At 61.1% G+C, this 44445-nt stretch carries 43 protein-coding genes and 1 pseudogene (1 of these 44 cut by a window edge); 14 read left to right on the top strand and 30 right to left on the bottom strand.

Annotation, left to right across the window (positions count from 1 at the left end; translation table 11 throughout):
- Window positions 1-495, top strand: a 495-nt coding sequence (locus tag BLO97_RS16425; RefSeq protein WP_139197692.1) for an OprD family outer membrane porin, incomplete at its 5' end; no start/stop codon positions are given.
- Window positions 496-699: 204 nt separating this feature from the next.
- Here the strand turns inward: BLO97_RS16425 and pcaC are convergent.
- The 11 genes from pcaC to pcaR form a co-directional block, all read right to left on the bottom strand.
- On the bottom strand, window positions 700-1092 hold the full coding sequence (gene pcaC, locus BLO97_RS16420; protein ID WP_014336968.1) for a 4-carboxymuconolactone decarboxylase: 393 nt from the start codon (window positions 1090-1092) through the stop codon (window positions 700-702).
- 10 nt (window positions 1093-1102) lie between these two features.
- Window positions 1103-1903, bottom strand: coding sequence for a 3-oxoadipate enol-lactonase (gene pcaD, locus BLO97_RS16415; protein ID WP_092144296.1), 801 nt, complete (start codon window positions 1901-1903; stop codon window positions 1103-1105).
- A gap of 12 nt (window positions 1904-1915) precedes the next feature.
- Complete coding sequence (locus BLO97_RS16410) at window positions 1916-3280, bottom strand: 3-carboxy-cis,cis-muconate cycloisomerase (protein WP_092346784.1); 1365 nt, start codon at window positions 3278-3280, stop codon at window positions 1916-1918.
- A 152-nt stretch (window positions 3281-3432) separates the two neighbouring features.
- Complete coding sequence (locus BLO97_RS16405; RefSeq protein ID WP_063322593.1) at window positions 3433-4731, bottom strand: MFS family transporter; 1299 nt, start codon at window positions 4729-4731, stop codon at window positions 3433-3435.
- A gap of 330 nt (window positions 4732-5061) precedes the next feature.
- Complete coding sequence (gene pcaG, locus BLO97_RS16400) at window positions 5062-5628, bottom strand: protocatechuate 3,4-dioxygenase subunit alpha (protein WP_092223113.1); 567 nt, start codon at window positions 5626-5628, stop codon at window positions 5062-5064.
- Window position 5629: 1 nt separating this feature from the next.
- On the bottom strand, window positions 5630-6334 hold the full coding sequence (gene pcaH / locus BLO97_RS16395; protein WP_092223115.1) for a protocatechuate 3,4-dioxygenase subunit beta: 705 nt from the start codon (window positions 6332-6334) through the stop codon (window positions 5630-5632).
- Window positions 6335-6371: 37 nt separating this feature from the next.
- Window positions 6372-7577: a 3-oxoadipyl-CoA thiolase gene (pcaF, locus tag BLO97_RS16390; protein WP_170867303.1), complete on the bottom strand. Its 1206-nt coding sequence runs from the start codon at window positions 7575-7577 to the stop codon at window positions 6372-6374.
- Window positions 7574-8353 (bottom strand): CoA-transferase subunit beta, encoded by a 780-nt coding sequence (locus tag BLO97_RS16385; protein ID WP_092223119.1) that lies wholly within the window; start codon window positions 8351-8353, stop codon window positions 7574-7576. The genes pcaF and BLO97_RS16385 overlap by 4 nt, the downstream gene beginning before the upstream one ends.
- Window positions 8350-9210, bottom strand: a complete 861-nt coding sequence (locus BLO97_RS16380; RefSeq protein WP_003198638.1) for a CoA transferase subunit A — start codon at window positions 9208-9210, stop codon at window positions 8350-8352. Before BLO97_RS16380 ends, BLO97_RS16385 begins: the two co-directional genes overlap by 4 nt.
- Before the next feature lie 307 nt (window positions 9211-9517).
- On the bottom strand, window positions 9518-10864 hold the full coding sequence (locus BLO97_RS16375; protein ID WP_072342041.1) for a 4-hydroxybenzoate transporter PcaK: 1347 nt from the start codon (window positions 10862-10864) through the stop codon (window positions 9518-9520).
- A gap of 140 nt (window positions 10865-11004) precedes the next feature.
- Window positions 11005-11847 (bottom strand): pca regulon transcriptional regulator PcaR, encoded by an 843-nt coding sequence (gene pcaR / locus BLO97_RS16370; protein WP_014336961.1) that lies wholly within the window; start codon window positions 11845-11847, stop codon window positions 11005-11007.
- A 577-nt stretch (window positions 11848-12424) separates the two neighbouring features.
- On the opposite strand from pcaR, the gene BLO97_RS16365 reads away from it, so the two are divergent.
- The gene (locus BLO97_RS16365) at window positions 12425-12625 is read left to right on the top strand and encodes a hypothetical protein (protein WP_003198635.1); all 201 of its coding nucleotides are present in this window, start codon (window positions 12425-12427) and stop codon (window positions 12623-12625) included.
- Between the two features lie 365 nt (window positions 12626-12990).
- Window positions 12991-14466: an inorganic phosphate transporter gene (locus tag BLO97_RS16360; RefSeq protein WP_092223121.1), complete on the top strand. Its 1476-nt coding sequence runs from the start codon at window positions 12991-12993 to the stop codon at window positions 14464-14466.
- A gap of 246 nt (window positions 14467-14712) precedes the next feature.
- On the opposite strand, the gene ccoM is transcribed toward BLO97_RS16360, so the two are convergent.
- The 3 genes from ccoM to BLO97_RS16350 all read right to left on the bottom strand — a co-directional run bounded on the left by ccoM (window position 14713) and on the right by BLO97_RS16350 (window position 15571).
- A complete protein-coding gene (ccoM, locus tag BLO97_RS32105; protein WP_025212288.1) occupies window positions 14713-14829 on the bottom strand; it encodes a cytochrome c oxidase subunit CcoM in 117 nt (38 codons plus the stop codon).
- 144 nt (window positions 14830-14973) lie between these two features.
- Window positions 14974-15135, bottom strand: a complete 162-nt coding sequence (locus BLO97_RS31650; protein ID WP_003198631.1) for a hypothetical protein — start codon at window positions 15133-15135, stop codon at window positions 14974-14976.
- A 94-nt stretch (window positions 15136-15229) separates the two neighbouring features.
- A complete protein-coding gene (locus tag BLO97_RS16350; protein ID WP_092144282.1) occupies window positions 15230-15571 on the bottom strand; it encodes an aspartate-semialdehyde dehydrogenase in 342 nt (113 codons plus the stop codon).
- Window positions 15572-15800: 229 nt separating this feature from the next.
- Here BLO97_RS16350 and rapA point away from each other — a divergent pair, with 229 nt between their 5' ends.
- A complete protein-coding gene (gene rapA / locus BLO97_RS16345) occupies window positions 15801-18647 on the top strand; it encodes an RNA polymerase-associated protein RapA (RefSeq protein WP_072342053.1) in 2847 nt (948 codons plus the stop codon).
- 270 nt (window positions 18648-18917) lie between these two features.
- On the opposite strand, the gene BLO97_RS16340 is transcribed toward rapA, so the two are convergent.
- The 4 genes from BLO97_RS16340 to BLO97_RS16325 form a co-directional block, all read right to left on the bottom strand.
- Window positions 18918-19760: a cache domain-containing protein gene (locus BLO97_RS16340; protein WP_092223123.1), complete on the bottom strand. Its 843-nt coding sequence runs from the start codon at window positions 19758-19760 to the stop codon at window positions 18918-18920.
- Between the two features lie 236 nt (window positions 19761-19996).
- A complete protein-coding gene (locus BLO97_RS16335) occupies window positions 19997-20872 on the bottom strand; it encodes an ATPase (RefSeq protein WP_072342058.1) in 876 nt (291 codons plus the stop codon).
- Window positions 20873-21010: 138 nt separating this feature from the next.
- Window positions 21011-22003 carry an NAD-dependent epimerase/dehydratase family protein gene (locus BLO97_RS16330; RefSeq protein WP_063322604.1) on the bottom strand — a complete coding sequence of 331 codons (993 nt, stop codon included), beginning with the start codon at window positions 22001-22003 and terminating at the stop codon, window positions 21011-21013.
- An 85-nt stretch (window positions 22004-22088) separates the two neighbouring features.
- Window positions 22089-22988 carry a LysR family transcriptional regulator ArgP gene (locus BLO97_RS16325; RefSeq protein ID WP_072342064.1) on the bottom strand — a complete coding sequence of 300 codons (900 nt, stop codon included), beginning with the start codon at window positions 22986-22988 and terminating at the stop codon, window positions 22089-22091.
- A gap of 97 nt (window positions 22989-23085) precedes the next feature.
- Between BLO97_RS16325 and BLO97_RS16320 the strand changes: the two genes are divergently transcribed.
- The 4 genes from BLO97_RS16320 (at window position 23086) to BLO97_RS16305 (ending at window position 28347) form a co-directional block, all read left to right on the top strand.
- Window positions 23086-23688, top strand: coding sequence for a LysE/ArgO family amino acid transporter (locus BLO97_RS16320; protein WP_063322606.1), 603 nt, complete (start codon window positions 23086-23088; stop codon window positions 23686-23688).
- Between the two features lie 175 nt (window positions 23689-23863).
- Window positions 23864-24460, top strand: a complete 597-nt coding sequence (locus tag BLO97_RS16315; RefSeq protein WP_092223125.1) for a superoxide dismutase — start codon at window positions 23864-23866, stop codon at window positions 24458-24460.
- A gap of 295 nt (window positions 24461-24755) precedes the next feature.
- On the top strand, window positions 24756-26807 hold the full coding sequence (locus BLO97_RS16310) for a putative bifunctional diguanylate cyclase/phosphodiesterase (protein ID WP_092144274.1): 2052 nt from the start codon (window positions 24756-24758) through the stop codon (window positions 26805-26807).
- 196 nt (window positions 26808-27003) lie between these two features.
- The gene (locus BLO97_RS16305) at window positions 27004-28347 is read left to right on the top strand and encodes an imelysin family protein (protein WP_063322609.1); all 1344 of its coding nucleotides are present in this window, start codon (window positions 27004-27006) and stop codon (window positions 28345-28347) included.
- Window positions 28348-28556: 209 nt separating this feature from the next.
- Here the strand turns inward: BLO97_RS16305 and BLO97_RS16300 are convergent, their stop codons facing one another.
- The 4 genes and pseudogenes from BLO97_RS16300 to BLO97_RS16285 form a co-directional block, all read right to left on the bottom strand.
- Complete coding sequence (locus tag BLO97_RS16300; protein ID WP_092223127.1) at window positions 28557-29792, bottom strand: RNA polymerase sigma factor; 1236 nt, start codon at window positions 29790-29792, stop codon at window positions 28557-28559.
- An 8-nt stretch (window positions 29793-29800) separates the two neighbouring features.
- A pseudogene (locus BLO97_RS31965) lies at window positions 29801-29923 on the bottom strand (polyketide cyclase); the annotation flags it as partial.
- 27 nt (window positions 29924-29950) lie between these two features.
- Window positions 29951-30295: a YciI family protein gene (locus BLO97_RS16290; protein WP_063322612.1), complete on the bottom strand. Its 345-nt coding sequence runs from the start codon at window positions 30293-30295 to the stop codon at window positions 29951-29953.
- Between the two features lie 67 nt (window positions 30296-30362).
- Window positions 30363-30797 (bottom strand): YybH family protein, encoded by a 435-nt coding sequence (locus BLO97_RS16285; RefSeq protein WP_072342082.1) that lies wholly within the window; start codon window positions 30795-30797, stop codon window positions 30363-30365.
- Window positions 30798-30937: 140 nt separating this feature from the next.
- Here BLO97_RS16285 and BLO97_RS16280 point away from each other — a divergent pair, with 140 nt between their 5' ends.
- Window positions 30938-31423: a GNAT family N-acetyltransferase gene (locus tag BLO97_RS16280; RefSeq protein WP_092223131.1), complete on the top strand. Its 486-nt coding sequence runs from the start codon at window positions 30938-30940 to the stop codon at window positions 31421-31423.
- A 79-nt stretch (window positions 31424-31502) separates the two neighbouring features.
- Here BLO97_RS16280 and BLO97_RS16275 read toward each other — a convergent pair whose 3' ends face one another.
- Together BLO97_RS16275 and BLO97_RS16270 are read right to left on the bottom strand one after the other, a co-directional pair.
- Window positions 31503-31991: a GyrI-like domain-containing protein gene (locus BLO97_RS16275; protein ID WP_063322615.1), complete on the bottom strand. Its 489-nt coding sequence runs from the start codon at window positions 31989-31991 to the stop codon at window positions 31503-31505.
- 80 nt (window positions 31992-32071) lie between these two features.
- Window positions 32072-32734 (bottom strand): LysE family translocator, encoded by a 663-nt coding sequence (locus BLO97_RS16270; RefSeq protein ID WP_063322616.1) that lies wholly within the window; start codon window positions 32732-32734, stop codon window positions 32072-32074.
- 208 nt (window positions 32735-32942) lie between these two features.
- Here BLO97_RS16270 and alaC point away from each other — a divergent pair, with 208 nt between their 5' ends.
- Window positions 32943-34160 carry an alanine transaminase gene (gene alaC / locus BLO97_RS16265; RefSeq protein WP_063322617.1) on the top strand — a complete coding sequence of 406 codons (1218 nt, stop codon included), beginning with the start codon at window positions 32943-32945 and terminating at the stop codon, window positions 34158-34160.
- Between the two features lie 158 nt (window positions 34161-34318).
- Here the strand turns inward: alaC and BLO97_RS16260 are convergent, their stop codons facing one another.
- Complete coding sequence (locus tag BLO97_RS16260; RefSeq protein WP_092144266.1) at window positions 34319-35671, bottom strand: GntP family permease; 1353 nt, start codon at window positions 35669-35671, stop codon at window positions 34319-34321.
- 92 nt (window positions 35672-35763) lie between these two features.
- On the bottom strand, window positions 35764-36297 hold the full coding sequence (locus BLO97_RS16255; RefSeq protein ID WP_063322619.1) for a gluconokinase: 534 nt from the start codon (window positions 36295-36297) through the stop codon (window positions 35764-35766).
- Between the two features lie 216 nt (window positions 36298-36513).
- Here BLO97_RS16255 and BLO97_RS16250 point away from each other — a divergent pair, with 216 nt between their 5' ends.
- From BLO97_RS16250 to BLO97_RS16240, 3 genes are all read left to right on the top strand, one after another.
- Entirely contained in the window at window positions 36514-37545 is a 1032-nt protein-coding gene (locus tag BLO97_RS16250) for an HTH-type transcriptional regulator GntR (protein ID WP_063322620.1), read from the top strand.
- A 159-nt stretch (window positions 37546-37704) separates the two neighbouring features.
- On the top strand, window positions 37705-38259 hold the full coding sequence (locus tag BLO97_RS16245) for a hypothetical protein (protein WP_092346781.1): 555 nt from the start codon (window positions 37705-37707) through the stop codon (window positions 38257-38259).
- A gap of 291 nt (window positions 38260-38550) precedes the next feature.
- Window positions 38551-38973: a GNAT family N-acetyltransferase gene (locus BLO97_RS16240; RefSeq protein ID WP_092144262.1), complete on the top strand. Its 423-nt coding sequence runs from the start codon at window positions 38551-38553 to the stop codon at window positions 38971-38973.
- Window positions 38974-39084: 111 nt separating this feature from the next.
- On the opposite strand, the gene def is transcribed toward BLO97_RS16240, so the two are convergent.
- Both def and BLO97_RS16230 read right to left on the bottom strand, forming a co-directional pair.
- On the bottom strand, window positions 39085-39624 hold the full coding sequence (gene def / locus BLO97_RS16235) for a peptide deformylase (RefSeq protein ID WP_092223135.1): 540 nt from the start codon (window positions 39622-39624) through the stop codon (window positions 39085-39087).
- Window positions 39621-40571, bottom strand: a complete 951-nt coding sequence (locus BLO97_RS16230; RefSeq protein WP_057448927.1) for a YihY/virulence factor BrkB family protein — start codon at window positions 40569-40571, stop codon at window positions 39621-39623. Before BLO97_RS16230 ends, def begins: the two co-directional genes overlap by 4 nt.
- Before the next feature lie 247 nt (window positions 40572-40818).
- On the opposite strand from BLO97_RS16230, the gene BLO97_RS16225 reads away from it, so the two are divergent.
- On the top strand, window positions 40819-41196 hold the full coding sequence (locus BLO97_RS16225) for a hypothetical protein (protein WP_030139341.1): 378 nt from the start codon (window positions 40819-40821) through the stop codon (window positions 41194-41196).
- Between the two features lie 206 nt (window positions 41197-41402).
- Here BLO97_RS16225 and fadD1 read toward each other — a convergent pair whose 3' ends face one another.
- Window positions 41403-43094 (bottom strand): long-chain-fatty-acid--CoA ligase FadD1, encoded by a 1692-nt coding sequence (fadD1, locus tag BLO97_RS16220; RefSeq protein WP_092346778.1) that lies wholly within the window; start codon window positions 43092-43094, stop codon window positions 41403-41405.
- 309 nt (window positions 43095-43403) lie between these two features.
- On the bottom strand, window positions 43404-44445 hold the 3' portion of the coding sequence (gene fadD2 / locus BLO97_RS16215; protein WP_063322625.1) for a long-chain-fatty-acid--CoA ligase FadD2. 647 nt of this gene lie beyond the right edge of the window; the window shows 1042 of its 1689 coding nt (coding positions 648-1689); its start codon lies off the right edge, out of view; the stop codon is at window positions 43404-43406.

The raw sequence follows: 44445 nt of genomic DNA, 5'->3' as shown, positions 1-44445 counted from the left end.
GGCTACTTCACCGGCAAGGAAAACGGCAGTGCCCTGGCCGGCGACCTGGACAACAAAACCGCGTTCGCCATGCTCTCGGCCAAGTACGGCGGCAACACCTTTTATGTCGGCCTGCAGAAAGTCGGCGGCGATGATGCCTGGATGCGCGTCAACGGCACCAGCGGCGGCACCCTGGCCAACGACAGCTACAACTCCAGCTACGACAACGCCAAGGAAAAATCCTGGCAACTGCGCCACGACTTCAACTTCGCTGCCGTTGGCGTGCCGGGCCTGACGTTGATGAACCGCTACATCAGCGGTGACAACGTGCACACCGCCACCGTTGACGACGGCAAGGAATGGGGTCGGGAAAGTGAGCTGGCCTACACCGTGCAGAGCGGCGCGTTGAAGAGTCTCAACGTGAAGTGGCGTAACTCGACGATACGCCGGGATTACAGTACCAATGAGTTCGATGAGAACCGGTTGATCATCAGTTATCCGCTCAGCCTGCTGTAAAAGCCAAACATGGGTGGAGGCTGTACCACCGTCATCGCGAGCAGGCTAGCTTCCACAGGGAATCGGTGCCGAGCACAAAATCAGCGCTCACTGAAGATCCAGTGTAGGAGCTTGCTCGCGATGGCGTCATCACATTCAACATCCCCCATCAATTGAACCACCGCTATCGCGAGCAAGCTGATCCCACAGGAATGAGGTAACCCCTTAAGCCCGCGATTCGACGCCCAGTTCGTCCCACACCGACTCGGCCAGATGGAACGTGGCGTTGGCCGCCGGGATGCCGCAGTAGATGGCGCTCTGCATGATCACTTCCTTGATCTCGCTGCGGCTCACGCCATTGTTGGCGGCGGCGCGCAGGTGCAGCTTGAGTTCTTCGTTGCGGTTCATACCGATCAGCATGGCGATGGTAATCAGGCTACGGGTATGGCGCGGCAGGCCCGGGCGAGTCCAGATGTCGCCCCAGGCGTGGCGGGTGATCATCTCCTGGAATTCGCTGTTGAACTCGGTCAGGGCATTGAGGCTGCGATCGACGTGGGCATCGCCCAGCACCGCGCGGCGTACTTGCATGCCTTCGTCGTAACGTTGTTTCTCGTCCACAAAAAACTCCTCAGGCACGGCCAGAATCAAGCAGGAAATCCAGCACCCGCGCGCTGAAGGCGGCGCCGGCCTGGACGTTGGACAGGTGCGCGGCGTAGAACTCGGCGTACTCCGCGCCACTGACCCGCTCCTGGATAAAGTGCCCACCCGACGGCGGTGTCACGGCATCTTCGGTGCCGGCGATCACCAGCAGCGGCACGCGAATCGACGACAACTGCTCGCGGAAATCGGCATCACGCACAGCCGCGCAGTTGGCCGCGTAGCCTTGGGGCGATGTGGCAGCGAGCATGTCGGTGATCTTCTTCACCTTCGCAGGATGAGCCTCGGAAAAATCCGCAGTAAACCAGCGGGCGATCGAAGCATCGCGCAACGCCACCATCGCATCCTTGCCGTCGCGCAGCACGGTTTCGATGCGCGGGTTCCACACCGACGGATCGCCGATCTTGGCCGCGGTGTTGCACACCACCAGTTTGTACAGGCGCTCGCCGGCGTTGATGCCCAGCCATTGGCCGATCAACCCGCCCATGGACAAGCCGCAGAAATGCACCTTGTCGAGGTTCAACTGATCAAGCATCGCCAGCACATCGCGACCCAGTTGTTCGATGCTGTACGGCCCTTCGGTGACCAGCGATTGACCATGGCCGCGCGTGTCGAAACGCAGCACGCGAAAGTGTTCGCTGAAGGCCGCGACCTGTTCGTCCCACATGTGCAGATCAGTGCCCAGGGAATTGGAGAGCACCAACACCGGGGCGTCTTGCGGCCCATCAAAACGATAGTTCAGATCGCCCTCGGCGAGTTTGACGAATCCCACAACAATCTCCTTTCAGGCGTTCAAGGCAAGGTGTTCGGCCACGGCCCGGGCGACCCAGGTCTGGGCTTGTCCGAGGTAGTGCGCCGGGTCGAGCAGATGATCAAGCTCGGTCGCGGATAGCTGCGCAGTGACCTGAGGTTCATCCCCCAGCACATCACGCAAATGCCGTTGTTCGGCCACGGCGCGCTTGCAGCATTGCTCCAGCAGATGGTGCGCCGCGTCGCGTCCCACACGCTGGGCCAGGACGATGCTCACCGCTTCGGCCAGCACCAGCCCCTGGGTCAGTTCCAGGTTGCGGGCCATGCGCGCCGCGTCCACTTCCAACCCTTCGGCCAGCAGCCGCGCCTGCTGCAAGGCACCGGACACCAGGCAGCAGATCTCCGGCAGGGTTTCCCATTCAGCGTGCCACAGGCCCAGGCTGCGCTCGTGTTCCTGGGGCATGGCGCTGAACAGCGTCGACAACAAGCCAGGCACTCGCGTCGCCGCGCCGATCAGCACTGCCGCGCCCACCGGGTTGCGCTTGTGCGGCATGGTGGACGAACCACCCTTGCCCGGCGCCGAGGGCTCGAACGCTTCGCCGGCCTCGGTCTGCATCAACAGGCTGATGTCGCGGCCCAGCTTGCCCAGGCTACCGGCGATCAGGCCCAGCACTGAACCGAATTCCACCAGGCGATCGCGCTGGGTGTGCCACGGCTGCTCGGGCAGGTTCAGTTGCAATTCGGCGGCTAAGGCTTCGGCGATGGGCAAAGCGTGTTCACCCAAGGCGGCGAGGGTTCCGGAGGCGCCGCCGAATTGGAGCACCAGCAAGCGCGGCTTGAGTTCTTTCAAACGTTGGCGACTGCGGGTGATCGCTCCCAGCCAACCAGCGATCTTCATGCCCAGGGTCACCGGCGTGGCGTGCTGCAGCCAGGTGCGTCCGGCCAGCGGCGTGGCGGCGTAGTGTTTGGCTTGTCGGGCCAGGGTGGCGGCCAACTGCGCCAGCTCGCCTTCGATCAGCCCCAAGGCCAGGCGCAGTTGCAGCACCAGCCCACTGTCCATCACGTCCTGGCTGGTGGCGCCCAGATGCACGTAGCGCTCGGCTTCGGCATCCTCGGCGGCGATGCGCTTGCCCAACGCCTTGACCAACGGGATTGCCGAATTGCCAGCGCTGGCGATCGCTTCGCTCAGTGCCGAAAAATCGTACAGCTGCGCACGACAAGCCTGCTCGATCGGCGCCACGGCACTTTGCGGAATCACCCCGACCCGCGCCTCGGCCCGGGCCAAGGCGGCTTCGACGTCCAGCATGGCCTGGACCCGACCCGCATCGCAGAACACCTCGCGCATGTCGCGGGCGGTGAAGTAGACATCGAATAGTTGATTGCCCAGTCGTTCGCTCATAAACAGTCCTTGGGAAGGTAGATGTCCCGTGGCGAGGGAGCTTGCTCCCGCTTGAGTGCGAAGCGCTCACAAGAGAGGGCTGCTACGCAGCCCAGCGGGAGCAAGCTCCCTCGCCACAATGACTCAAACAAGCCTCAAATGATCAGGTGGATTCAAAGGTCATGGTGCAAATACGCCGGCTGCTTGGGCAGGCGCAGGCTGAACAGGAACGCCACCACCATCATCACCGTGACATACCAATAAAAAGCGTTTTCCATGCCCTGGGCCTTCAGGCTCAGGGCAACGTACTCAGCCGATCCGCCAAAAATCGCATTGGCCACCGCGTACGCCAACCCTACCCCCAGCGCCCGCACTTCAGGTGGAAACATTTCCGCTTTCACCAGGCCGCTGATGGAGGTGTAGAAGCTGACGATCGCCAGCGCCAACGTGATCAGGACAAACGCCAGGAACGGGCTGCTGATGCTTTTCAGGGTCAGCAGGATCGGCACGGTGCACAACGCCCCCAGGCCACCGAACCAGAGCATGGAGTTACGCCGGCCGATCTTGTCCGCCAGCATGCCGAACAGCGGCTGCATGCACATGTACAGGAACAGCGCGCCGGTCATGATGTAGCTGGCGGTCTTGGCGTGCAGGCCGGCGGTGTTCACCAGGTATTTCTGCATGTAGGTGGTGAAGGTGTAGAAAATCAGCGAGCCGCCGGCGGTGTAGCCCAGCACGGTGATGAACGCGGCCTTGTGGTCGCGAAACAGCGCCATGATGCTGCCAGCGTCCTTGTTCTCGCGCATTTCCTTGCTACTGGTTTCCTTCAGGGAGCGCCGCAGGAACAGGGAAATCAATGCAGCCACGGCCCCCACCACAAATGGAATCCGCCAGCCATAGGCGCGCAGTTCGTCTTCGTTGAGAAACTGCTGCAGGATCACCACCAACGACACCGCCAGCAGTTGCCCGCCGATCAGCGTCACGTATTGGAACGAAGCAAAAAAACCGCGCTGCCCCTTGAGGGCGACTTCGCTCATATAGGTGGCGGTGGTGCCGTATTCGCCGCCCACTGACAGGCCTTGCAACAAGCGCGCGAACAACAGCAGCAGCGGCGCCCAGACGCCGATGTCCTTGTAGGTGGGCAGGCAGGCGATGAGCAATGAGCCGAAGCACATCATCAGCACCGAAATCATCATCGAATTCTTACGTCCGTGACGGTCCGCCACCCGGCCGAAAATCCAGCCGCCGATGGGCCGCATCAGGAACCCGGCGGCGAACACACCGGCCGTGTTGACCAGTTGCACCGTGGGGTTGTCGGACGGGAAGAACGCCGGGGCGAAATAAATTGCGCAGAACGCATAGACATAGAAGTCGAACCATTCGACCAGGTTGCCGGATGAAGCACCGACGATGGCGAAGATGCGCTTGCTGCGTTCTTCGCCGGTGTAGTGGCTGATGATTGGGGTGGCCATGGATTATTCACTCGTTGGGGACTGACGAAGTCTAGACACACTTAGTAACAGTCCCGTTCCACAAACAGACGTTGAAGCGATAGCACCTGTATTGACGCCATCGCGAGCAAGCTCGCCCTCACTGGGTTCATACCATTGCTGTGGCCCTATGGGTTCATACACTTCTGGGCTGGGTTCATATCCCCTGTGGCGAGGGAGCTTGCTCCCGCTGGCTTGCGCAGCAAGCCCAAAGCCGGCGACCCGGTGTATCAGGATGACCTCAGTGCCTGGTTTTGCGACTGCTTCGCAGCCGAGCGGGAGCAAGCTCCCTCGCCACGGGAAAATCATGAATCAGTAATCGAAGAACACCGTCTCGGCATCCGTGCCCTGAAGGATCACGTTCCACTGGTACACGCCCGACGCATCAGGCTTGGCCACGATTGTGCCGCGACGTTCTTCGGGCACGCAGGCCAGCAGCGGGTCGGTTTCGTTGGTCTGTTCGCCGTCGAAATAGATGCGCGTCAGCAAATGCTTGACCAACCCGCGCGCGAACACCAGCACCACCAGGTGCGGGGCCTGGGTCGTGCCACCCAATCCCGGCACAGTGCCCGGCTTGATGGTGGTGAAGCGAAAACGCCCTTCGGCGTCCACCGGCACCCGGCCGAAGCCTTCGAAATTCGGGTCCAGGGGTTTGTCCTGGTCGTCTTCCGGGTGGGCGTATTTGCCGGCGGCGTTGGCCTGCCAGACTTCCAGCATCGCGTCGTTGACGAACTGGCCGTTGCCGTCGACCACCTGCCCGGTGATCGCCACGCGTTGGCCGAGGGTTTCGGCGACGGTCAGGTCTTCGCGATTCAGCCAGGTCAGGCCGATGTGGTAGTACGGGCCAACGGTGTGGGATGTGGTGGCGGTGAGCGTCATCTTATTTCTCCATCGGCGTGGCATCGCGGCCGCGCAAGACGATGTCCCAGCGGTAACCGAGGGCGTAGTGAGGGACAGTTTTTTCCAGGTCGAAACGGGCGATCAGGCGTTCCTTGGCACTCGTGTCCGGCACGCAGTTGTAGATCGGGTCGTATTCCAGCAACGGATCGCCAGGAAAGTACATCTGCGTCACCAGGCGCGTCAGAATGCTCGGCCCGAACAGTGAGAAATGGATATGCGCCGGGCGCCAGGCGTTGTGGTGGTTGCCCCACGGATAGGCGCCGGGCTTGATGGTCTGGAACTGATACCAGCCATCGGCGTCGGTGACGGTGCGACCGGTGCCAGTGAAATTCGGGTCCAGGGGCGCGTCATGGTTGTCACGGTCGTGGTTGTAGCGACCGGCGGCGTTGGCCTGCCAGATCTCCACCAGGATGCCCGGCACCGGCTGGCCGTGCTCATCCAGCACGCGCCCGTGAATGATGATCCGCTCCCCCAGCGGCTCGCCGGAATGCTGGGCGGTCAGGTCGTGGTCCTTCTCTTGCACGCGGTCGGCACCGACAGTCGGGCCAGTAATTTCCGACAGCGAATGCGGCAGGAACACCAACGGCTTGGACGGCGAGCGCAGGTTGGTGGACTGGTACGGCGGGTGCAGATACTCCGGCTGGGTGCCCGCTTGGGGGCGACGATAACCAGGCTTGTCAGTCATGGAGCGTTCCTCGGTTTCTTATTAGTAGAACGACGCGTCAGACGCGTTCGATTGCCAGTGCCAGGCCTTGGCCGACGCCAACGCACATGGTCGCCAGGCCTTTCTTGCCGCCGGTCTTTTCCAGGTGGTGCAACGCCGTCAACACCAGACGCGCCCCGCTCATGCCCAGTGGATGGCCGAGGGCGATGGCACCGCCGTTCGGGTTGACCTGGGGCGCATCGTCCGCCAACCCCAACTCACGCAGCACGGCCAGGCCCTGGCTGGCAAAGGCTTCATTGAGTTCGATCACATCGAAATCGGCGACCGCCAGGCCCAGGCGCTCAGTGAGCTTGCGCACCGCCGGCACCGGACCGATGCCCATCACTCGGGGCGCCACGCCGGCACTGGCCATGCCCAACACTTTGCCGCGCGGCGTCAGGCCATGTTTCTTCACCGCTTCGGCCGACGCCAGGATCAGTGCCGCCGCGCCATCGTTGACACCCGAGGCGTTGCCGGCAGTGACGGTCTTGTCCGGGCCGTTGACCGGCTTGAGTTTGCCCAGGGTTTCCAAGGTGGTGTCGGCGCGAGGATGCTCGTCCTGCTCGACCACGGTTTCACCTTTCTTGTGGGCAATGCGCACCGCCACGATTTCTTCGGCGAAAAAACCTGCCGCCTGGGCCGCTGCCGTGCGCTGTTGGCTGCGCAAGGCGAAAGCGTCCTGGTCGGCGCGGGACACGGCGTAGTCATCAGCCACGTTATCAGCGGTCTGCGGCATCGCATCCACCCCGTACTGGGCCTTCATCAATGGGTTGATGAAACGCCAGCCGATGGTGGTGTCTTCCAGCTTCATGTTGCGGGAAAACGCCGCGTCGGCCTTGCCCATCACGAACGGCGCACGGGACATCGACTCCACCCCACCAGCGATGGCCAGTTCCATCTCACCGCTGGCGATGGCGCGGAACGCCGTGCCGATGGCATCCATGCCCGAGGCGCAAAGACGGTTGAGGGTTACACCGGGAATGCTGTCCGGCAGGCCCGCCAACAGCAGCGCCATGCGCGCCACGTTGCGGTTGTCTTCGCCGGCCTGGTTGGCGCAGCCGAGAAACACTTCGTCCACCGCGCTCCAGTCCACCGATGGGTTGCGCTCCATCAGCGCCTTGATCGGCACCGCCGCCAAGTCATCGGCACGCACGGCGGACAAACCGCCGCCAAACCGACCGATGGGGGTTCGAATCGCATCACAGATATAAACGTCGCGCATCAGGCTTCTCCCGGTGCCTGGCCATGGGCCGCCGCGGTGCGAGCTTCCAGATCGCGCAGTGCGCGCAGCTCTACCTCGGTCGGTTCGGCGGTGGTTTGCACCTGATCGGCGAAACGGATCGCCCATCCGGTGGCGGCAATGACTTGCTCGCGGGTCACGCCGGGGTGCAGCGCGGTGACCACGAACTCATGGGTGCCGGCTTCCGGTTCCATGATGCACAAGTCGGTGATAATCCCCACAGGACCGGCACCCGGCAGGCCCAGGCGCTTGCGCGAATCGCCGCCTTCACCGTGGCCGACCGAAGTGATGAAATCCAGCTTGTCGACAAACGAACGCGCCGACTGCTTGAGGATGATCAACACGCTCTTGGCCGAGCCGGCGATTTCCGGCGCGCCACCAGCACCCGGCAGGCGGACTTTTGGCTGATGGTAATCGCCCACCACCGTAGTGTTGATGTTGCCGAAACGGTCGACCTGGGCCGCCCCCAGGAAACCGACGTCGATACGCCCGCCCTGCAGCCAATAGCGAAAAATCTCACCGGTCGGCACGACGGTATCGGCGGTTTCCGCCAGCTCACCGTCGCCGATGGACAGCGGCAGTACGCTGGGTTTGGCACCGATCGGGCCGGATTCGTAGATCAGCACGACGTCCGGCGATGAGGTCAGCCGTGCCAGGTTGGCCGCTTTCGACGGCAGGCCGATGCCCACGAAGCATACGGCATTGTTCTTCAAGCGACGCGCCGCGGCGACGGTCATCATTTCGTGGGTGGAGTAAGTCATGGTTTCACCTGCGAAGCGGCTGCCAGTCTGGCCTGGAATTCACTGAAGTCTTTAGTGCCATGGATGTATTCGTTGATCCATGCGGTGAAGGTCTCACGGTCCCGGGCGATCGGATCCCACGCCTGGTAGAAACGGTTATCACGCTCGGTATAGCCGTGGGCGTAGGACGGATGAGCGCCACCCGGCACGAGGCACACGGCGCTCAATGCCCAGGTCGGCAGTACGCAAGCGTTCATCGGTGCATTCAGGTCGTCGACGATTTCTTCCACGGTGACGATGCAACGCTTGGCGGCCAAGGCGGCTTCTTTCTGCACACCGAGAATGCCCCACAGCAGCACGTTGCCCTTGCGGTCGGCTTTCTGGGCGTGGATCACCGTGATATCAGGGCGCACCGAAGGCACGGCGGCCAATACTTCACCGGTGAAGGGACAGGTTACGCTCTTGATCAGCGGGTTGACCTTCGGCAGGTCGGAGCCGGCGTAGGCCCGCAACACCGCGAATGGCAGGCCGGAGGCGCCGGCAACGTAGGCGTTGGCCAGGTCGGCGTGGCTGTGTTCCTCGATCTCCAGGGGGTGCGGCCATTGTTTCTCCACGGCATCGCGCAAGCGGTGCAACGACCCCACGCCAGGGTTGCCGCCCCAGGAGAAAATCAACTTGCGAGCACAACCGGCGCCGATCAACTGGTCATAGATCAGGTCAGGTGTCATGCGCACCAAGGTCAGATCTTTCTTTCCCTGACGAATGATTTCATGACCCGCCGCCGTAGGAATCAGGTGAGTGAAGCCTTCGAGCGCGACGGTATCGCCGTCGTTGACGAATTGCTTCACCGCGTCGTGCAGCGAAAGGATTTCAGCCATGGGGCAGGCTCCCGTTTTCCAGTAGACCGACATGAAGGAAAAGGCGCGAGGTTAAGCGCCGAAGTGACTGAAGATTAAGCCTGGGGGAAAAGCCAAACAATCCGATAATCGACTGAGTGTTCGTTTATCGAACGGATTGTTGTTTGGCTATCGATTTATCCACACAGCGAAAACGAGAACCGTGGCGAGGGCGCTTGCTCCCGCTGGGCCGGGCTGGCGCTCCAGTACGAAGCGGCCCTGTTTTTGGGGCTGCTACGCAGCCCAGCGGGAGCAAGCTCCCTCGCCACAGGGGTGTAGGTTCGGGGTTTCAGGTGGCATCCGCATGGCTGACCATGCCTTTGATCACCACCGCCGTGGTCGCCAGGGCCGCCGGGATCACCAGGGCGGTCAGGACCTGTTCGAAGTTCCAGCCCAGGCCCAACAGGGTCGCGCCCATCCAGGCGCCGAGAATCGCGCCGAAACGACCGATGCCCAGCATCCACGAGACACCGGTGGCCCTACCCTGGGTCGGGTAGAAACGCGCCGCCAGCGAAGGCATCGCCGATTGCGCGCCGTTGACACACATGCCCGCCACCAGCACCAGGGTGGCGAGCAAGGTAATGTTGCCCAGGCTCTGCCCTACCGCGTAGGCAAACACCCCCGCCATCAGGTAGAAAAGGCCGATGACCTTGTGCGGATTGAACCGGTCCATCGCCCACCCCACCCCGACAGCGCTCAACACGCCGCCGAATTGGAACAGCGCACCGATAAACGCTGCCTGCTCCATGCTCGCGCCGCTGTCGCGCATCAGGGTCGGCAGCCAACTGGTCAACAGGTAGACGATCACCAGGCCCATGAAATAGGTCAGCCACAGAAGCAAGGTGCCAGCGCTGTAGGTGCCGGAGAAAATCACCGCCAGCACATTGCGGGCTTTCACGGTTTTCTGTTCCGGCACACTGAAGCTCGCCGCTTGGGCCACCGTGTTCGGTTCGATCGGTGCCAGGGTCTTGCGCACCTTGTCGGTGCCGCGATTGCGCACCACCAGGTAACGCGCCGACTCCGGCAGCCAGAACAGCAACACGACCGCCAGGATCAACGGCAGGATCCCACCAATCAGCAGCAGGCTATGCCAACCGAACGCCGGTATCAGCTTGGCGGAGATGAACCCACCGCCGGCCATGCCCAGGTTGAAGCCACAGAACATGCTGGTCACCAACAGGGACTTCTTGCGCTCCGGGGTGTATTCCGACAGCAACGTGGTGGCGTTTGGCATCCCGGCGCCCAGTCCCAGGCCCGTCAGGAAACGCAGCACCAGCAATTGATCGACGTTGGTGCTGTAGGCCGAGGCCAGGCTGAACGCGCCGAACAGCAAAACCGCGCCCACCAGTACGACTTTTCGCCCGAAGCGGTCAGCCAGCGGCCCTGAACCCAGTGCGCCGAACACCATGCCGATCAGCGCGGCGCTCATCACCGGGCCAAGGCTGGCGCGATCGATGCCCCAATCCTGGGACAGTGCCGGGGCGATGAAGCCCATGGCCGCTGTATCAAGGCCGTCGAGGAAAACAATCAGGAAACAGAGAATCACCACCCGCCACTGGTAGCGCGAAATAGGTTGGGCATTGATAAAGGACTGCACATCGAGGCAGTTGCCTACGGAGGTCTGGGGCTGGTTCATTTTATTTTTATTCCACGTGATAAACGCAGGCGAACGATCAGGGACCGGCGAAACACGCCGGATGACGCTGCGCGACATTAATGAGGGCAGGCAAATACCGTCAATTCATCGCCGCCGACTCTGTGCGTTTATCGAACAGCTTAAGTGAACAGCTGCGCGCTCAAGTCGCGGCTGGCCCCCAGCAGGCCTGGCAGGAAGCGCTGTTCCAGCTCATTGCGGCTGACCCGCCCGGCATGGGTGCTGACGTTGAGCGCGGCCACTACTTGACCGGAAGCGTCGTACACCGGCACGGCAATCGAACGCAGGCCCTGTTCCAGCTCCTGGTCGACGATGCACCAGCCTTGCTGCCGCACCTGTTCCAGGCATTCAAGCAATGCCTCGGGGGTGTGCAAGGTGCGGCTGGTCTTGGCTTGCAGGTCGGCATGGTCCAGGTAGTCGCGCAGCGAAGCGTCATCCAGGGCCGCCAGGAGAATCCTGCCCATCGAAGTGCAATAGGCTGGAAGACGCCCGCCGACCGACAGATCGACCGAAATCAGGCGCTGGGTGGTGGCTGACCGGGCGATATAGAGGATATCGTCGCCTTCGAGCGTCGCCATGTTGCAGGCTTCGTGCAATTGCTCGCTCATGCGGTCCAGGTACGGCTGGGCAGAAACGGCCAGCGGCGTCGAGGACAGATAGGCGTGCCCCAGGGTCAGCACTTTGGGCAGCAGCGAATAGGTCCGTCCATCCGTGGTGGCGTAGCCCAGCTTGATCAAGGTATGCAGGCAACGTCTGACGGCGGCGCGAGGGATTTCCGTACGATGGCTGATCTGGGCAATGGTCAGGTGTCGCTTGCGCTCCTGGAAGGCCTGGACCACGGCCAACCCGCGGGCCAGGGACGTCATGAAATCGGGATCGCCGGTCAGGGCCTGGATCCGCTTGGCCGGCGAGGCGACGATCGGTGGCGCGACTGAAGTGAAAGCATTGCGCAATTGGTCGTTCATGTCTGGTCCTTCCCGGGGAATGACGGCTATTACAAGCGGCTGTCTGACGGACAGACAAGGGCCGGACCGCCAACAGTGTTCGATTATCGAACCAGCAACCGATAATCGCAATCCTGCCCGGTATCATGAATTCGACAGCCGTCGAACGCCCGATAACAAGTTGAGCGAGAGTGACAAGCGATTTGACGTGAAGGCGCGGGCGATATTGAACTTGTCGCCTTGAACGGCATCAGGATATCGGCACTAGCAGACATCTTCTGAAACCTGATTGACACAAGTTTGCACATACAAACATCGATTCACACAACAACAGGCCCCTTTAAATATTTCCCGATAGTGTTATTCAGCTGGACCGCTATAATGCAACTCAGCGACGGTACGGCCAATCGACCGCTCCCGTACGCAGGCACCTTGGTAATACCCTGGCGCCCGAAGCACCTTTAGGTCGCTTCCCCTGTATTGGCAACAACACGAAGCCCTGATGCTACGTCAGCTGTCAGCTCTGGTGCCGTGGCCGTCTGCATGTCTACATGCAGTGCGTATCACCAGATTCAATTTCAATTAATTAGGTACAACTGTGACGAAAGACGAACTGCGCGCGGAACTTGAGCGCCAGGAACAACGTTACAAGGAAGTTTACGGCGGGGAAATCACCACCTACGCCGCACAACCTGAACCGGAACGCAAACCCTGGCGTAAGCGCGCCACCGTTCAGGACCAGGCCTTCACCCAGGAACTCCAGAAAATGGAAAAAGAACTCAAAGCCGAAGAGCAGTGACGCGCTGGGCATGATGTTCTTGTGAAGAGGTCTCCGGCCGCCATCCAGGCCGGAAACCGCAGTGCACGCCCGCCATGAGCGGGCCGCCATCCGCTCCCGCCCGACGGCCGGGAAGGCTCATGGCCGACCTTCTTTTCAGATATTTCATGCAACCGCTCGAAGTGCTCTACACGGGGCGGCGGTCAGGTTCCAGGACGCTTTGCGCCCCTGAATCAAAGGGTTACGCGCCCCACGGAAAACCTCGCGCCAGAGCCATTCCTACAAATTATTTCGTTGAAGAATGTTGCCGATGAGCAGGCAATGCATCGATTGCCATGGTTTTCTGGCATAATCGCGCCCCCTTATGACCGGGTCAGAAAACCTTCATGATCGATTTATTCAGCGGACTGGATGCTTGGGTGCTTGTGAGCCTCTTGCTCGCCCTGGCTTTTGTCCTCGCCTTCGAGTTCATCAACGGCTTTCATGACACCGCTAACGCGGTTGCCACTGTTATCTACACCAAAGCCATGCCGCCTCATCTGGCGGTGTTCTTTTCCGGTGTGTTCAATTTCCTCGGCGTGCTGCTGGGTGGTGTGGGGGTGGCGTACGCCATCGTTCACTTGCTGCCCGTAGAGCTGCTGATCAATGTGAACACCGGACACGGGCTCGCCATGGTGTTTTCGCTGCTCGCAGCGGCCATTACCTGGAACCTGGGCACCTGGTACTTCGGTATCCCGGCGTCCAGCTCCCACACGTTGATCGGCTCGATCCTCGGCGTGGGCCTGGCCAATGCGTTGATCAACGATATCCCGTTGGCCGATGGGGTGAACTGGCAGAAGGCGATCGATATCGGCGCCTCCCTGGTGTTCTCGCCCATGGCCGGCTTCCTGATCGCTGCCCTGGTGCTGATCGGCCTGAAATGGTGGCGTCCGCTGTCGAAGATGCACAAGACACCGGAACAGCGCCGCAAGATCGATGACAAGAAGCACCCGCCGTTCTGGAATCGCCTGGTACTGGTGATCTCGGCCATGGCCGTCAGTTTTGTCCATGGCTCCAACGATGGCCAGAAAGGCATCGGCCTGATCATGCTGGTGCTGATCGGTATCGTGCCTTCGCAGTTCGTGCTCGACCTGAGCAGCACCACGTATCAGATCGAGCGGACCCGCGACGCGACCCTGCACCTGAGCCAGTTCTACCAGCGCAACAGCGAATCCCTGGGTGAATACCTGGCGCTGGGCAAGAGCGTGGAAGGCGATCTGCCGGAAAAATTCCGTTGCAACCCGCAGCAGACCGAACCCACCATCGATGCCCTGCTCAACACCCTCAAGGGCGTGGCTGACTACCATTCGCTGCCGTCGGAAGGCCGTATCGAAGTGCGTCGCTACTTGCTCTGCCTGGACGACACGGCGAAGAAGGTTGGCAAACTGCCAGGCCTGGCAGCCCGTGAGAAAGACGACCTGAACAAACTGCGCAAGGACCTGACCGGCACCACCGAGTACGCCCCATTCTGGGTGATCCTGGCTGTCGCCCTGGCACTGGGCCTGGGCACCATGGTCGGCTGGAAGCGTGTGGTACTGACCATCGGCGAGAAGATCGGCAAGCAAGGCATGACCTATGCCCAGGGCATGTCGGCGCAGATCACCACCGCGTGCATGATCGGCGCGGCGAACATTTTCAGCCTGCCGGTTTCCACCACCCACGTACTGTCTTCGGGCGTGGCCGGTACCATGGTCGCGAACAAGAGCGGCCTGCAAGGTGGCACCGTGCGCAACATCCTGCTGGCCTGGGTGCTGACCCTGCCGGCAACGGTGGCGCTGTCGGCCGGGCTGTTCTGGTTGGCGTCCAAGGCCTTGGGCAGCTGATTCCCGCAGCCACAAAAAAGGTGCGATCCTGACAGGTCGCACCTTTTTTTATACCACCAGAACCATTGTGGGAGCGGGCTTGCTCGCGAAGGCGTCGTGTCAGTTACTCATACATTGACTGACACACCGCCTTCGCGAGCAAGCCCGCTCCCGCATTTTGATTTGTATATACCGGAAAATCGGTAAAAAAAAAGGGCGACCGAAGTCGCCCAAAATGCCTTGCGTGCTCGTTTTAGCCGGAAAGACCTACGGTTTTTTCCGCTTGTGTGCGTCTTTCCAGATGAATAATCCAAAGCCTGCAAAAAATACGAACATGAGGCCGACCGTCAACACACCGGCAAACACCACATTATCGAAAAACATGACTGGCCTCCTGGTCTTGCCCCTGTTGCGATGGGTTCAAGTTAACCAATCAGGCCTGGATGAAAATTGACCGGGGTCAATAACGCCCGCAACGGGGCGAAAAGGTGGGGAAATAACTGATCTGCATCAATGGATCGAGGGGGTTCAGCGCTTTTTCGGTTTGTTTTTCGACTTTTTCTTGGGCTTGCCCAACGGCATGGCCTGCTCGAAAGCCTGGCGGACTTCATTGAGGCGCTTTTCGTTGAGGTCGTGAACGCGCTTGGCGCGCTCGGCACTGAGGTCGATCAGCTTGTCGTCTTGGCTCATGGCGTGTGGGCATCATGCAGTGAATTGCGGATGCGCCCATGATGCGGGGTGTTGACGGCGTTGACCAGCCTGCGTACGTCGGCAAACGCCTGAATCAGATCTGGATATCGACCCACAAGCCCTGGCGCGACTCTTCGTCTATCAGCGGCACCACCGGCACGGTGTTGTCGGCGTTGAGTTCGGTACCCGGTACGGCCAGGTGTTCTTCAGGATCTTCATTGGCCTCGCGGTGGCGCTTGTCGCGCTCCTGCCGGCGACGCTGTTCCTCGCGCAACAGCAGCGCGGCCTCTTCCGGGTCGCGGCTCTGCAGGTCGATGGTGCTTTCGTTGGAGCTTTGCTGCACCGGGACCACGGGCGGTATGTCCGGTCGCTGGCGAACCGGATCCTGTTGAGCGGTGATAGGTACGGCGCTCAAAGGGAGCATGGGTGGCAACATAAAGGTCTCCTGTCTTCAGGTTGTCGGCTGGGAAAGTGGCAGCTTGAACCGCCGGTCTGAAACTTGTGACCCAGTTGGCATTGCAGCGATTCCCAGGGCCGAGCTTGTTTGATCGCTGGGCAAGCGTAAGTTCCGTGCCGTCGCTCACTAATCAACGTACGTAAATCCTTTGGTCTGAGGGATCCTTCCGTTAAGATAACCGGCTTTTTCAAGGCGGGAGTCAGGCAGCATGGCGCAGCAGTATCAACCGGGGCAACGCTGGATCAGTGACAGCGAAGCCGAGCTGGGTTTAGGCACCGTTCTGGCACAGGACGGCCGCTTGTTGACCGTGCTCTATCCGGCCACTGGCGACACTCGCCAGTACGCGCTACGGAACGCGCCGCTCACCCGGGTACGGTTTTCGCCGGGCGATGTGATCACTCACTTCGAAGGCTGGAAAATGACCGTGCGCGAAGTCGATGACATCGACGGGCTGCTGGTCTACCACGGCCTCAACGGACAGAACGAAGTCGTCACCCTGCCGGAAACCCAACTGTCGAACTTTATCCAGTTCCGCCTGGCGAGCGACCGTCTGTTCGCCGGCCAGATCGACCCATTGGCCTGGTTCTCCCTGCGCTACCACACCCTGGAACACACCAGCCGCCAGTTGCAGTCTTCGCTTTGGGGCCTGGGCGGCGTCCGTGCCCAGCCTATCGCCCACCAATTGCACATTGCCCGTGAAGTAGCCGACCGCATTGCGCCGCGGGTGTTGCTGGCGGACGAAGTGGGCCTGGGCAAGACCATCGAGGCCGGCCTGGTCATCCATCGTCAACTGCTGTCCGGCCGCGCCAACCGCGTCCTGATCCTGGTACCGGAAAACCTCCAGCACCAATGGCTGGTGGAAATGCGTCGACGTTTCAACCTGCAAGTCGCGCTGTTCGACGAAGAACGCTTCATCGAAAGCGATGCCAGCAACCCGTTCGAAGACACTCAACTGGCCCTGGTGGCGCTGGAGTGGCTGGTGGACGACGAGAAGGCCCAAGACGCGCTGTTCGCCGCCGGCTGGGACCTGATGGTGGTCGACGAGGCCCATCACCTGGTGTGGCACGAAGATCAGGTCAGCCCGCAGTACGCGCTGGTCGAACAACTCGCCGAGACGATCCCGGGCGTGCTGCTGCTGACCGCGACCCCGGAACAACTGGGCCAGGACAGCCACTTTGCTCGCCTGCGCCTGCTGGACCCGAATCGCTTCCACGACCTCAAGGCGTTCCGTGCCGAGAGCGAAAACTATCGCCCGGTGGCCGAAGCCGTGCAGGAGCTGCTGGACAAAGGCCGCCTCTCGCCCGAAGCCCACAAGACCATCCACGGCTTCCTGGGTAACGAAGGCGAAGCGTTGCTGACCGCCGTCAATGATGGCGATGTCGAAGCCAGTGCCCGCCTGGTGCGTGAACTGCTGGACCGCCACGGCACTGGCCGCGTGCTGTTTCGCAACACCCGCGCCGCCGTGCAGGGTTTCCCGGAGCGCAAGCTGCACGCCTATCCGCTGCCGTGCCCGGCCGAATACCTCGAATTGCCGCTGGGCGATCATCCCGAGCTGTACCCGGAAGTCAGCTTCCAAGCCCAGCCGGACGCCAGCGAAGAAGAACGCTGGTGGCGTTTCGACCCGCGGGTCGAGTGGCTGATCGACACCCTGAAGATGCTCAAGCGCACCAAAGTACTGGTGATCTGTGCCCACGCCGAAACCGCCATGGACCTGGAAGACGCCCTGCGCGTACGTTCCGGCATTCCGGCCACGGTGTTCCATGAAGGCATGAACATCCTGGAGCGCGACCGCGCGGCGGCCTATTTCGCCGACGAAGAGTTTGGTGCCCAGGTGCTGATCTGTTCGGAAATCGGCAGTGAGGGGCGCAACTTCCAGTTCGCCCATCACCTGGTGCTGTTCGATCTGCCAGCGCACCCGGACCTGCTCGAGCAACGTATCGGCCGTCTGGACCGGATCGGCCAGAAGCACACCATCGAGCTGCACGCGCCGTACCTGGAAACCAGCCCACAGGCGCGGCTGTTCCAGTGGTATCACGAAGCCCTGAATGCCTTCCTCAACACTTGCCCGACTGGCAACGCCTTGCAGCATCAGTTCGGCCCGCGCCTGCTGCCATTGCTGGAAGAAGCCGACGATGGCCAGTGGCAAGCACTGATCGACGAAGCCCGCACCGAACGCGAACGCCTGGAGGCCGAGCTGCACACCGGTCGAGACCGTTTGCTGGAGCTCAACTCCGGCGGCGCCGGTGAAGGCGATGCGCTGGTGGAAGCCATTCTCGAGCAGGACGACCAGTTCGCCCTGCCGATCTACATGGAAACCCTGTTCGACGCCTTTGGCATCGACAGTGAGGATCATTCGGAAAACGCGCTGATCCTCAAGCCAAGCGAAAAAATGCTCGACGCCAGCTTCCCGCTCGGCGACGACGAAGGCGTGACCATCACCTACGACCGCAACCAGGCGCTGTCGCGCGAAGACATGCAGTTCATCACCTGGGAGCACCCGATGGTGCAAGGCGGCATGGATCTGGTGCTGTCCGGTTCCATGGGCAACACCGCCGTGGCGCTGATCAAGAACAAGGCCCTCAAGCCCGGCACCGTGTTGCTGGAACTGCTCTACGTCAGTGAAGTAGTGGCCCCGCGTTCGCTGCAACTGGGCCGCTACCTGCCGCCGGCCGCCCTGCGCTGCCTGCTTGACGCCAACGGCAACGACCTGGCCGCCCGGGTTTCGTTCGAAACCTTGAACGACCAGCTCGAAAGCGTGCCACGTGCCAGCGCCAACAAATTCATCCAGGCCCAGCGCGACCAGCTCACGCCTCGGATCAATGCAGGCGAAGAAAAGATCGCCCCGCGTCACGCCGAACGCGTGGCCGAGGCCCAGCGTCGCCTGGCCGCCGATACCGACGAAGAACTGGCGCGCCTGACCGCCCTGCAAGCGGTCAACCCGACCGTGCGCGACAGCGAACTGGTAGCCCTGCGCCAACAGCGCGAGCAAGGGCTGGCGATGCTTGAGAAAGCGGCGTTGCGCCTGGAGGCGATTCGGGTGTTGGTGGCGGGCTGATTGCCACAGTAGTCCGAAAAAAGGCCCGCAGCGATGCGGGCCTTTTTGTGAGCAACCTGCCAAACACAGAAATGCCTGGCCAGGACATGGTCAACTGTGGCGAGGGGATTTATCCCCGCTGGGTTGCGCAGCAGCCCCAGAATCCATCATGCGCCGCGATTGTCAGTTGAAATGCAGAGGGTTGCTGCGCAACCCAACGGGGATAAATCCCCTCGCCACAATGCCCTGTCGGCTTCAGCTCCAGCCTTGGCCTTGGCCTTGGCCTTGGCATCAAGGACTGTAATACCCCACCGCCACCAGAAAATGCCCGACCTTCTTCAGGTACGCGTGCTTGTCCTCGACCTTGCCGGTCACCGGGTTCTTCCACCGATATTCATACTCCCCCACGTCCTGCTTGCCGATCATGGCCAGGATCGGCTCGCCCACCGGTTTGCCATCGGGGTCCTTGACCTTGGCGAAGTCGGTATTGATCAACCGCAGGTTGGTGCCGTGACCGACATAGCGCCGGGTATCGAGGTCGACGACAAAGACGTACAAGTCATCCTGCAGATAACCTCCCTTGAGGGAGTTAACCGCCGTCAGCGTGGCCTTCTCATTTTTCAACAGGTCGCTTGAAGCCTTGTCCAGCAGCGCCTTGGCCTGTTCGGCGGAAGCCCGGGGCAGGTAGTAGCCGACAGCCAGAATCCGTTCGCCGACACGCTGGAAATACACATGCTTGCGCTCGACCTTGCCGTCCGACCAGTTCTGCCAACGGTACTCGGCTTGCTGGATGCCACTGGCCTCGGGAGTCTTCAAGGCGTCCTTGAAGGCTTTGCGCAGGTCCGGGCCCAGCACTTCAGACACATCCCGCCCGATCAGCGCCGAGGAAGGCCCGCCGCTGGCGAGCATCACACCCTGGGTATCCACCACGAATACATAGCGATCCTTGTCGACGAATTCCCCCTGGCGACTGAAGGCGGCAAAGGCTTTGTCGCCGTTGTCGTGGTAGTAAGCCAAGGCCTTTTCCAGCAGCGAACGGGCCGCCTGGCCGTCATCCGGTGTCGCTGCATGAACCGGTGCCAGCCCCAGCACAAGCATTGCACCCAGCCAGGCCATCCTGTGAAAAAAACCCATATGCGCGCCCCTTGTTCTTGTTGGTGTTTCAAGAGCGTAGACGGCGTGGGGTGATGTTGGAGTATTCAGGGAATTGCTGGGGAGCCGGGGGCGTCAGCGGGTATGGTTACTGACAGAGGCGGTGCCATCGCGAGCAAGCTCGCTTGTACGCTGGACAGCGTTTCCTGTGAGAGCGAGCTTGCTCGCGATAGCGGCGGCACATTCACAATCGCTATCGCGAACAAACGCCCACAGGTTTATTGAGCCCCAGCGCGGAGTTGCTGCTGCAAGTTCTGGATCTGCGCTTGCAAGGTGTTGATGTTACGGGTGACCTGGCCACGGAAGGCGTCGAACTCGGCAGTGTTGCCACCCTTGTCCTGCTGGCTCTTGAGCACGATCATGTCCTGCTCCAGGCGATCGATGGCCGAGTTGGAGGTGGCTCTTTTCAGGGCGGTGATGTCGGCTCCGATGCTCTTGAGCTGAGCATCCAGGGCACCACCCTCGCCTTGGCTTTTCAGGGCGTTAACTTCAGCCACCAGCGTCTTGACCTGGGCTTGGAGTTCCTTGTTGGACGCTTGCAACTGGGCGTTGGTGTTCTGCTGTTCAGTGGCCTGGGCAATGAGCTGGGCCAGTTCCTTGTCCAAGTCGGCGGACGGACCGAAGGTAGCTTGCTGTTGCTTATACTGCTCCAACAGTTTGTTGTCGAATTGCTTGCCCTGATCCTGCAGCTTGCTTTCCAACTGCTTGATCTGCAGTTTCAAGGCCTCACTGTCGCTCATCACATTGGACTGGCCGGCGACGACCTTGCCGGAAAACTCCTGCAGTCGCCCCGCAGCATCTTCACTGATCCGCGCGAAGCTCTCCTGGGTGGCCACCAGTTGCTGCTCCATCAGGGAAATCTGCTGGAAGCTCCACCAGGCCAGGAAACCGAACGCACACAGCAGCGCGCCGACCAATGCCCACAGCGGCCCGGTGCTGGGCCCCTTGACCTTGGCCGCGGCAACGGGCGCCGGGCGTGCTTGCACATGAGGCTGGCGGTTGGGCAGGAAATCATCGTCATCGGGAATGTCGGCCCGCATCCGCAGGCTCGGTACATCATCGAAGTCGTCGTTGGCATCGTTACGCATGGGCATGGTTCAACCTTTGGGAAACCGGTGATGGCTTGATGCGGCGAGTATAACCCCCTCGCCCGCCGCACCGATTGACCCCGAACCTGGCAGTCGGTTCATGACGGGCCGATCAGCGGGTACTCGGGTGGGCTGTATGGCTAGTCATACAGGCTGCTGTACCTTCCACCAGGCACAAAACTCATCGAGGGCGGTCCACAGGCTGACCTGCGGATCATAATCGAGATAATGCCGGGCCCGGCTGATGTCCAGGGTGAAATTTTTGTTCATGACCTGCATGCCCAGGCGCGACAGCGTCGGTTCGGGGCGGCCCGGCCACAATTTGCAGAAACCTTCATTCAGGGCCGCGACACTATAAGCCAAGCCGTAGGAACGATAACGCCGGACCTGCGGGACTTCCATCTGGCGCATCACATAATTGACCACATCCCACAGTGGAACCGGTGCCCCATTGCTGATGTTATAGGCCTTGCCCAATGCTGAATCGGTAGCCAGCAGGCTGCTGAGCAGCGCTTCGTTGAGGTTTTGCACGCTGGTGAAATCCACTTTGTTCAGCCCGTTGCCGACAATCGCCAGGCGCCCCTTGCGCTGCATTTTCAACAGCCGCGGAAAAATGCTCATGTCACCGGCACCGGTCACGAAACGCGGGCGCAGGGCCAACACTTCGAGGCCGAACTCCTGGGCGCCGAAGACTTTCTGCTCGGCCAGGTACTTGGTGGCCGCGTAAGGGTGCTTGAAGCGCTTGGGCACCTGTTCTTCGGTCAACCCGAGGTGGTCACGACCGTCGAAGTAGATGGACGGCGAGGACAGATGAACCAGCCGGCGAACCTTTTGCTTGAGGCAGGCCTCGACGACATTTTCCGTGACCTGGACATTGCCCTGGTGGAAATCCTGGTAGCGGCCCCAAAGTCCCACGGAACCGGCGCAATGCACGACGGCTTCGACATCCAGGCACAAATCCCGGGCCAGCAGTGGGTCGCTCAGATCCCCTTGGACAAACTGTGCACCGCGACGCACCAGGTGTTCCACGCTCTCGGCCCGGCGACCATTGACCCGTACATCCAGGCCTTGCTCCAGGGCGAAACGCGCGAAGCGTCCGCCAATGAAGCCGCTCGCGCCGGTGACCAGAATTTTCATGAATGCTCCTAAGAAATGCGGTTACGAGCCTTGCGCTACAACCTGCAAATTTATCTGTGCGCCGCTTTTACCAGCAGCTTGACGTCTACTGCGCCTCCCAAGGCACCAGCCACTGCCGGGAGGAGCGGATCAACTGTTCGGTCAACAAGCCGAGCAACTGCCCGCCATTGCGCCAATGATGCCAGTACAGCGGCACATCGATCGGTTTATCTGCCAGCAATTCCACCAGCACGCCTCGCTCCAGCTGTTCGCGCACTTGCAGCTCCGGCACGAGCCCCCAGCCCAGCCCGACTTCAGCAAGACGGATAAAACCTTCGGACGAGGGGCACAGATGGTGCTCGAAACCGCCCTCCACGCCTACGGACGCGAGGTAGCGGTGCTGCAGGAAATCATCCGGGCCAAACACCAACGCCGGCGTACGGGCCAGTTGATCGGCCCGCACCCCGTCGGGGAAATGCCGGGCGATGAACGCTGGGCTGGCCAGCGCCCGGTAGCGCATCGCCCCCAGCAAAACACTGCGGGCGCCCGCCACCGGGCGTTCGCTGGCGCAGACACACGCCGCCACTTCACCGGCGCGCATGCGCTTGAGACCAACGGTCTGGTCCTCCACCACCAGGTCGAGCAACAGGTGCTGCTCGGCGCAGAAATCGCCCACGGCCGCCGCCCACCAGGTTGCCAGGCTGTCGGCGTTCAAGGCGATGCGCAAACGCTCCGGCAAACCCTCTTCATCCAGGGCCGGCACCAGGCTTTGCAGGTCGCGCTCAAGCAGACGCACCTGTTGCACGTGATTGAGCAGCCGTCGGCCGATCTCCGTGGGCGCTGGCGGCGTGGCACGTACCAACACGGGCTGGCCGACGCGTGCTTCCAACAGTTTGATTCGTTGGGAAATGGCCGATTGCGACAAACCCAACACTTGGGCCGCGCGCTCGAAACCGGCCTGCTCGACCACGGCAGCCAGGGCAGAAAGCAATTTGTAATCGAACATCAGTTTTCCTAATGAGCAATCAGCAGGATTGGTTTTTCTTATACAGCCCTTCCCCGGAGAATGGCCAGCATTGATACACAAACCGGGGATCAAACCTATGTGGCAAAGTTATATGAACGGCCTGCTGGTGGCCTTTGGGCTGATCATGGCCATCGGCGCCCAGAACGCATTTGTGCTGGCCCAGAGCCTGCGCCGCGAACATCATCTGCCCGTGGCGGCGCTGTGCGTCACGTTCGATGCGCTGCTGGTCGCCGCCGGGGTTTTCGGCTTGGCGACCTTGCTGGCCCAGAGTCCGTTGCTGCTGTCGATTGCCCGCTGGGGCGGTGCGGCGTTCCTGCTCTGGTACGCCAGCCTGGCCCTGCGCCGGGCCTGCTCGAAGCAAAGCCTGCGACAGGGGGAAAACCAGGCTGTACGCTCGCTGCGGGCGGTGCTGCTCAGCGCCCTGGCGGTGACGCTGCTCAACCCCCACGTCTACCTCGACACCGTGCTGCTGATCGGCTCCCTTGGTGCCCAGCAGAGCGTGCCTGGCGCCTATGTCGTGGGCGCGGCCAGTGCCTCGCTGCTGTGGTTCTTCACCCTGGCCTTCGGCGCTGCGTGGCTGGCACCCTGGCTGGCCCGTCCAAGCACCTGGCGGATCCTCGACCTGCTCGTGGCGGTGATGATGTTTACCGTGGCGGTGCAATTGATCGTCAACGGCTGATTATTCCAAACCGCTCTGGAACCTCTATTCCACACAGTTGTTGCGTGGTTATGCCGCACCCCCGGTGCTATGATCCGACTCCTGCGCCGCAAAGAGTACAAACTCCCCGGCGCTAGTCTGGCCGCCCGTGATCGGCCTTGCGCTCACCGCAACTGACCTGATTAGGAGAATCACCATGGCTTTCGAATTGCCGCCGCTGCCCTATCCACACGACGCACTGGCGCCACACATTTCCAAGGAAACTCTGGAATACCACCACGACAAGCACCACAACACCTATGTCGTGAACCTGAACAACCTGGTGCCTGGCACCGAGTTCGAAGGCAAGACCCTGGAAGAAATCGTCAAGACTTCCTCGGGCGGTATCTTCAACAACGCCGCTCAGGTCTGGAACCACACCTTCTACTGGAACTGCCTGGCACCGAACGCCGGCGGTCAACCAACCGGCGCGCTGGCTGAAGCCATCAACAAGGCCTTCGGTTCGTTCGACAAGTTCAAGGAAGAGTTCAGCAAAACCTCCATCGGCACCTTCGGTTCCGGCTGGGGCTGGCTGGTGAAAAAGGCCGACGGTACCCTGGCCCTGGCCAGCACCATTGGTGCCGGCAACCCGCTGACCAGCGGTGACACCCCGCTGCTGACCTGCGACGTGTGGGAACACGCTTACTACATCGACTACCGCAACCTTCGCCCGAAATACGTCGAAGCGTTCTGGAACCTGGTCAACTGGAAATTCGTCGCCGAGCAGTTCGAAGGCAAAGCCTTCACCGCCTAAGCGCCAATGCCAGACAAGAAAACCCGGCGTCGTGCCGGGTTTTTTTTGCCGGAAAAAAATGACCGCAGGCAAACTACCTCGCGTCTGGAACCCCAAGAAAAAATCCCTGGAGGCCTCAAGTTGCGGCCCCTTCCAACCGACACAATGGTCGTAGAGCAATCACTCTGGAAAAAACGTACACCGGTAAGGTTTCAAGCGAAAAACCTTGTGTTTGATTGTCCCTTTGACTGACATCACAGGATTGCCAATACTCATGGCAACTTGACGCTACCCGCACGGAACAAGGAACCACTCTTTGAAGCTGGAACTCAAGAACAGCTTGTCTGTGAAGTTGCTCCGGGTCGTGCTCCTCTCGGCATTGATCGTTGGCATGGTCTTGAGCTGCGCCCAGATCGTGTTCGATGCCTACAAAACCAACCAGGCCGTCGCCAGTGACGCCCAACGGATCCTCGACATGTTCCGCGATCCTTCGACCCAGGCCGTCTACAGCCTGGACCGGGAGATGGGCATGCAAGTGATCGAGGGCCTGTTCCAGGACGAAGCCGTACGCATGGCTTCCATCGGCCATCCACGCGAAACCATGCTCGCCGAAAAAACCCGGCCCTTGCAGCGCTCCGAAAGCCGCTGGCTGACCGACCTGATCCTGGGCAAGGAGCGCACCTTCACCACGCAACTGGTGGGACGCGGCCCCTATAGCGAATATTACGGCGACCTGAGCATTACCCTCGACACCGCCACCTACGGCGAGGGTTTCATCGTCAGCTCGGTGATCATCTTCATCTCCGGAATGCTGCGGGCCCTGGCCATGGGCCTGGTGCTGTACCTGGTCTATCACTGGCTGCTGACCAAACCGTTGTCGCGGATCATCGAGCACCTGACCGAGATCAACCCCGATCGCCCCAGCGCCCACAAGATCCCGCAGCTGCGCGGTCACGAGCAAAACGAACTGGGCCTGTGGATCAATACGGCCAACCAACTGCTCGAATCCATCGAGCGCAACACACACCTGCGTCACGAAGCGGAAAACAGCCTGCTGCGCATGGCCCAGTACGACTTTCTCACCGGTCTGCCCAACCGCCAGCAACTTCAACAGCAACTGGACAAGATCCTGGTGGACGCCGGACGCCTGCAACGCCGGGTGGCGGTGTTGTGTGTAGGGCTGGATGATTTCAAGGGCATCAACGAACAGTTCAGCTATCAGACCGGCGACCAGTTGCTGCTGGCCCTGGCCGATCGGCTGCGGGCCCACAGCGGGCGGCTCGGCGCACTGGCGCGGCTGGGGGGCGATCAGTTCGCGCTGGTCCAGGCCGACATCGAACAGCCTTACGAGGCGGCCGAACTGGCTCAAAGCATCCTCGACGACCTGGAAGCGCCGTTCGCCATCGACGATCAACAAATCCGCCTGCGGGCCACCATCGGCATCACCCTCTTCCCCGAAGACGGCGACAGCACCGAGAAACTGTTGCAGAAAGCCGAGCAGACCATGACCCTGGCCAAGAGCCGCTCGCGCAATCGCTACCAGTTCTACATCGCCAGCGTCGACAGCGAGATGCGCCGTCGTCGCGAACTGGAGAAAGACTTGCGCGAGGCCCTGGCCCGCGAGCAGTTCACCCTGGTGTACCAGCCGCAGATCAGTTACCGCGACCTGCGGGTGGTGGGCACCGAAGCCCTGATCCGCTGGCACCATCCCGAGCACGGCCTGGTGCCGCCGGATCTGTTCATTCCCCTGGCCGAGCAGAACGGCACCATTATCGCCATCGGTGAATGGGTGCTGGACCAGGCTTGCAGGCAATTGCGCGACTGGCACGACCAGGGCTTCGTCGACCTGCGCATGGCGGTCAACCTGTCGACGGTGCAACTGCACCACGCCGAACTGCCGCGGGTGGTGAACAATCTCCTGCAAATGTACCGGCTGCCGCCGCGCAGCCTGGAGCTGGAGGTTACCGAGACCGGCCTGATGGAAGACATCACCACCGCTGCCCAGCATTTGCTGAGCCTGCGCCGCTCCGGGGCGCTGATTGCCATCGATGACTTCGGGACCGGCTATTCGTCCCTGAGCTACCTCAAGAGCCTGCCGCTGGACAAGATCAAGATCGACAAGAGCTTCGTCCAGGACCTGCTCGACGACGAGGACGATGCAACCATCGTCCGGGCCATCATCCAGTTGGGCAAGAGCCTGGGGATGCAGGTCATTGCCGAAGGCGTCGAAACAGTCGAGCAGGAAGCCTACATCATCGCCGAGGGTTGCCACGAAGGTCAGGGGTATTACTACAGCAAACCGCTGCCGGCACGGGAATTGGGCCTTTACTTGAAGCAGGCCGAGCGCAGCAAGGCGTCCATCATCTGATTCCTGCCCCTGGGCGCCAAGCCTCGCTTTGCGAGGCAGTTCCTACAGACACTATCGAAGGCGGCAATCTTTCATCATTAAATAAGAAATATTTACACCTGCAACCCTTTACACATAATGCAAATCTTTCGCATTATGTCGCAGTTTTGCGCACCCTCGCGCCTGTCCCATCCATCATCGAAGCAGGATGTTTGCCATGATTCGTATGCCCCTGGCTACCGCCAGTCTGCTGGCTATCGCTATTTCCCTCGCCGGTTGCGGCGAAGGCAAAGACAAGGCCGCCGCCCCGCAAGCGCCAACGCCTGCCGCCAGCACCGCGGCACCGGTCGCCCCTGCTGCCGCCGGCAAAATCGACGAAGCGGCCGCCAAGGCCGTCGTCGCGCACTATGCCGACATCGTCTATGCCGTCTACAGCGATGCCGAATCCACTGCAAAAACCCTGCAAACCGCCGTCGACGCGTTCCTGGCCAAGCCGAACGCCGAGACCCTGAAGGCCGCCAAGGCTGCCTGGGTCGCCGCACGCGTGCCTTACCTGCAAAGTGAAGTGTTCCGCTTCGGCAACACCATCATCGACGACTGGGAAGGCCAAGTGAACGCCTGGCCCCTGGATGAAGGCCTGATCGACTACGTCGACAAATCCTACGAGCACGCCTTGGGTAACCCGGGCGCCACCGCCAACATCATCGCCAATACCGAAGTCCAGGTTGGCGAAGACAAGGTCGACGTGAAGGACATCACCCCGGAAAAACTCGCCAGCCTCAACGAGCTGGGCGGTTCCGAGGCCAACGTCGCCACCGGCTACCACGCCATCGAATTCCTGCTGTGGGGCCAGGACCTCAACGGCACCGGCCCTGGTGCGGGCAACCGCCCGGCATCGGACTACCTGCAAGGTACTGGCGCCACCGGTGGTCACAACGACCGTCGTCGTGCCTACCTCAAGTCCGTGACCCAATTGCTGGTCAACGACCTCGAAGAGATGGTCGGCAACTGGAAGCCGAACGTGGCCGACAACTACCGCGCCACCCTGGAAGCCGAACCGGCCGAAAGCGGCCTGCGCAAGATGCTGTTCGGCATGGGCAGCCTGTCCTTGGGTGAACTGGCGGGCGAGCGCATGAAGGTGTCCCTGGAAGCCAACTCGCCAGAAGACGAGCAGGATTGCTTCAGCGACAACACCCACAACTCGCACTTCTACGATGCCAAGGGCGTGCGTAACGTGTACCTGGGCGAATACACCCGCGTCGACGGCACCAAGATGACCGGCGCGAGCCTGTCGTCCCTGGTCGCCAAGGCCGATCCAGCCGCGGATACGGCGCTCAAGGCCGACTTGGCCGACACCGAGGCCAAGATCCAGGTCATGGTCGATCACGCCAACAAGGGTGAGCACTACGACCAACTGATCGCCGCCGGCAACACCGCGGGCAACCAGATCGTGCGCGACGCCATCGCCGCACTGGTCAAGCAGACCGGTTCGATCGAACAGGCCGCGGGCAAACTGGGCATCAGCGACCTGAACCCGGACAACGCTGATCACGAGTTCTGATCAACGCCGGCTGGCTGAAAAAAGCGACCTTCGGGTCGCTTTTTTTTGTCTGATGCAGGTCAGTTGAAAAAATGAAATTCGAACGACAACCCTGTGGCGAGGGAGCTCGCTCCCGCTGGGGCGCGTAGCGGCCCTGTTTTGGGGCTGCTGCGCAGCCCAGCGGGAGCAAGCTCCCTCGCCACAGGAGTCTTGCGTTCGGCGGGACCCTGTCACTGCAACCCCGCAAGCCGCCCCTCGATAAACCGCCGTTCCGGCAATTGCTGCGTCAGTTCGAGCGCTCGGCGGTACGCCGCCCTCGCCTCGTCCAATCGTCCCAGTTGACGACAGAATTCCGCCTGCGCCGAATAGGCCAGGTGATAGTCGAGTAATTCCCCACGCTCCAGGATCGCCTCGACCAGGCGCAAGCCGACTTCCGGTCCGTCGCGCTTGGCCAGGGCAGCGGCGCGGTTGAGTTCGATCACCGGCGACGGCACGGCGCGCAGCAGCTCATCATAAAGCCCGACGATCTGCGGCCAGTCGGTCTGCTCTGCCGTCGGTGCTTCGGCATGCACCGCCGCAATCGCCGCCTGCAGGCAGTACGGCCCGAACCGCCGGGTCTTCAGCGCAGCCTCCACCAATGCACAGCCCTCGGCGATCAGCTCGGCATCCCACAAGGATCGTGCCTGTTCATCCAGCAGGATCAGTTCACCGGTCGATGACGTCCGTGCCGGGCGCCGGGATTCGTGCAGCAGCATCAATGCCAGCAACCCCATGACCTCCGCGTCGGGCAGCAACTCCATCAGCAGGCGCCCGAGGCGGATGGCTTCGCGCGTCAGGTCTTCGCGGGTCAGCTCGGCGCCCATCGAGGCCGAATAACCCTCGTTGAACACCAGGTAGATCACCCGCAGCACGCTGTCCAGCCGTTCCGGCAGTTCCGCGCGGGACGGCACTTGGTAGGGGATCCTGGCATCGCGGATTTTCGCCTTGGCCCGCACGATACGCTGGGCAATGGCCGCCGGGGCGGCGAGGAATGCCCGGGCGATTTGCTCGGTGGTCAGGTCGCAGACTTCCCGCAGCGTCAGGGGCACTTGGGCATCCGCCGCCAGGGCCGGGTGGCAACAGGTGAAAATCAGCCGCAGGCGATCATCTTCCACGTCTTCGTCACTCCACTGGCCCTGCTCCAGCTCTTCGAGCTGGGCGATCAACATCGGCCGGGACGCGGCGAAACGCGCGCGCCGGCGCAAACTGTCGATGGCCTTGAAACGCCCGGCAGACACCAGCCAGGCCCGCGGGTTGTCCGGCACCCCGTCGCGCTGCCAGCGCTCGACCGCAATGAAGAAGGCCTCGTGCAAGGCTTCTTCGGCGAGGTCGAAGTCCCCCAGCAGGCGAATCAACGTCGCCAGGATCCTCCGCGAGTCTTGCCGATAAACCTGCTCGACCCGCGCCTTGACCGCTTCGACCGGCATCAGTCGGGCATGCCTTGGGGGCCCCACCCTTGGATCACCAAGGCTGGCTCGCTCCGGGGACGGAAAATCTTCTGACGCGGGGCGTCGATCGTTCGGCTGATGAACGCGTGGGGGGCAGCTGCAAGGTTCATGAATGAAGTCCTGTTTGTATTTATTGTTCAGGGGTTCAGTTGGCGTACCGGTCGCACTTCAACGCAGCCGACCCGGGCCGCCGGGATATTGCCGGCGACCTGGATGGCTTCGTTGAGGTCCTTGGCATCGATCAGGTAGAAGCCGGCCAGTTGCTCCTTGGTTTCGGCGAACGGGCCGTCGATGATCGACAGCTTGCCGCCGCGCATGCGCACCGTGGTGGCTGTCTGCACCGACTCCAGGGCCTCGGCGGCCAGCATCCGCCCACTGCCCTGGATCGATTCGGCATAGGCCATGCACTCGGCGTCCTCCGGGCTGTCGGGCGAGTTGTGCAGCGTGTGTTCGTTGCTATACACCAGGCATAGGTACTTCATGGAAGGCTCCACGATCGGACTGATCAACTATGGACGGTAGAATGTGGCTCGGCAAAAAAACCGACGATCAGGGTTGTAGGTCGAACAACGTCGTACCGGCCATCGGGTCGAACGGCGCGGACCAATGTTCATGGACGATCCGCCATTGCCCGGCTACACGCCGGTAGCAGGCCGTCACACGCATCCAGCAGGCCTGTTCCTCGCCCTTGTCGTTGGTGCCGCCACAATAGGCCAGCCAGTGGGCGAAGGCGATGTTCTCTGCCGGGGTAATCTTGACCTGATGGAAGTCGAACTTGTGCGGGCCGGGGCACATTTCCATGCAGGCTTGCCAATGGGCCCGGTAAGCGGTCTTGCCCTTGAATTGCAAGGCCTGGATGGCATCGAACGAGACGATGTCTTCGTCATAGAGTGCCATGACCTTTTCAACGTCCTTGGCCATGACCGCTTGGCGATAGGTGTCGATCAGGACCTGGATTTCGGTTTCCGTGGCTTGGGTATTCATGGTGATTCTCCGCAGGTTTTTGTTGAAGACACCCTTTGTCGTTTGGAGAAACAGCAAATCGACAACCCAACAAAAATGATTCGAAGAAAAAATTCGCTAGAATCCAGGTTCTATTCTGCTGGCAAACAACGGACGTTCTTGTGACCGCTCAGCTTGTACCCTACGAAGACCTGACCCCGCTGCAACGCGAACAGGTCGGTGCCATCGAAATCCACCCCGAACAGATCAAGTTCGCTGGCGATATCCACGGCGCCCTGCACACGCTGCTGTCCAAGCCAGGCCCCGGGGTCAAAGGGTTTGCGCTATTGGCTGAAGAGGTGCCAGTGGCCTTCCTGCTGCTCAAGCGCCCACCGGTACTGCCCGCCTGGGCCAATGAACACAGCGCCACCCTGCATGCCCTGCAAGTCGATCACCGGGCCCAGGGCAAAGGTTATGGCAAGGCCTGCCTACAGGCGCTACCCGCCGTGGCGCGAGCCGCCTGGCCGGAAATCCGCGGGCTGGAACTGTCGGTTGACGCCGATAACGACTCGGCCATCGGCCTGTATTCCCGACTGGGCTGGGTCGATAGTGGCGAGGCCTACAAGGGCCGCATCGGTTACGAGCGGCGGATGGGGTTGGCGTTCTGATGGACCTTGCCCCATAGACACTCATGACCGTGAAGCACCTGCGCGGGTGCAGGCCAGCCTGTACTGAAGCTGGCGACGGTCAGCTTGGCTTGAGCGGGATCCAGATCTCCAGGGTGCCTTCGCCGGTCCTGGGGTTGAAATCCTCGCTGTAGCGCTCGAACTCCGGCAGCTCGGCCGCTGTATGACCGGAATGTGGCAGCCACTCGTTCCAGATGTATTGGAACGTGTCCGGTAGTTGTTTCAACGGCCCCTTGTGTTCGAAGACGGCGTAATACCCAGGCTGGATTTCGACCCAGCGGTATTGTTCCGGCAGATCGTCGAGCCGGCTGATTTCCACGCCAGCGATGTATTCGAACCCACCCTTCCCGTCCGGGTTGCAACACACGCCGTAGGTCACTTCATCTTGCTGCCCTGGCACCTTGCCGAGCCAGGGCAGGAACTTTTCCCAGAGCAAAGGGATGTCCTGGGCAGTGTCCTGGGTAAACCGAGCACCAAAGCCGGCGATAAGCTGAAAACGTCCCTGTTCAAAGCGTGGTTGGGCTGTGTAATCGCGTTTGTGCTTTTCCATGCGGCAACACTCCAGCAAAACGTGAAGTCGGGTTTGGCAGTATAGAAGCCAAACCGTGATTACCAGGGTCGTTTCGCCTGTCAGATTCCAGGCAAGGCGTTGGCGACAGCTTTTCCTACAAACTCGTTGTAGCCAGAAACGATCACGTACACCGCGAAATAGCAGAAGATCGCGGCGGATGCCCAATAGGAGTAACGCAGCAGTTTATCCCCCAACAATTTGCCACCCTGGGTTGCCGCCAGGCACAGGGCCGCGCACCACAACAATCCGGCGCAGAGAAAACCACTGAGGAACAGCGCCGAGCTGAGCAAGGTGCCACCACCCGAACGCGCGATAAGTGTACCGCCCACCGCAGCGAACCAGAGGATGGCACTGGGCGACGACATGGCCAGGAAAATCCCGCGAAAGAACTCCTGGCGCGAGGAACTGCCCTGCACCTCCCCGGCCTCGGCGAGCACGGCGCTGTGATAAATCGCCGAATGGATCATCTTCGCCGCGAAATACAGCAACAGCACCGAGCCACCGAGCCACAGCACCCAACGCACCGCCTCGTATTGCAGCAGGACTGTCATGCCCGCCAAGGCCAGGACGGCGTAGATCAGGTCGCCCACGCAGGTGCCCAGGCCCAAGGCGAAACCCTGGAAGTAACCGCGCTGCATCGCCAGGGTGATCATTGCGATATTGGCCACGCCTATGTCCAGGCACAGGGAGAGACTCAGCAGGAAACCGCTGGAAAATTCCATTATTCATTCCGTTCGATTGGGCTACAGCGAATTCAACGGCCCGCAGCCGGCGTTGATGGCTGCGTGGCAAGGTCGACAGTGTCGTCGAAAATAGTTGCGCGCGGCTACTGGACAATCCGACATCCGCCCGATTATCTTGCGCCGCAGGCCACCGCAGTGGCCAACGTCGCTCGGACGGTTCCGGGCGCTCACGTATCTCGAGGCAACAATGGCCGAACAAGGTTCGCCGCGCCGCTTTGCGCGCATCGATCGACTCCCCCCTTACGTATTCAATATCACTGCCGAGCTGAAGATGGCTGCGCGTCGGCGCGGCGAAGACATCATCGACTTGAGCATGGGTAACCCCGACGGCGCCACACCCCCGCACATCGTGGAAAAACTGGTCACCGTCGCCCAGCGGGAAGACACCCACGGCTATTCCACCTCCAAAGGCATCCCGCGCCTGCGCCGCGCCATTTCGCGCTGGTACAAGGATCGCTATGAGGTGGACATCGACCCGGAAACCGAAGCCATTGTCACCATCGGCTCCAAGGAAGGCCTGGCCCACCTGATGCTGGCCACCCTGGACCAGGGCGACACGGTGCTGGTGCCCAACCCCAGCTATCCGATCCACATCTACGGCGCGGTGATCGCCGGCGCCCAAGTCCGTTCGGTGCCGCTGGTGCCAGGGGTGGATTTCTTCGCTGAACTGGAGCGGGCCATCCGCGGCTCGATTCCCAAGCCGAAGATGATGATCCTCGGCTTCCCCTCCAACCCCACCGCCCAGTGCGTGGAGCTGGATTTCTTCGAACGGGTCATCGCCCTGGCCAAACAGTACGACGTCCTGGTGATCCACGACCTGGCCTACGCCGACATCGTCTACGACGGCTGGAAAGCTCCGTCGATCATGCAGGTGCCCGGCGCGAAAGACATCGCGGTGGAGTTCTTCACGCTGTCCAAGAGCTACAACATGGCTGGCTGGCGCATCGGTTTCATGGTGGGCAACCCGGAACTGGTCAACGCCCTGGCGCGGATCAAGAGCTACCACGACTACGGCACCTTCACGCCGCTGCAAGTGGCCGCCATCGCCGCCCTTGAAGGCGACCAGCAATGCGTGCGCGACATCGCCGAGCAGTACCGCCAGCGCCGCAACGTACTGGTCAAGGGGCTGCATGAACTGGGCTGGATGGTGGAAAACCCCAAGGCGTCGATGTACGTCTGGGCCAAGATTCCCGAAGCCTATGCCCACCTGGGCTCACTGGAATTTGCCAAGAAGCTGTTGGCCGAAGCCAAGGTCTGCGTCTCGCCGGGGGTGGGGTTCGGGGAATATGGGGATGATCACGTGCGCTTCGCGCTGATCGAAAACCAGGACCGGATTCGCCAGGCGGTACGTGGGATCCGTGGGATGTTCAGGGCCGATGGCTTGGTTCACAAAACCAACGGCTGAGACAAGAACACGTTGTGGCGAGGGAGCTTGCTCCCGCTGGGCCGCGAAGCGGCCCCAATGCGGCCACCGCTGCATTCCAATGAATCGCGGTAGCCGTTTGCGACTGCTTCGCAGTCGAGCGGGAGCAAGCTCCTCGCCACACGCATGGTGTGTTGCGTTTAGACCACCAGCGACAGCAACAGGATAAAGATCAATCCCACCACCGACAGGATGGTTTCCATCGCGGTCCAGGTCTTGAAGGTCTCGGCCACGGTCATGTTGAAGTACTGCTTGACCAACCAGAAGCCCGCGTCGTTGACGTGGGACAGGATCAACGAACCGGCACCGGTCGCCAGCACCAGCAGCTCACGGTTCACACCCGGCATCATCCCCACCACCGGCACCACGATCCCGGCACCGGTAATGGTCGCCACTGTCGCCGAGCCTGTGGCAATGCGGATCACCGCAGCCACCAGCCACGCCAGCAGGATCGGCGAGATCTGCGCACTCACCGCCATGTGGCCGATCACGTCACCCACACCACTGGTCACCAGCATCTGCTTGAAGCCACCGCCTGCACCGATGATCAGGATAATCGCGGCGGTCGGCGCCAGGCTGGCGTCCAGCCATTTGAGCATCTGGCTGGAACCGATGCCCTGCTTGTAGCCGAAGGTGTACAGCGACAGCAGCAACGCCAGCAGCAACGCCGAGATCGGGTGGCCGATCATGTCCATCCAGGCGCGGAAGAGATTGCCATCGGGCAGCGCCACGTCAGCGAAGGTCTTGAGCAGCATCAGGAATACCGGCGACAGCACGGTGATCAGGGTGATGCTGAAGCTTGGCAGTTCTGTGGAGTCCGTCTCGCGCGCCAGTTGGTCCACCAGTTCCTGATTCGGATGGCCGGGGATGTGCTTGGCAATGAACGTACCGAAAATCGGCCCGGCAATAATGGCCGTCGGCAGCGCTACGATCAGGCCATAGAGAATGGTCTTGCCAATGTCGGCGCCAAACACGCCAATCGCCAGCAGCGGCCCCGGGTGCGGCGGCACCAGGCCGTGGACGGCGGAAAGACCGGCCAGCAACGGGATACCGATCTTGATGATCGACACGCCGGTGCGACGTGCAACGATGAACACCAGCGGGATCAGCAGCACGAAGCCGATTTCGAAGAACAGCGGAATGCCCACCAGGAACGCGGCGAACATCATGGCCCACTGCACCTTGTCCTTGCCGAAGGCGCGGATCAGGGTCTGGGCGATCTGGTCGGCCCCGCCCGACTCGGCCATCATTTTGCCGAGCATCGTGCCCAGCGCCAGGATGATGCCGACAAAGCCCAGTACGCCACCGAAGCCGTCCTGGAACGCCTTGATGATGGTGCCGGTCGGCATGCCCGACGTCAGGCCGAGGAACGCGGCGGCGATGGTCAGTGCGATGAACGGGTGGAATTTGAACTTGGTGATGAGGATGATGAGTCCGATCACCGTGACCACTGCATCGAGCAGCAGGAACGTCTCGTGGGACATGCCAAACATGGGAGGTGTCTCCTGATTTGTTGTTGTTATTGAAGCAGTTATTGGTTAGCCGTCGGGGTAGCGCTATCTTTCTGACGCAAACTTTTTGAAACTCAGCCAGCAAGCTTCAAACCATGGTCCAACCACCAGACGTAAGCCTGATGCGCCAACTCTTCAACGCTGTGGCTGGACGCATCCAGAGCCAGGGTCAGGGGCTCGCCGACAGGGGATTGCAGGGTGGCAAACTGGCTGTCGATCAACGTCGACGGCATGAAATGGCCGGGACGATGGGAAACCCGGTCGGCGGCCACTTCAGGGGTCAATTCAAGGAACACGAAGCCGAGGCCTGGCAAGGCACTGCGCAGACGCTCGCGATAACTGTGCTTGAGGGCCGAGCAGGTCAGCACCGGGCGCTCGCCCATGGCATCGACACGGCGCAACTCATCGCACAGGCTGTCGAGCCAGCCGGCACGGTCGTCGTCGTTCAAGGGAATACCGGCGCTCATCTTCTGGATGTTGGCCGCAGGGTGGAAAGTGTCGCCTTCAATGGCGGTGGCGCCGCTCAACTCGCATAGCGCCTGGCTGACGCAAGTTTTGCCGCAACCGGCAACGCCCATGATGACCAGGGCGGTGATGGGATTATTCATGTAACACCTCAGCGCGCAGACAGCGCTACCTTTGCCAGTTATGACACCGCAGCAAAAGCAGAAGTTGCCGACGCCTTCTTGTCATTTTTGTGGTTGCAGCATGTTCGTTCACGACACCGGCACACGGGGGATCAGGCAAACCCCACTTACGCAATTGCAGCCGCGTCGAGACAGCGCTACCTTAGTGCCTTGATTTTTGTTTGGCAAGCCGCCCTGATGACCGCCCCTAAAAACGATAAGAATACTCGCACCACCGGTCGCCCTACGCTCAACGAAGTCGCACGCCTGGCCGGTGTCAGCCCCATCACCGCCTCCCGTGCCCTTCGCGGCGTCAGCACCGTAGCCGTCGATCTGGTGGAAAAAGTCCGCCAGGCCGCCTCGGAGCTCAACTACGTCGTCAACCCCGCCGCCCGCGCCCTGGCTTCGGCCCAGAGCCATTCGGTGGTGGTGCTGGTGCCGTCGTTGTCCAACCTGTTGTTCATCGACACCCTGGAAGCCATTCATCGGGTGCTGCGCCCCAAGGGTTTCGAAGTGGTGATCGGCAACTATCACTACTCCCGGGACGAAGAAGAAGACCTGCTGCGCAACTACATGGCCTATCAGCCGCGTGGTTTGCTGCTGACCGGTTTCGACCGCACCGAAAGTGCCCGACGCATGATCGAGGCCAGCAACATTCCCTGCGTGTACATGATGGAACTGGACCCCGGCGCGGGGCTCAACTGCGTCGGTTTTTCCCAGCTCAAGGCCGGCGAAACAGCGGCTGAGCACCTGATTTCCAAAGGCCGCAAGCGCCTGGCCTACATCGGCGCGCAACTGGATCAACGCACCCTGCTGCGTGGCGAAGGTTTTCGCCGCGCCCTGCAGAAAGCCGGCCGCTATGACCCGGACCTGGAACTGCTGACCCCGCGTCCGTCATCGGTAGGCCTGGGCGGCGAGCTGTTCCTGCAATTGCTGGCCAGTCATCCGGACGTTGACGCAATCTTCTTCGGCAACGACGACCTGGCCCACGGCGCCCTGCTCGAAGCATTGCGCTGCGGCATCAAGATTCCCGAGCAGGTGTCGATCCTCGGTTTCAACGACCTGCCTGCCTCGGCCCACATGGTGCCGCGCCTGAGCAGCATCAGCACCCCACGGGAAGCCATCGGCCGCCGCGCTGCCGAGCAAATGCTGACGCTGATGGCCGGCAACCGCATCGCGCAGCCGGTGGTGGACCTGGGTTTCGAACTCAAGGTTCGCGAAAGCACCTGAGGCGCCACGTTCAAGCGGTCGATCCATGCCGTCCGACGGCAAGGGTTGGCCGCCCCGCTCGTCGCGCGCTCGTCCACACCCCTTGGAATACGGACCTTGCGAGGGCGGCATGGGAATTGCTCCTGCCCATCGCTCAGCCATTACCCACAGGTGTTCATCATGTTGGTCAGTGCAAAACAGCAAGCGATGGTCTTGCCGCTCAAACGCCCGGGCGAAGATCCCACCGCCGAAGCCGCCAGCGGCCTGCAAAGTGCCGCGTTGCAGGCCTTGCGCGATAACGTCCAGGTCCAGGCCAGCCAGGGCGCTGCCCAAGTCCAGGACTCCTTCACCAAACGAGCCACGCAACAGGTCAATGCGAGCACCGCCATCAGCGACAACGTCGACGAGGCATTCGCCAAGACCCGCGTGCAATTGCAGACCGCCGTTTCACCCGCGTCCGAAGAAACCACGACGCTTGGAGGTTCTGCGACGGCAGAATTCAAGGACTACATGAGCAAGACGCCCGAAGAGCGCTTGCGCGACAGCATTCTCGAAGAGATGGGCATTACTGAGGAAGAGTTCGAGGCGATGCCGCCCGAGAAGCAGATGGCGGTCAGCCAGGAGATTGCCCAGCGCATGCAGGACAAGTCGGCGATGGCACAAGTGGAAAAGGCCCAGCAGCGCCGCACCGACGACAAAGCCTCGGCCACTGACATGTTTCTCGCCTCGCTTTGAGCCTCGGCACATGGCGGAGCGTTTGAGCTGGGGTTAGCACCCCAGCTCAAACCTGAGGCCAACCGAGGCAGTGTCGGCTCAATGACCGAACAGGTTCACCTTCTTGGTTTTTTTGTCGGCGCGCTTTTCATCGGCAGTCTTCGCCGGTTTTTTCTTTGCCGCTTTTTTTGAATCCATGCCTTTGGCCATGATACGTACTCCACTCATACGGGATGTGAAGTCAGGTATACACCTATCGCCGCCCCTGCGTTCTTTTATAATCGCCCTCCCCTTACCGCCCACGACCCTGTCATGTCCGAAATCCATTACGCAGCGCTCGAAGAATCGCTTTGGCCGCTGATGAACAAGTTTTATCGCGCCCACCAATCCTCGATGAAAGCGGTGCGTGACGCGCAGCTTTGGGTGGCGCGGCGGGATGAGATCGTCGCCGCCCTGTGCCTGCGACCGGTGTCGGGCGGGCATTGGTTGACGGGGTTGTTCGTCGACCCGGCGTACCGTGTACAAGGGATCGCGGCACGGTTGATCGCTGAAGCGGTGAAAGACGTTGAAGGGCCGGTGTGGCTGTTCTGCCACCCGGATTTGCGCGGCTTTTATGAGCGGCGCGGGTTCAGCTTCGACCCTGAACTGCCCTATGCGATGGCTGAGCGCCTGAGCCGATATGCGCGTAGCAAGCCGATGATTGCGATGGGGTGGGAGCCTTCGCGCCCTTCCTGACATAGATCCAATGTGGGAGCGAGCTTGCTCGCGATAGCGTCAGGTCTGTTGCATCAATGCCCACTGACACACTGCAATCGCGAGCAAGCTCCCACAGGGTTCGGTGGGGTATCAATCGTCGGCCGCGGGGTCCAGGTCCGGGAACATCACCTCGGTAAACCCGAACTTGCTGAAATCACTGATACGCGAGGGGTACAAGCGCCCGATCAGGTGATCGCATTCATGCTGCACCACCCGCGCATGAAAGCCCGACGCGTAACGCACGATCGGCTCGCCCTTGGGATCGAAGCCTTCGTAGCGGATGTCCCGGTAGCGCTCGACCGCCCCGCGCAGGCCCGGCACTGACAGGCAACCTTCGAACCCCTCTTCCATCTGCGGGCCCAGTGGGGTGATCAGCGGGTTGATCAGGATGGTCTGGGGCACCGCCTCGGCGTCGGGGTAACGCTCGCTGTGCTCGAAGCCGAAGATCACCAGTTGCAAGTCCACGCCGATCTGTGGCGCCGCCAGGCCGACGCCGCCGACGCTTTCCATGGTCTGGAACATGTCGTCGATCAGTTGCCACAATTCTGGGCTGTCGAACATTTCGGTGGGCACCGGCGGGGCGATGCGCAGCAGGCGTTCGTCGCCCATTTTCAGGATGTCACGGATCATGGTCGGGCTTCGTCAGGGTGGGGATGAGGGATGGAATGGTCGCGGCCCAGGCCCGACACATGCTGTTTTTCGTGCTCGCCGGCGCTCTTTTCCCCCGGGTTCTTGCCCTCGGTGGACATGTGCTCGATCACCGCATTCATCTCCGCACCGAGCAGCAGCACTGCCGAAGAAATATAGAAATACAGCAACAACACGATGATCGCACCGATGCTGCCATACATGGCGTTGTAGTTGGCAAAGGTCTTGACGTAAAACGCAAAGCCCAGGGAGGCAATGATCCATACCACCACTGCCAGCACCGACCCCGGCGTGATGAAGCGAAACTCCTGCTTGACGTCGGGCATCACGTAATAGATCAGCGCCACGGCCACCATCAGCAAGATCACGATCACCGGCCAGCGCACGATCGTCCAGAGCGTGACGATGAACTCCTCCAAGCCGACCTGGGCCGCAATCCAGCCCATTACCTGTGGCCCGAGCACCATCAACGCCGCAGCGGCCAGCAGCATGCCGGCGATACCGACGGTGTAGAAGATCGACAGCGGAAAACGCTTCCAGGCCGGGCGGCCCTCCACCACATCGTAGGCGGCGTTCATCGCGCTCATCATCAGTCGCACGCCTGCCGAGGCGGTCCACAACGCAATGACGATACCCACCGACAACAATCCACCCTTGGATTGCTGGAGCTGGTCGATCACCGGGTTGACCTGCTCCAGGGCCTGGGGTGGCAGCACCAGTTCCGATTGCAGGCGCAGCCAGGAGAAGAAGTCCGGCAGGTGCAGGAAGCCGATCAACGCGATTAAAAAGAGAATGAAAGGAAACAGCGAAAACAGCATCTGGTAGGCCAATGCCGAGGCGTAGGTCGACATCTCGTCGTCGAGAAACTCGGTCACGGTGCGCATCATCACACGATGCAAGGGTAAGCCTTTCAAGGCCGGGAACATCATGTGCGTCTCCTTTCGCCGCAAAAAAAGGGGGTCGCTTGGCGACTCAGGGGGCCGTTATCACAACAAAGTAGCCTGTTTGGCGACGTTGGATCAATTTCGTCTTTCATGCCCGACGCTGAATTGACCGGCGATTGCCAAGCCAAGTTTCATTGTTCCTACAGGCGGGGCTTTATGTTTGCCCGGCAACCACCGAGAATGCCCCACGTATTCAGGCTGCGGCCTGAAGCTCCAACCCCGTAGGAACGTTATGAAACTCGATAAAAAGCAGGCCATCGCCCGCAGAAACCAGGAACTGGGCGGCGCCGTACTGGGCGTCAACAACTGCCACTTCAGCGAATTGAACCGCAACCGCAACATCTTCTGGTTCGATATCCCGGTGGCGCGCCTGGCCATCGGTCAATACGAATGGATTCACCTGCTGCTGCACACGCCGGCCACCGATGAGCTGCTGCACCTGAAGGTGCCGACCGTGTTCCTGCGCGAGAAAATGGAAGGCTTGGAAGTGCGCAACCAGGGCAAGCGCAAGGCGGCCCTGAGCCTGGAGCTGAGCGCCGACAAGGATTCCTACCTGCAGGACATGCGACCAGGTGGTACTAACCTGGATTTTGCGCAGTTCCGGTTGTAACCGGACCCGAGAAGCACCCGCTCACCTGTGGCGAGGGAGCTTGCTCCCGCTGGGCTGCGCAGCGGCCCCCTTCGATCCAACTGACACTCCACAAGGGGCCGCTGCGCGTCCAGCGGGAGCAAGCTCCCTCGCCACAAAGGCGGTCTCGCTTCAGGTCATCGCCCAACAAAAAGCCCCGCTTCTGCGGGGCTTTCGTCTAGAAGCTTTTACTTTTTCAGCCCCAGCTTCCTGAGCTCTTCATCCCGCAACTCGCGCCGCAGGATCTTGCCCACGTTGGTGGTCGGCAAGGCATCACGGAACTCCACGGCCTTGGGCACCTTGTAGCCGGTGACGTTGGCACGCATGTGTTCCATCACCTGCTCCTTGGTCAACGTGACACCCGGTCGTGCGACGATGAAGATCTTGATCGCCTCGCCGGACTTCTCGTCCGGTATGCCGATGGCCGCGCACTGCAGCACGCCCGGCAGGGTTGCCAGCACGTCTTCCAGTTCGTTGGGGTACACGTTGAAACCGGAGATCAGGATCATGTCTTTCTTGCGATCGACGATACGCATGTAGCCGTCCGGCTGGATCACCGCGATGTCGCCGGTCTTGAGCCAGCCTTCGCTGTCGAGGATCTCGTCGGTGGCGTCCTGGCGCTGCCAGTAGCCCTTCATGACCTGCGGCCCTTTCACACACAGTTCACCGATTTCGCCCAACGGCTGTTCGACGCCCGCGTCATTGATCACCTTGCACAGCGTCGACGGCACCGGGATGCCGATGGTACCGATCTGGATGTTCTGGATCGGGTTGACGGTGGCCACCGGGCTGGTTTCGGTCATGCCATAACCTTCGCAGATCGGGCAGCCGGTCACCGCTTTCCAGCGCTCGGCAGCTGCCAGTTGCAGGGCCATGCCGCCAGACAGGGTGACTTTCAGGGCCGAGAAATCCAGCTTGCGGAAGGCTTCGTTGTTGCACAGGGCCACGAACAGCGTATTGAGCCCGACGAAACCGCTGAACTTCCACTTCGACAGCTCCTTGACCATCGCCGGCAGGTCACGCGGGTTGCTGATCAGGATGTTGTGGTTGCCGATCAGCATCATTGCCATGCAATGAAAGGTGAAAGCATAGATGTGGTACAGCGGCAGCGGCGTGATCAGGATCTCGCAACCTTCATTGAGGTTGGAGCCCATCAGCGCCTTGCACTGCAACATGTTCGCCACCAGGTTGCGGTGGGTGAGCATCGCGCCCTTGGCCACGCCAGTGGTGCCGCCGGTGTATTGCAGCACTGCTACATCGTCGCTGGTGGGGTTGGCTTCGTTCACCGGCTGGCCGTGGCCTTTGCTCAGCACGTCGTTGAACTTGACGGCCTTGGGCAAGTGATAGGCCGGGACCATCTTCTTGACGTACTTGATCACGCTGTTGATCAACAGGCGCTTGAGCGGCGGCAGCAGGTCGGCGACTTCGGTGACGATGACGTGCTTGACGCTCGTCTTGGGCACCACGGCCTCGGCCAGGTGCGCCATGTTCGCCAAACACACCAGCGCCTTGGCCCCGGAGTCATTGAACTGGTGTTCCATTTCCCGCGCGGTGTACAGCGGGTTGGTGTTGACCACGATCAGCCCGGCGCGGATCGCACCAAACACGGCCACCGGGTACTGGAGAACGTTGGGCAACTGCACGGCGATTCGATCGCCGGGCTGTAAATCGGTATGCTGTTGCAGGTACGCGGCAAAGGCACCGGACAACTCGTAGAGTTCACCGTAGGTGATTGTCTTGCCGAGGTTGCTGAATGCCGGCTTGTTGGCAAAGCGTTGGCAGGACTGCTTCAACACCGCCTGAATATTCGGATACTCGTCTGGATTGATGTCGGCAGCAATCCCAGCTGGGTACTTATCCTTCCAAAAGTCTTCAATCATGGAAGCCCACTCCTCAGCAACGCGAATTCTCACCGCATTTGATGCGATTATTATTGGTGTGTGTTTATTGGTGAATCTGGCTTGAATCAAGGCCGAGAAGTCACAAAAGCGCGCCGAGAGTAGCAGCTTTGCCGGGGGCCGACTAGAGCCAAAAGCAGCCCCCACAGTCACAAACATGACTCATGAATACCTCATAGTCATTTTTAGAGTAAAAATACCAAACCTCATCTTAATCGCCCTGGATACCCAAAAAACTGTGGGAGCGAGCAAGCTCGCTCCCACAGGGGGTTCTACTGGACCTCTCTGGCCTCAGGCGATATCCCGCAGCTCCCGCCGCAGGATCTTGCCCACCGGGGTCATCGGCAATGAGTCCCGCAACACGATGTGCTTGGGTATCTTGTAGCCGGTGAAGTTCTCCTTGCAGTAGGCCTTGAGTTCTTCAAGGCTGACGCCGGTTTCGCGCGCCACCACGAACAGCTTCACCGCCTCCCCCGAGCGTTCGTCCGGCACGCCGATCACCGCACAGTTGGCCACCTTGGGATGGGCCATCACCACGTCTTCGATCTCGTTGGGGTACACATTGAAGCCCGAGACAATGATCATGTCCTTCTTGCGGTCGACGATGCGCACGAAACCGTCCGGGTCGATCACCGCAATATCGCCGGACCTGAACCAGCCCTCGTGGTCCAGCACTTCGGCCGTGGCCTCAGGCTTGTTCCAGTAGCCTTTCATGATCTGCGGGCCCTTGATGCACAGCTCGCCGCGCTCGCCCAGGGGCTGCTCGACGCCATCGTCGTTGATCACTTTCATCAGCGTGCCCGGCACCGGCATCCCCACCGTGCCCAGCCGGGACTTGCCGCCGTAAGGATTGGCACTGGCCACCGGTGAGGTTTCGGTCAGGCCATAACCTTCGGTGATACCGCACCCGGTGATCTGCTCCCAACGCTCGGCGGTGGCCTTGATCAGCGCCGTGCCACCTGAGTTGGTGACCTTGAGGTTGGAAAAATCCAGGGTCTTGAAATCCGGATGGTCCATCAAGGCCACGAACAACGTGTTGAGCCCCAGCAGCAGCGAGAAACGCCAGTTCTTCAGTTCCTTGATGAAACCACCGATGTCCCGCGGATTGGTGATCAGCACGTTGTGGTTGCCGGTCACCATCATGCACATGCAGTTCGCCGTGAACGCATAGATATGGTAAAGCGGCAGCGGTGCGATCATGACCTCCTGGCCCTCGCGCAACAGCGGATGGCCGTCATCGCCGAGCTGCCCCAGGCAGGCCCGGGCCTGTTGCATGTTGGCCACCAGGTTGCCGTGGGTCAGCATCGCGCCCTTCGCCAACCCGGTGGTGCCG

The organism is Pseudomonas sp. NFACC05-1 (assembly GCF_900100135.1).
GTDB lineage: Bacteria > Pseudomonadota > Gammaproteobacteria > Pseudomonadales > Pseudomonadaceae > Aquipseudomonas > Aquipseudomonas fluorescens_Q.
Note: the sequence above shows the minus strand (reverse complement) of the source record. Positions and strands in the feature narration are given on the sequence as shown.

What these genes read in the sequence shown, in the direction of transcription:
- BLO97_RS16410 (WP_092346784.1), bottom strand. Translation starts at nt 3,280, where the DNA reads ATGAGCGAACGACTGGGCAATCAACTATTCGATGTCTACTTCACCGCC.
- BLO97_RS16405 (WP_063322593.1), bottom strand. Translation starts at nt 4,731, where the DNA reads ATGGCCACCCCAATCATCAGCCACTACACCGGCGAAGAACGCAGCAAG.
- pcaG (WP_092223113.1), bottom strand. Translation starts at nt 5,628, where the DNA reads ATGACGCTCACCGCCACCACATCCCACACCGTTGGCCCGTACTACCAC.
- pcaH (WP_092223115.1), bottom strand. Translation starts at nt 6,334, where the DNA reads ATGACTGACAAGCCTGGTTATCGTCGCCCCCAAGCGGGCACCCAGCCG.
- BLO97_RS16385 (WP_092223119.1), bottom strand. Translation starts at nt 8,353, where the DNA reads ATGACTTACTCCACCCACGAAATGATGACCGTCGCCGCGGCGCGTCGC.
- BLO97_RS16380 (WP_003198638.1), bottom strand. Translation starts at nt 9,210, where the DNA reads ATGGCTGAAATCCTTTCGCTGCACGACGCGGTGAAGCAATTCGTCAAC.
- BLO97_RS16375 (WP_072342041.1), bottom strand. Translation starts at nt 10,864, where the DNA reads ATGAACCAGCCCCAGACCTCCGTAGGCAACTGCCTCGATGTGCAGTCC.
- pcaR (WP_014336961.1), bottom strand. Translation starts at nt 11,847, where the DNA reads ATGAACGACCAATTGCGCAATGCTTTCACTTCAGTCGCGCCACCGATC.
- BLO97_RS16360 (WP_092223121.1), top strand. Translation starts at nt 12,991, where the DNA reads ATGATCGATTTATTCAGCGGACTGGATGCTTGGGTGCTTGTGAGCCTC.
- ccoM (WP_025212288.1), bottom strand. Translation starts at nt 14,829, where the DNA reads ATGTTTTTCGATAATGTGGTGTTTGCCGGTGTGTTGACGGTCGGCCTC.
- BLO97_RS31650 (WP_003198631.1), bottom strand. Translation starts at nt 15,135, where the DNA reads ATGAGCCAAGACGACAAGCTGATCGACCTCAGTGCCGAGCGCGCCAAG.
- BLO97_RS16350 (WP_092144282.1), bottom strand. Translation starts at nt 15,571, where the DNA reads ATGTTGCCACCCATGCTCCCTTTGAGCGCCGTACCTATCACCGCTCAA.
- rapA (WP_072342053.1), top strand. Translation starts at nt 15,801, where the DNA reads ATGGCGCAGCAGTATCAACCGGGGCAACGCTGGATCAGTGACAGCGAA.
- BLO97_RS16340 (WP_092223123.1), bottom strand. Translation starts at nt 19,760, where the DNA reads ATGGGTTTTTTTCACAGGATGGCCTGGCTGGGTGCAATGCTTGTGCTG.
- BLO97_RS16335 (WP_072342058.1), bottom strand. Translation starts at nt 20,872, where the DNA reads ATGCCCATGCGTAACGATGCCAACGACGACTTCGATGATGTACCGAGC.
- BLO97_RS16330 (WP_063322604.1), bottom strand. Translation starts at nt 22,003, where the DNA reads ATGAAAATTCTGGTCACCGGCGCGAGCGGCTTCATTGGCGGACGCTTC.
- BLO97_RS16325 (WP_072342064.1), bottom strand. Translation starts at nt 22,988, where the DNA reads ATGTTCGATTACAAATTGCTTTCTGCCCTGGCTGCCGTGGTCGAGCAG.
- BLO97_RS16320 (WP_063322606.1), top strand. Translation starts at nt 23,086, where the DNA reads ATGTGGCAAAGTTATATGAACGGCCTGCTGGTGGCCTTTGGGCTGATC.
- BLO97_RS16315 (WP_092223125.1), top strand. Translation starts at nt 23,864, where the DNA reads ATGGCTTTCGAATTGCCGCCGCTGCCCTATCCACACGACGCACTGGCG.
- BLO97_RS16305 (WP_063322609.1), top strand. Translation starts at nt 27,004, where the DNA reads ATGATTCGTATGCCCCTGGCTACCGCCAGTCTGCTGGCTATCGCTATT.
- BLO97_RS16300 (WP_092223127.1), bottom strand. Translation starts at nt 29,792, where the DNA reads ATGCCGGTCGAAGCGGTCAAGGCGCGGGTCGAGCAGGTTTATCGGCAA.
- BLO97_RS16290 (WP_063322612.1), bottom strand. Translation starts at nt 30,295, where the DNA reads ATGAAGTACCTATGCCTGGTGTATAGCAACGAACACACGCTGCACAAC.
- BLO97_RS16285 (WP_072342082.1), bottom strand. Translation starts at nt 30,797, where the DNA reads ATGAATACCCAAGCCACGGAAACCGAAATCCAGGTCCTGATCGACACC.
- BLO97_RS16275 (WP_063322615.1), bottom strand. Translation starts at nt 31,991, where the DNA reads ATGGAAAAGCACAAACGCGATTACACAGCCCAACCACGCTTTGAACAG.
- BLO97_RS16270 (WP_063322616.1), bottom strand. Translation starts at nt 32,734, where the DNA reads ATGGAATTTTCCAGCGGTTTCCTGCTGAGTCTCTCCCTGTGCCTGGAC.
- alaC (WP_063322617.1), top strand. Translation starts at nt 32,943, where the DNA reads ATGGCCGAACAAGGTTCGCCGCGCCGCTTTGCGCGCATCGATCGACTC.
- BLO97_RS16260 (WP_092144266.1), bottom strand. Translation starts at nt 35,671, where the DNA reads ATGTTTGGCATGTCCCACGAGACGTTCCTGCTGCTCGATGCAGTGGTC.
- BLO97_RS16255 (WP_063322619.1), bottom strand. Translation starts at nt 36,297, where the DNA reads ATGAATAATCCCATCACCGCCCTGGTCATCATGGGCGTTGCCGGTTGC.
- BLO97_RS16250 (WP_063322620.1), top strand. Translation starts at nt 36,514, where the DNA reads ATGACCGCCCCTAAAAACGATAAGAATACTCGCACCACCGGTCGCCCT.
- BLO97_RS16245 (WP_092346781.1), top strand. Translation starts at nt 37,705, where the DNA reads ATGTTGGTCAGTGCAAAACAGCAAGCGATGGTCTTGCCGCTCAAACGC.
- BLO97_RS16240 (WP_092144262.1), top strand. Translation starts at nt 38,551, where the DNA reads ATGTCCGAAATCCATTACGCAGCGCTCGAAGAATCGCTTTGGCCGCTG.
- def (WP_092223135.1), bottom strand. Translation starts at nt 39,624, where the DNA reads ATGATCCGTGACATCCTGAAAATGGGCGACGAACGCCTGCTGCGCATC.
- BLO97_RS16230 (WP_057448927.1), bottom strand. Translation starts at nt 40,571, where the DNA reads ATGATGTTCCCGGCCTTGAAAGGCTTACCCTTGCATCGTGTGATGATG.
- BLO97_RS16225 (WP_030139341.1), top strand. Translation starts at nt 40,819, where the DNA reads ATGAAACTCGATAAAAAGCAGGCCATCGCCCGCAGAAACCAGGAACTG.
- fadD1 (WP_092346778.1), bottom strand. Translation starts at nt 43,094, where the DNA reads ATGATTGAAGACTTTTGGAAGGATAAGTACCCAGCTGGGATTGCTGCC.